The sequence below is a fragment of the Mesorhizobium sp. M0862 genome (assembly GCF_040319795.1).
Classification (GTDB): Bacteria; Pseudomonadota; Alphaproteobacteria; order Rhizobiales; family Rhizobiaceae; genus Mesorhizobium.
The window spans coordinates 1-56098 of the sequence record NZ_JAMYOJ010000006.1; the positions used below are offsets into that span (position 1 = coordinate 1).

Below are 56098 nucleotides of genomic sequence, written 5' to 3' on the forward strand. Positions count from 1 at the left end.
TGGATGATCTGCGCGAGCACAAGAAGCTCGCTCTACGCCAAGCCGCATGACCAGTTTCATGATCGCCCATTTTGCAGAACTTGACGCACACAACCCAGCTTTGCGCCTTGACCCACCGAGGGCTCTCCCTGGAACCAAATCCAAGCCTAAACTGTTCAAGTTGGTTACGACGCCGACGAGCCCTGCCGGCTGGGCAAGCGGCGCACTTGAGGAGCTCCCACCATGACCATCTCGTCCAGCTTTCGTTCGCTTGCGGTTGCGGCCATCACAACTGTGTCCGTCAGCGCTGCCAGCGCCGCGCATGCCGATAGCGGCACGATCCGCTTTGCCGTCTACAAGGCGGCCTTCTTCGTCGGCGGTTCCGGCGGCGAGGGGACGCTGACCTTCCACGGCCGCTCCTATCCCATCACGATCGGCGGCGTTTCGGGCGGCTTCGCCTTCGGGGTTTCCAAGACCTATTTCCGGGGCACCGTGCGCCATATCCGCAGGGTGCGGGATGCGACCGGCGTTTATGGCGCGGCCGGCGGTGGCGGCGCGCTCGGCAAGGGGGCGCAGGTGATCGTCATGACCAACGACAAGGGCGCCCAGCTCGAGCTTACCGGCCGGCAGGTGGGCCTGCAGGTGAATGCGGATCTGAGCGGGATGGCGATTTCGTTGAAGTAAGGGGCGTTGCGTCTGGGTGGGCAAGGTCGCCCAGGATGGTGGCAATCAGTAGGTCGGTCCCCCACTCCGTCTCGGCTTCGCCGAGCCACCTCTACCCCCACTTTCGTGGGGGAGAGGAAACGCTAATTTTGGAAGTCGCGGCTTCAAAGGCTTAGGTTCTGCCTCAAGAAAAACTTGGATTTCCTTCCTATGAAAGCTTGGCATTTCCTCTCCCCCACGGACGTGGGGGTAGAGGTGGCTCGGCGAAGCCGAGACGGAGTGGGGGCTGGCGCTGCCGTAGGCGATAGCCTTGCGCTTCTGACGGGTAAGCCTGGCTTGCAGCGCCGGACCGGCGCCACTACTGCCGCCAGCCCCCTACCGCTCCTCCACAATCCGCAAATACGCCGCCGTCACGAACAGCACGATCAGCCCGAACAAGATCCGCCGTGCCCCCTCCGGCATCTGCAGGATGGTCAGCAGTGTTGTCAGCACGGTCAGGATCAGGGCGCCGATGATGGTGCCGGTGTAGCCGCCGCGGCCGCCGAAGATGGAGGTGCCGCCGATGACGGCGGCGGCGACCGAGGGCAGCACCAGCGGTTCGGCGAGCGACAGCGAGGGGGCCTTGATCAGGCCGATATAGAGCAGGCCGGTGATGCCGGCGAGCACGCTGGAGGTGACGTAGAGCGCGGTGATGACCTGCCAGTATTGCACGCCCGACAGGCGGGTCGCGCGCTCATTGTCGCCGACGGCGTAGAGCAGGCGGCCGAAGCCGGTCCGGGCGAGCGTGAAGACGATGAGGGCGGCGAGCGGCACGAACAAAAGCAGCGCGTTGGGGAAGCCCCATGTCACGCCGGTGCCGAGCCAAGCCAGGAAGTCGGGGATTTTTGCGCCCGACGCGATCACCGTGCGCTGGTAGACCTGCAGGCAGCCGGTGCCGATCAGGCTGGTGCCCAGCGTCATGATCAGCGGGTGGACGCGGAAGACGCCGACGCCAATGCCATTGACGAGGCCGATCAGCACCGCCGGCATCATCGCCAGGAGGAACGCCACCGCCGGGTCCTGGTTGACCACTTGCGTGGCCATGATGAAGGCGCTCATCGTTGCCACCGTGCCGACCGACAGGTCGATGCCGCCGGTCAGCATGGTCATGGTCTGGCATCCCGCGAGGATCGCCAGCGGGATGGCGAATTTGATGGTGTTGGCGATCCAGCGCTCGTTGACGATGCCGGGGCGCAGGACCTGCAGGATTATAACCAGGATGGCGAGCAGGACGATCAGCGGGATGAGCGGGCGATCGGCCATGAAGCGCTTTATGCGGCGGCCGATGGGGACCGGGGTGATGGCGGTGGTGCTCATGGGGCGGCTCTTGCTCGCGATGAGGTTTGCAAGGTGCGGCAAGTTGGCGAGGACAGTGCTCTACGGCGCCCCCCTCTGGCCTGCCGGCCATCTCCCCCACTTGTGGGGAGATTGGCAGCTTCATCGCCTCGCTCATTCTTGCAAGGTTGGAGATTGGCGAAGGTCGTCGCGACATCCAATCTCCCCCCTTGTGGGGGAGATGTCCGGCAGGACAGAGGGGGGCGCGAAGGAACGCCGACGTCTCTCTGCGACAGCCCTCCCATCATTGCCGCCCCCGCATGGTGATAAACGCGCCGAACATCACCACCGCCACCATGATCAGCCCCTCGATAATAGCCGTGACATTCGGGTCGATAGCGAGCAGCGTCAAATCCGTGCGCACCAGGCGCAACACGAAGACGGCGACAATGGGGCCTAGCAGGCCGCCCTTGCCGCCGCCGAGGGCGACGCCGCCCAGCACCACGGCGGCGACGCTGGCCAAGAGATAAGGGCCGGGGATGGGGGCGCCGATGCCGGTGCTCATGGTCAGCGCCAGGCCACCGAAGGCGGCGAACAGGCCCGACAGCGCATAGGCGATGATACGGGTGCGCTTGACCGGCACGCCGGAGCGAAACGCCGCCAGTTCGCTCGAGCCGATGGCGTAGATGGAGAGGCCGAGGCGCGAGCGCCGCAGCGGTATCCAGATGACGCAGAGGCACACGATCAGCACCAGCAGCGCCTTGGGCAGCCAGGCGTCTATGGCGTCGGGCAGGCCGGGGATCGGTACGGTGCCAGAGATCAGCGCCTTCAGCCATTCGGCGATGCCGCCGCCCGGCGCGTCGAGTACCAGCAGGGCTGCACCCTGCAGCACGAACAGCATGGCCAGCGTCACGACAATGTCGGGCACGCGGGTGACGACGATGAGCAGGCCGTTGAGTGCGCCGAGCACGAAACCCATGGCCAGCACGAAGGGCACCACGAACAGCGCGTATTCCTCGCTCGCGCCATTCATCATCGACGCCGCGGTGACGCTGGTCAGCGCCATCATGGCGGCGACCGACAGGTCAATGCCGCCGGCGATGACGACGACGGTCTGCGCGGCGACTGCGAAGGCATAGGGCAGAACGGCTCGGGCGAGCGAGCCGAAATCATTGCTGCCATAGGCCGGCTGGATGATCCTGGTGGCGATGAACAGGACGATGAGCAGGGCGAACAGGCCGACAACCCAGCCCTGGCGGCGCAGGAAATGGCTCATGGCGCGGCCTCCGGCGAAGCCGAAGTGTTCGCGGTCGGATCAGCCAATATGCCGATATCGGCCTTGGCGCCGCGCGGCAGGCCGTAGGCGGCGCGCATCAGCGCCGGCTCGTCGGCCTCCTCGACCGGAAAAATGTCGACCAGGCGGCCGCCGAAGATGACGATGACGCGGTCGCAGACGCGCTGCACCTCCTCCAGCTCCGAGGTGTAGAACAGCACCGACTTGCCGTTGCCGGCGAGTTCGCGCAGCAGCTTGTAGATCTCCTGCTTGGTGCCGACATCGATGCCGCGCGTCGGGTCGAAGCACAGGATGGTGCGGGCATCCGCCGCGATCCAGCGGGCGATGGTCACCTTCTGCTGGTTGCCGCCGGACAGGCGCTGCACCTCGCCCTGCGCGCGGGTGTCGATCTGCAGCCGCTCGATGGCGCTGAGCACGGTCGCGCGTTCGCGGCGCATGTTGATCGGACCCCAGTTGCGCAAGGCAGCGCTGAAAGGCAGCGCGATGTTTTCGCGCACCGAGCGCTGCATGGCGAGCGCTTCCGAGCGGTCGCCCGGCACATAGGCAATGCCGGCGCGGATGGCGTCGATCGGATGCGAGAATTTCACCGGCTGGCCATCGACTTCGATGGTGCCGCCGGAGGGCCGGATCGAGCCGGCAAGGGCGGCGAACAACTCGTCCTGGCCCTGGCCTTCGAGCGCGACGACGCCGGCGACTTCGCCGTCGGCGAGATCGAAGGAGACATCGCTGAGCTTGGCGCCGACGCGCAGGTTTCGCACCGAAATGCGCGGCCGGGTGGTCGCGGGCGCGGCCTTCTCGGCAGCGCTGCGGGCCGCGACATGGGTTTTGACGATGCGGGTGCCGAGCATCAGCTCGACGATCTTTTCTTCCACGCCCGGCACGATGTCGACGACGCCGACGGTCTCGCCGTCCCGCAGCACGGTGGCGCGGTCGCACAGCGCCGAGATTTCGACGAAGCGGTGCGAGATGAAGATCACGGCGCGGCCCGAATCGCCTTGGCGGCGCACCACTTCCAGCACCTTTTCAGCAAGGTTGGCGGGCAGGGCCGCCGTCATCTCGTCAAGCAGCAGCACGTCGGGCTCGACGGCGAGCGCCCGCGCCAGGTCGAGCACGCGCAGCACGGCGAGCGGGATGTCGCGCGCGGTGTCGCGCAGATCGAGGTCGGCAATGCCGAGCTCGCGCACCCAGGCGCGGAACGGCTCGACCGGCGTGCCGGTGAGCCTGAGATTGGACAGCACGTCGAGATCGGGGATCAGCGACGGCTCCTGGTAGACGGGCAGCAGCCCGGCGCGGCGCGCGGCGGCCGGCGAGCGAATGTCGCGCGCCTCGCCACGGATCAGGATGCGGCCGGAGTTCGCCGGAATGGCGCCGGTCAGGATTTTCACCAGCGTCGACTTGCCGGCGCCGTTGGCGCCCATCAGCGCGTGGACCTCGCCCGGCAGCACGGAGAGCGACGCGTTGCGAAGTGCTGCAACCGCGCCGTAGTTCTTGGCGACGCCGGTGGCGTCGAGGAGGGGGCTGGTGGTCAAATCGATGTCCGCATCAGAAATTCTCTTGCTGGCGCTCTACGGCGCCCCCCTCTGTCCTGCCGGACATCTCCCCCAAAAGGGGGGAGATTGGCAGTTCCGGCGCCGCCCCTCGTCTTGCGACGTAGAAAATTAGCGAAAGCCGAGATGACAGCCAATCTCCCCACCTGTGGGGGAGATGTCCGGCAGGACAGAGGGGGGCGCCGCAGAGCGCTAGTCTGTGTGGCGAGGACGGCCGTTCGCCGTCCTCGCCAGTTCATTCAAACCAGGCTTACTCCCCCGGCCCCTTGCAGGCCACGATCTGCTCTTTCGTGTAGGTCGTCCACTCAGGGATCGAGATCGAGACCGGCCATTCCGGGCTGAGCGACGGGTCGGCGGCTGCCTTCAGCTTGGCCTTGCCTTCGTCGGTGGCGTTGTCCCACAGCTGCGGGTCGACCAGCACGGTCTGCTGCGCCGGCTTCTTGCCGTCGAGGATCTGCAGCGCCAGCGTCACGCCCGCGCCGCCGATCGAGCCGGGGTTGGTGACGGCTGCACCGACGAGACCTTTCACCGAGCTCAGCTGGCCGACGAAGCCGGCATTGTCGGCGCCGACCACCGGCACCAGCGGCGCCTGCGATTCGACCAGCGCGTCGACGATGACGTTGTCGATGCCCGACGTCCACACGCCGTTGAAGGGCGTGCCGGTGGCCAGGAACGACAGCATCTGCTGCTTGGCCTGATCCTGCTGCCAGCCGGTGAAGACTTCCTGCGCCACCTTCACGCCGGGGTTTTCGGCCAGCGCCTTCTTGAAGCCTTTGTCGCGATCGCTATCGGCCGAGGCGCCGGCGGCGCCGCGCATGTAGAACACTTCGCCCTTGCCGCCCATCTGCTGGAACAGCCATTTGGCGCCGAGATAGGCATACTGTTCCTGGTTGTTGGAGATGATGTAGGCCGACGGTTCGGTCACCGCCTGGTCGACGGCAACGACGACGATGCCGGCCTTGGTGGCTTCTTCCAAGCCCGCCTTGATGCCGGCGGGATCAGCGGGGTTGACGACGATGGCGTCGACCTTGGCGCTGATCAGATTGCGGATGTCTTCGAGTTGGCCGGCGGCATCGGTGTTGCGGTGGGCGATGTTGAGCTTCGTCACTTCGCCCGAAGCCAGCGCCTGCGCCTTCATGGCGCAGACCATTTCCTCGCGCCAGCCATTGCCCTGCACGGTGTTGGAAATGCCGATCGTATATTTGGCTTCGGCCGACGACACGCCCATCGATGCCAGCAAGGCAGCGCCCGCAAGCAACGGGACCATGGTCAGTATTTTCTTCATGTCAGTACTCCTCCACATTGTTGTTTTTCGTCTCAGGGCCAGACCCTTCGGCAGGATCGGACCAAGTCATTCACCTCGTCATTTGACGAAGGGGCGCAGCACGTCGCGGGCGAGCAGGAAGCCCCGCTTCACCGCATCGTCGTTGCCTTCAAACCGCCTGTCCTCATGTTCGATGATGACCGAGCCGTCATAGCCGGCGCGGTAGAGGCCGGAGAAGAAGCCGCTCCAGTCGACATCGCCCAATCCCGGCATGCGCGGCACCTGCCAGCCTATCCCGGCGGAAAGAATCCCGCGCTCATACAAACCATCATGATCGATCATCAAATCCTTGGCGTGGACATGCAGCATGTAGGGGCCGAACTCCCGGATGAAACGGCCCCGGTCGATCATTTGCCAGACCAGGTGCGAGGGGTCGAAATTCATGCCGACCTCGCCGCCCCAGGCCTCGAGGATGCGCCGCCAGATGTAGGGCGAATAGGCGATGTTGTGCCCGCCCGGCCACTCGTCATAACTGAAGATCATCGGGCAGTTCTCGAAGGTGAGTTTTACCCCGTGATCGCGCGCATAGGCGACGGTCTCGGGCCAGACTTTCAGCGCGTCCTGCCAGTTGACGTCGACGGTCTTCGAGGCATCGCCACCGCAGAAGGTGTTGACCACCGGCACGCCCATATTGGCGGCCAGCACGATGACCTTCTTCAGATGGCCGATGACGGCCTCGCGATGGGCGGGGTCCGGATGCAACGGGTTGGGATAGTAGCCGAGGCCGGAGACCGTCAGCTTCTTCTCCGTCAGCGAAGCGACGATCTCCTTGGCCTGCGCCGCCGAGGTGGAAGCGGCATCGATATGGCTGGTGCCGGCATAGCGCCGCGTCGCGCCGGAGGTCTTCGGCCAGCAGGCGATTTCCAGCGCCTCGAAGCCGGCCGAGTGCGCCCAGCCGGCGACCTCGCCAAGCGGCGTCTCCGCAAACGGTGCCGTAAGAACTCCAAGTTTCATTCTGCCTCCCTAGACCCGACGACTATAATGCCGATTGTTTGGATCGCTTCAACCTCGCGACCTCATCTTGTTCAAGACTGTGCCGGACAGCCGCCATCGGATCGTCCGACAGCAGGTCGCCCAGCGCCGATGTGACGGCCGCGCGGAACGTATCGTCGGCGGCAAGGCCGGGGTCGAATATCCCGTCGATGGCAAGGATGGCGGACACCAGCGCCTGTGCATCATGGCCGGTGGCGTCGGCGATCGCGGCGACCTTGCCGGCATAGGGGTCCGACACCGGCCAGCGTCTGCCGAAACGTCCCGAGGCCTGGATCAGATAGGCCATCCAGCCGGCGACCGGCACCGACAGCAGCCCGATGCTTTGGCCCTGGCTCAGCCGGTCGCGGATCGGGTTGAGCAGGCGCTGGACGATCTTCTGCGAACCGTCGGTCGCGACCTGGTGGTTGCGGTGGCGGATCGCGGTGTTCTTCAGCCGGGCAAGACTCTGCTCGACATAGGCGAGCGGCAGGACGCCGGATACCGGCATCAGCGTCGGCACAGTCTCCTCGACCAGCATGCGCCTGATGAAGTCCGACAGCAGCGGGTTGGCTATGGCGTCCGATGTGTGCTCGAGCCCGGCCAGCACGCCGAGCGTCGCCAGTGTCGTCTGGGCGCCGTTCAGCACCCGCATCTTGAGATGCTCGAACGGCGTGACGTCGTCGACGAAGGTGGCGCCGACCAGATCCCAGCGCGGCATGCGGCCGGCGAATTTTTCCTCGATCACCCACTGCCGGAACGGCTCACCGACAGCGACGGCGGCATCGTGGTAGCCGAACCATTGTTCGACACTATCGAGGTCATCCTGCGTCACCGCCGGCGCAATGCGGTCGACCATGGCCGAGGGGAATGCGACGTTGGCCGCGATCCAATCGGCCAGCCCATTGCCGCGCGGTTCGGCAAAGCTGCGCACGACGTTGCCGAGGATGACGCCATTGGCCGGAATGTTGTCGCAGGACAGCAGCGTCAGCGGCCGCCCGTGCGTGGCCCGGCGCTGCTCCAGCGCCCGCACCAACAGGCCGGGCACGCTGCGCGGCGTCTCGGGGTTGGCGAGGTCATGGACGATATCAGGGTGGCCGAGGTCGAGTTCGCCGCTGGACGGGACGTGGCAATAGCCTTTTTCGGTCACCGTCATCGTCACCAACTCGATATCCGGTGAGATCAGCACACCGAGCGCCGGTGCGGCACTCTCCTGGCTGTCGACCACCCGGACGATGCTGCCGATGACGCGCGCCTCGATGTGGCTGTTCTCGCGGATCAGCCTTGTGTAGAGCCCGCCCTGCCGTCCCAGCGTGTCGGCAAGGCTGGGCGGACGGATGTTGATGCCGACGATGCCCCAGCGGTCGAAGCGCAGCGAGATGAGATCGTCGGTGTATTCGGCCTGATGGCAGCGATGGAAGGCGCCGACGCCGAGATGCGCCATGCCGGGCGCCAGGAGCGTACGGTCATAGGACGGTGTCTGCACCGAAGCCGGCAAGCGATCGAGCAGCGCCGGGCCGAGCGGCTCTATGGCGCTCACCGGTTCGCCCCGATCACCGCCTGTTCTTGGTCGACAACCGCGCCGGTCATCGGGCCGGCGGCGTCGGACAGCAGGAAGACGGCGAGGCTGGCGATGTCGTCCGGCGTCAGCAACCGGCCGAAAGGCTGCGCGGCATTGGCCTTCTCGAGCCAGCCGGGGCCGTTGCCCAAAGTCTCCGCCTGCATGATGCGTTCGGCCGGCGTGTCGGTCCAGCCGACATTGATGCCGTTGACGCGGATGCGGTCGAAACGGTGGGCGTTGGCGGCGTTCTTGGTCAGCGTCGCCAGCGCGCCCTTGCTGGCGGAATAGACGGCAAGCTCCGGCGAGCCGCAATGGGCGTTGATCGACAGGATGTTGAGAATGGCGCCGCCTTGGCCGCGCTTCTTCATGTCGGTGATCGCGGCCTGCATCAGGAAGAACGGCGCGCGCGTGTTGACGGCAAACAGCGCCGCCCAGTCGTCGAGGCTGGCGTCGAGGAAGGAGGCGCGATCGGTCAGGCCGGCGGCGTTGACCAGCGCATCGATGCGGCCGAAGCGCTCGATGCAGGCTTGCGCCAGAAGGGTGGGGGCGTCAGGATCGGCAAGGTCGGCGGCGACGAAGATGGTCGGCGTGCCCATTTGCGAAAGCTCGGCCGCCACAGCCTCGCCACGCGTCTTCTCTCGGCCGGTGACCAGCAGCCCGGCGGCACCGGAACGCGCCAGCGACTCGGCAATGGCGCGGCCAATGCCTTGCGTCGACCCGGTGACCAGAGCCACCTTGCCGTCAAGCCGGATCTCCATTCCTCCTCCCGGGAATAAAGTTTCTATTTTGAGAAATATGGAACGGCAATTCCCGATAGTCAATTGGACCAGTGACGCCTCATTCGCCGCGCCGCGCCGCCACGCCATGGACCAGCGCCATCCCAACGGCGAGCGAGGCCGCCAGTGAGCGGAAGCCGGCAAAGTCGGATTCCACCACTTCCAGCCAGCTGTCCGAGAGCGGGATCAGCGGGCTGAAGGTGCTGTCGGTGACGGTGACGATACGCGCCTTGCGCTCATGCGCCACCGCGACGAGATCGGGCGTGATCGAATTGTAGGGGCTGAAGGAGACAGCGAGCACGGCATCCCTGCCGCCGATGCAGCCGATCTGGTCGAGTGCGGAGGACCCGACATTGTCGACCAGCACGTTGCGCACGCCTTGCTGCGAGAGCGTCAGCGAGAGATAGGCGGTGACGGGAAAGGCGCGCTTGGAGCCGATGACATAGATCAGCTCGGCCGCCGCCAGCAGCGCCACCATCTTGTCGAAACTCTCGACGTCGAAGCCGGTCTCGATGCGGCCCAGCGAGGCCTGCGATGCGCCGACCATGCCGTGCAGGAAATGCAGATTTGGCTCGGTCTCGGTGCGCGGTTCGCCGCGCCCTTCCGGCCATGAGCCCTTGATGTGCTCCTTGAACAGGCCCTGGAAATCGGAAAAGCCGGAATAGCCGAAGATCTGGGCAAAGCGCACCAGCGTCGAGGGCTGCACGCCGGCCTGTGCCGCAACCTGCGCGATGGTGCCGAGCGCGACGTCGCTCGGGTGCTGCCACAGGAAGATCGCCACCTGGCGCAGCCGCTTGGGGAAGTGCACCGTGCCCGACGACAGCACGGCGCGCAGCTCCTCATAGGTCTGCGGCTGGATGTAGCCGAGGGCGGCCAGAGAGCGCCCGCGCTTGCGCGTCGCCGCCTCGTCGGTGCTGGACCGTGCGGATGCCTTGCTTGCCCCACTCATGATTTCAGGCTAGCGCGATACGATCGTTTTACAATATGAAAATTGGAAATCATGTTCGAAAGCGGTCTGCCGGGAGGAGCTTGAAAATGGTCTACGCAACATCGGACGGATCGGCGGGCAAGCGGCTCAGGGTCGGCATGGTCGGCGGCGGTCGCAATGCCTTTATCGGCGCCGTGCATCGGCTGGCCATGCGCCTGGACGACCAGATCGTACTGGTCGCCGGCGCGCTGTCGTCGGACCCGGAAAACGCCGCCGCCTCGGCCGCCGAGATCGGCATCGCGCCCGAGCGCAGCTATGCCGATTATCGCGCCATGGCACGAGCCGAAGCGGCGCGGCCGGACGGCATCGAGGCGGTGGTCATCGTCACGCCCAACCATCTGCACGCGCCGATCGCCACGGCCTTTCTCGAGGCCGGCATCGACGTGATCTGCGACAAGCCGCTGTCGACGACGCTGGCCGACGCAGAAGCATTGGTGGCGCTGGCGCAGGTGAAAAAGCGCCGCTTCGTCGTCACGCTCAACAACACCGGCTACGCCATGGTCCGCCAGGCGCGCGAGATGGTGGCGGCGGGCGCGCTTGGCCGCATCGTGTCCGTGCATGGCGCCTACATCCAGGACTGGCTGACCACGCCGATCGACGCCGAGGGCCAGAAGCAGGCGGAGTGGCGCACCGATCCGGCGCGCGCCGGGCAGTCGGCGGTGCTGGCCGATATCGGCGTGCATGCCTTCAACCTGGCAAGCTATATCTCCGGCTGTGAGGCCGAGGCGGTGTCGGCGGATCTGTTCACTGCCGTGCCGGGACGCCGGCTCGACGACAATGCGCATGTGCTGGTGCGCTGGACCGGCGGGGCGCGCGGCACGATCCTCGCCAGCCAGACCTCGCCCGGCCACTACAATGATCTCTCGGTGCGCATCTATGGCGACAAAGCCGGGCTCGAATGGTCGGGCGGCCGGCCGGAAGAACTGCGCTTCTCCATCTACGGCGAGGAGACCCGCACGCTGGTGCGCGGCGGCCATGGCTCGACCACTGAGAGCCAGCGCGTTTCGCGCATGCCGGCGGCGCATCCGGAGGGCTATATCGAGGCCTTCGCCAATTTCTACCGCGACGCCGCCGATATCATTCGCGCGCACCGTTCGGGCGGGACGGTTGATCCGGCGCGCGCGGCACAGGTGCCCGATGTCGTCGATGGCGCGCGGGGGGTGAAGTTTGTTGCTGCGGCGGTGGAGTCGAATGCTGCGGGCGGGGCTTGGACGGCGGCAAGGTTCGGGTGAGGCGAGCTATCCCTTGATCGCCGAGCCGACGATGGAATCGACGAAGAAGCGCTGCAGGAAGGCGAACAGGATGAGCGGCGGCAGCACGGCCAGCGTGGCGCCGGCCATCACCAGGCCGGTGTTGACCGCGCCCCTGTTGTAGCTCAGCAACCGGCTCAGGCTGATGACGATCGGATAGGCGTCGGCATTGCCCTGCAGCACGGTCAGCGGCCACAGATAGCTGTTCCAGTGATAGACGAAGGCGAAGAGGGCCAGAGCCGCGATTGCGGGGGCGACGCTCGGCGCGACGATCTTGTAGAGGATCAAGAACTCCGAGGCGCCGTCCATGCGCGCGGCGTCGATGAGCTCGTCGGGCACGCCGGAGATGAACTGGCGCATCAGGAAGATGCCGAAAGCATTGGCGAGATTGGGCACGATGATGCCGGCGAGGCTGGCGTTGAGGCCGATCGAGCCGACCAGGCGATAGAGCGGGATCAACGTCACGATCGGCGGCAGGAACATGGTGGCGATCAGCACAGAAAACAGCAGCGACTTGGCGGGGAAGTGGTATTTGGCGAATGCGTAGCCGGCCATCATGCTGGTCAGCAGGATGCCGGCGGTGGTGATCGAGGCGATGACCAGAGAATTCCACATCGAGCGGCCGACATTGACCACGCCCGACACCTTCTCATAGGCGTCGAGGCTCGGCGTAAGGGGGATCCACACCGGCGGCACCTGCATGCTCTCGGCCGGCGTCTTGAGGCTCGACAGCACCATCCAGACCAGCGGGAAGGCCGAGGCGACGGCGACCAGCAGCATCAGCGTCGCCAGCAGCGCCTTGTGGCCGGACGGGCGCCGGCGCGACAGCCGGCTCGACGATCCCGCGCTCATTCGTCGTTCTTCCGGTTGGCGAAGGCAAACAGCGCGCAGACGACGACAATCAGCGAAAGCATCAGCATGACCGCCATGGCCGAACCCAGTCCACCCTGCGCACGCTCGATGCCGACGCGGCGGATGTGGTAGGTGAGCACATTGGTCGAGCCGACCGGCCCGCCCTGCGTGATCAGGGCAACCGGCTCGAACACCTGCACGGCGTTGATGATGGCGATGACGGCGCTGAACAACAGCGTGCGCCGCATCAGCGGCAGCGTGATGAAGCGGAACTGCTCGAAGCGGTTGGCGCCATCGAGCTTCGCCGCCTCGTAGAGGCTGCCTTGGATCTGCGTCAGCCCGGCGATCGCCAAGACGGTGAAGTAACCGACCTGTTGCCAGACATTGAGAAAGATGATCGAGATCAGCGCCGAGCGCGGCGACGACAGGAAAGGCTGCGGGCCGATGCCGATCAGACCGAGCATCTGGTTGAGCGGGCCTTCGCTCGGCGAATAGAGTTTCGACCACACCAGCGCGACAGCGATCATCGGCACCATGTAGGTGGCAAACAGCACCGTGCGCAGCGCCGTGCCGCCGGGCACATCCTGCTGGTAGACCATCAGGCCGAAGGCCACCGACAGAGGCAGGATGAGGACGACGGAGAGCGCGGTGTAGACGGCTGTGTTGGCGAACGCGACCTTGAAATCGCGGCCAACCGAGGAGACGCCAAAAATGTCGCGGAAATTGTCGAGGCCGATGAAGCTGGCGCTGGAAAACGGCGTCTGCGTCGACCAGTCCTGGAACGACAGGCCAGACGGTGAGCAGCATCGGCAACAGGACGAAGATGCCGATCAGCGTCACGGCGGGCGCCAGCATGATGCCCGCCGAGGCACGGTACCTCTGAATCATTATTTGGCGGCGCGCTCCAGGATCGAAATGGCGTCGGCCTGCGCCGTCGCCTGCGCATCCTTGGCCGAGACCTGGCCATACTGCAACGCCTCGAGCGTCTGCTGCAGCGATTCCGAGAATTCCTGGCCGCCCGGCACCACCGGGAACGGCTTGGCGTCGGTGAGCACGCTGACATAGCCGGAGAGGAATTCCGAGCCGAGCTTGTCCTTGTGCGCCTCGATGTCGGAGAGGCGTGAGGGCAGGATGCCCATCGACATGAGGATATCCGACATCGCGGAAGCGCCGTTCTTGCCGGACTTTGGATTGTTCAGCCAGGCGAGGAAGTCCCATGCCGCCTTCTGCTCGGCCGCACCTGCATTGGCGTTGACCACGGTCATCCAGGAGTAAGAGATCGAATGCGGCTTGTCGCCGCTCGGGCCGACGGGAAGCGGCGCCGTTGCAATGTCGGCGAACTTGTCGCCCATGCCGGCCTTCAGCGCGCTCTCCCACCAATTGGCCATGATGATCATGCCGGTCTTGCCGGAGACGAAATTGTCGAGGAAGGGGCCGGTGGTGTTGGCGTCGGCTGTCGCCATCGCCGGCACGCTGGCGCCCGACTTGATCAGGTCTTCATAGAGCTGGAATGTCTCGGCGGCCTGCGGGCTGTCGAGCACCGGCTTGCCGTCCTTGACCAGGTCGCCGCCATTGGAGACCAGCAGCGAGGCGAAGGGGTGGACGACACCGGCGGCCCATGAATTGATCATGCCGAAGCCTTGCTGTCCCGCATCCTTGTTGGTCAGCTTTTTCGCCGCGTCCTTGAACTCGTCCCAGGTCTTGGGTGGCGCCGCGATGCCGGCCTGCTTGAACAGCGCCTTGTTGTAGTTCAGCGCATAGACGTCGATTTCGTTGGGGATGCCATAAAGCGTGCCGCCGACCGAGGCGGCGCTGGTGATGCCCGCCGGCCAGGCGGCCTTGACCTCGCTGGCCACCGCATCGGGAGCGGGCGCGACCAGCTTGTCGCGCGCCAGTTCCGGCAACCAGAGATCGTAGATGCCGCCGATGGTTGGGCCGTCCGCGCCGCCGCCTTGCGAGCGCAGCGTGGTCAGGAGGTCGCCGAAGGGGACGGCGCGCACGGTGACGCTGACATCCGGATTGGTCTTGGCATAATCCTTGGCCGCCGCTTCCAGCAGCGCCACCGTCTCCGGCGACCAGTGGGTGAGATAGGAGATGTTGACCGATTGCGCCCAGGCCGTGGCGGGCAGGATGGCGAGGCCTGCGGCCAGTGCCAGTTTCGACGTCCAGGCAAACGACATTCCTCATCCTCCCTATCGGTTCACATGAGGTTATGACAAGTCAGCGCGGCGACGCAAGGGCTTGCTGGCGAAAAAGTCTCACATGGTACGGTCACAGATTTCTTTGCGGCGCTGGAATGTGGATATTTATCGTTATGTAACAAACGGATGCGGGTACTGCAATGTCGTGAGGGGGCCAACGCCGCCATTCCTGAGGCGCAGCAGACCTCTTGCGAATACCGCTATGTCATTATAATGACTTTTGCCGAACCAATGACTTCTCACGGCACCGGAACGCCGCGGGACGCCAAGACAGAGAACAATGGGAGACTGGCAATGAGCATGCTTTCACTTCACCGGCGCGCAGCGCTTAGGCTGATCGGCGGCCTTGCCGCCGCCTGCGCCGGCGTCTTTCCCTCATTGCCGGCGCGAGCCGCCGACAGCACGGTGACGCTGTGGAGCTGGCGCACCGAGGACGAGGCCGCGATGCGCCGCATCTTCGATGCCTTCGAGGTGAAGAAGCCCGGCATCAAGGTCGCCATCCAGTTCACGCCCGATGCCGATTACCAGAACCGGCTGAGCACGGCGCTGCGCGGCGGCCGCGGGCCCGACATCGCCCAGCTCAAGGCCTATGGCGAATTGCAGCCCTTCGTCGAGGCCGGCTATCTCGACGCGCTGGACGACAGCGTGCCGGAGCTGAAGAACATGGAGGACGCGGCGCTTGGCGGCGCGCGCGGCCGCGCTGACGGAAAAGTCTACGGTGTGCCCTACTCGGTGCCGATGATGGGCGTCTTCTACAACCAGGATATTTTCGCCGCCCAGGGCATCGAGATCCCCAAGACCTACAAGGATTTCACCGCTGTCTGCGAGAAGCTGAAGGCGGCCGGCATCACGCCGATCGCCACCGGCGGCGCCAACGGCTCGGCCTGGGAGTTGGAGATCGCCGTCGGCGTGGTCGGCCCGACCGTCTATGGTCCTGAATTCTACGACGAGATGATGAGCGGCAAGGCGACGTTCGAGGATCCGCGCTATGTGGCGGCGCTGAAGCGCTTCGCCGAGCTGAAGCCGTATTTCCCCGACGGCTTCGCCGGCATCGACTACACCACCGCCACGCAGCAGTTCATCGGCGGCAAGGCGGCGATGTTCCTCGGCGGTTCGTTCGAGAACGGCAGCTTCAAGGCGCAGAACCCGAAGCTGAAATTCTCGATCTTCCCGTTCCCCGCCGACGATGCCGGGGCAAAACTCTACACCTCGGCCTTCTCCGACGGCTCCTATGGCCTGGTCTCCGAGAGCCAGAACAAGGAAGCCGCGACCAAGGTGCTGGGCTTCATGGCTTCGGCAGAGTTCGCGCAGATGTTCGCCGACGAGCTCGGCTGGCCGCCGGCCCGCACGGATGTGACGGTGAAGGATCCAGTGCTGGCCGCGATGATGGAGATGGCGAAGAATTCGACGCCCTATCTGACGCTGGTCGGCTTCCGCTGGCAGTCGCCGACGGCGTCTTCGGTGCTGCAGTCGGAGATCATCGACATGGTCGAAGGCAACATCGCGCCGGAGAAGCTGGCGGCCGACATGCAGGCCGCGGTCGCCACCTGGTTCAAGCCGAAGCAGTAGGCGCGGCCGGTCGCAAAAGCGGCCGGCCTCTCACGGACCAGAAAAGCGCATGAGCACCCTTCGCCGCACCAGCAGCCTTCGCCGCACGCAGCAGCGCATGGCCGTGCTGTTCATCCTGCCGGCGCTGGCGGTCTATGCGCTGTTCGTCCTCTATCCCCTGGGGATGTCGCTGTGGGGCAGCTTCTTCGTCTGGAAGGGGCTGCGCATGGTCGAGTTCGCCGGCCTGTCGAATTTCTCAAGGCTGTTCGTTTTCCCCAGCGGCGCGCGGCTCTACGGCGCGCTGTGGCACAACACCGCCTGGTTCTTCGGCATCATGCTGTTCCAGAACGGAATCGGGCTTTTGTTCGCCTGGCTGCTGTTCCTGCGCGACAGGGGTGCTGCGTTCTTCCAGTCGGTGTTCTTCTTTCCGGCGGTGCTGAGCCCGGTCATCGTCGGCGCGCTGTGGCGGTTGCTTTTGGCACCGGGCGGCGTCGTCGAATGGGCGCTCAACGGGCTTGGCCTGCACCAGGGCAGCCTGACCGTGCTCGGCAACAGCCACACCGCGCTCGCCATGCTGATCGCCGTCGATGCCTGGAACTGGATGGGCCTGCCGGTGCTGATCTACACGGCAGGTCTGCGGCAGATTTCCGGCCAGATTTTTGAGGCGGCAAAACTTGACGGCGCCGGCAATGCGCGCATGCTGTTCTCGATCGCGCTGCCGCTGCTGATGCCGGCGCTGGGCACGCTGACGACGCTGTCGTTCATCAACACCTTCAACCAGTTCGACATCGTCTATGTCATGCAGGGCGTGCAGGGCAATCCGAGCTATTCGACCGACACGCTGGTGACCTACTTCTACCGGCTGGCCTTCGGCGCGGAAGGTGCTGTCGGCATCACCGATATCGGTCTGGCTTTGGCGCTCGGCACCGTGCTGTTCTTGATCCTCAGCATCGGCACGCTCATGATGCTGCGCTTCTTCGACCGCCGCACGGTGCAGCTATGAGCGCGCTGGCGATTTCGCAAAGACCGGCCATCTTTCTGCAGCTGGCGCGGCTGCCCGGTTGGACGGTGCTGATCGTATGGACGGCGGCTGTGCTGTTGCCGCTCTACATCCTCATCGTCTCCTGTTTCAAGACCACGGCCGAGATCTACGACAACAGGCTCGGCCTGCCGCAAAGCTTTGCCTTCGACAATTTCGTCAACGCCTGGACGCGCGCCGATCTCGGCCAGAATTTCATCAACAGCCTGATCGTAACCGGCGGCGCGGTCATCCTCACCATCGTCGTCTCGGCGATGGCCGCCTATCCGCTCAGCCGATACAGACTCGGCTGGAATGCCATCATGCTCGGCCTGTTCCTGTCCGGCATCATGCTGCCGATCCGGCTCGCCTCGGTCGAACTGTTCACGCTGATGCGCAATCTCGGCCTGCTGGATTCGCTGACCGGGCTGATCCTGGTCTATTCGGCGATCCGCATTCCCTTCGCCGTCTTCATCTTCGCCAATTTCATGCGCGTCTTACCCTCCGAGTTGGACGAGGCCGCGCGCATGGACGGCGCCGGCGAGGTGCGCATCCTGTTCCAGATCATCCTGCCGATGGTCAAGCCGGCGGTGTCGATCGTGGCCATCTTCACCGCGATCGCGGTGTGGAACGATTTCTTCTTCCCGCTGATCTTCATCTTCGACGACCGCTACAAGACGGTGCCGCTGGCGATCAGCGTCTTCGTCGGCCAGTTCCGCACCGACTGGGGCCTGGTGTTCGCCTCGCTGGCGATATCCATGGCGCCCATCCTGATCATGTATTGTCTGCTGGCGCGCCAGATTCGCGAAGGCGTGGGCACCGGAGGGGGCATGAAATGATCGAAGACAGAATTTATGCGGCGAAATCGATCCTGGTGGTCGGCGCGCACGCCTTCGATGCCGAGGTGATGGCCGGGCCGCTGGCGGCCGCTGCCGTCAAGCGCGGCGCCACGGTGACTTTCCTGCATCTGACCATGGGTGAGCAGGGCCATCCGTACCTGGTTCCCGCGCATTATTGCGTGCAGAAGGAAGAGGAAGCGGGCAGCGCGGCGGAGCGGCTCGGCGTCACCATGCGTGGCTTTGGCCTGCGCGACGGCTTCCTGCCCACAGACGATCAGACGGCGCTCGAAGTGGGCGACATCATTCGCGAGCTGAAACCCGAGATCGTCATCACCCATTGGCACGGCAGCTGGCACAAGGACCATCGCGCCGCCGCGCATTTGACCAAGACCGGTATCTTCTTCGCCGGACTGCCGACCGTTGCCAGCGACCATCCGGCGCATACGCCGCAACTGCTGCTGTTCGGCGAGAACTGGGAGGACGATGACGGCTTCCGGCCCGAGCATCTCGTCGATGTCAGCGACGGGTTCGAGGCCTGGCGCGACGCGGTCATGGAGTATGAGCTGGCGCGCGGCCTGAGCAGCTTCCCCTATGTCGACTATTACAGTTCGCTCTACCGGCTGCGCGGCTGCCTGCGCGGCACGCGCCATGCGCAGGCCTTCGCGGCGGCGTCGCATTCGTGGAATGCCGGCAGCGGCCTGTTCTCGCTCCCCTTCGGCAAAGGGTCCGGTCGATGACGCGGGTACTCGCCATCGATCTCGGCGCCACCAATCTGCGCGCCGGCGTATCTACGGGCGATGTCGGTGGGTTGGAGGCGCTGGGCAGCGAGCCGGCGCCGGCAACCCTTGATGCCTTCATTGCGCGCATCGACGCGCTGTGCGCTGAGGCCGGGCCGGTCTCAGCGCTTGGCATCGCGGTGCCGGGTCTGGTCGAGGGCTCAATTTGCCGCTGGATCCCCAACCTGCCGTTCCTCGACGGCGTCGACATCCAGACGCTGTTTCCCAAACTGCGCGTAGCGATCGGCAATGACGCACAGATTGCGCTGCTGGCGGAGGCTGTCGAAGGCAGTGCGAAAAACATGTCGGATGCGATCCTGCTCGCCATCGGCACCGGCATCGGTTCGGCGGTGCTGGCCAATGGCCGCATCGTTGCCGGCGCGCATGGCGGCGCCTGCTCGTTCGGCTGGGCCTGCGCCGACGTCAAAGATCATGGCGAGGAGCGCAGCGGCTGGCTGGAGCGCGTCGCGTCGGGCCGGGCGCTTGATGCCCTTGCCGGACAGATCGGCCTTGCCGACGGCCGCCAGCTGATCGCCGCTGCCCAGGCCGGCGAACTGGCCGCACTCACCTTGCTTGAACTGCCGGCGCGACAGCTCGGCACCGCGCTTGCAGGCGCTGTCGCGCTGCTCGATCCGCAAGCGGTTCTGATTTCGGGTGGTTTGGCGGAGGCGCTGGATGTGATCCGGCCGCCGCTGCTTGCAGCGCTGCGACGCCAACTGCCGCCGCATCTGCGCGGCATCGACGTCAAGCCGGGAAAATTCGGTCCCCGCGCCGGCCTCGTCGGCGCGGCGCTGGCCGGCGCCGTTGGGCAAGGGTGGAGGCAGGTGCGATGAGCGAAGCAAGCTTTCAGCAGCCGGACCGCAGACGGCCGGAGCCGCTCTGGTATCAGGTCGAAGAGGCGATCCGCGCCATCGTCAAGAGCGGCGAATGGGCAACGGGCGACCAGATCCCGGCGGAGGACAGGCTGTGCGCCCTGTTCGGCGTCAGCCGTATCACGCTGCGCCACGCGCTGCGCAATCTCGAGGAGGCCGGGCTGCTCAGGCGCGAACATGGCCGCGGCACGTTCGTGCGCTCGACCACGCTGGTCGCCGGCACGCGCGAGCTGACCAGCTTTACCCAGGAGATGGGCAATATTGGCGTGGTCGCGGGCTCGCGCCTGCTCGACTGCAGCCTGACCACCGCCAATGCGGCGGCTGCCGGCGCGCTGGAGATCGAGGAGGGCGATCCGGTGGTGCGCATTCGCAGGCTGCGGCTCGGCAACAACGAGCCGATCGGCATCCAGACGGCGCAGCTGTCGGCCGTGCGCGTGCCGGGCTTCCTCGATGCCGGCCTGCTGCAGGGCTCGCTCTACGAGGCGCTGGAGCGCCATTACGGCATCGTGCCGGTGGCCGCGCGGGAGAACTACCGGGTCGGCGCGGTCGGCGCGGCGGACGCCGAACTGCTCGACCTCGCTGTCGGCAGCCCGGCCTTCGTCGTCGAACGCATCACCACCGACGAGCGCGGCCCGTTCGAATTCACGGTCTCGATCATGCGCGGCGACCGCTACGAAATCCGCTCGACGCTGCGCGCCGGACGCGTGCCGCTGAACCCGAGAAGCTGATCCATTCCAGACCGACACAGCAAACAGGAGTACCCACGTGTCCGATCTCTACATCCACCGTCTCGCCGCCCTCATCGACCAGGCTGCGAAAGCCAATGAAGAGGCCTTTGGCCAGGCCGCCAGCCGCTTTGCCGACTCGCTCGAGGGCGGCGGGCTGGTGCATCTCTATGGCTCCGGCCATTCGGTGCTGCCGGTGCAGGAGGTGTTTCCGCGCTATGGCAGCTATGTCGGCTTCAACCCGCTGACCGACCCGCGCGTGATGTGGCACAATGTGCTCGGCGCCGGCGGCGTGCGCGAGCTTTTGTGGCTGGAGCGTACGGAAAAATACGCCGAAAAATTCCTCGACCACCAGCCGCTCAACAAGGGCGATTCCATCATCATCTTCGGCCATAGCGGCCGCAACTCGTCGGGCATCGACACCGCGCTATACGCCAGGAAGCGCGGCATCTTCGTCGTCGCGGTCACCAGCAAGAACAATCTGGACAAGCCGGCGACGCACTCCTCCGGCAAGCGGCTGGCAGATGCCGCCGACCTCGTCATCGACACCTGTTCGCCGATCGAGGACGCCATCGTGCCGGTCGAGGGCTGGAGCCGGCCGGTGTCGGGCTCATCGACGGTGCTTGCCATGATCCTGGCGCATGAGCTGATCGCGCGCACGGCCGAGCAGCTCGCCAAGCGCGGCATCGAACTGCCGGTCTTCGCCTCGCCGACCATTGCCGGCGTGACGCTGCACGACACCGACGTCATCTACGGCGTCTACCGCGAGCGCATGCTGGAGGCGCAGCAGAAGCACCTGCCGACCTTCCAGGCAACGATGCGCGGAGAGTGAAAAAAGGGAGGCCCGGCACATGCCGGGCCTCCGACGTCTCGTTCCGCAATTCCTATCCGCTCAACGCCGCTTCGGGCGCCCGGCAGGCGATTTGTTGCCGCGCGGGCCGCTCTGAACCGGCGTGTTGCCCTGGTTTTCCTCCGACAGCTTGCGCCAGCGGGCAAGGCGCTCAGGGTCGAGCGTACCCGCCTTCAACGCAGCCTGCACCGCGCAGCCCGGTTCGTGGACATGGGTGCAGTCGCGGAATTTGCACAGCGGTGCGAGCTCGGTGATTTCGGCAAACAGCGTGTCGATGCCGGAGGCGACGTCGCTGACATGCAGCGTGCGCATGCCCGGCGTGTCGATCACCCAGCCGCCGCCGGCAATGGGGTGCAGCGATCTGGCTGTGGTGGTGTGGCGACCCTTGGCATCGTGCTCGCGAATGCCCGCAGTCTGTTGCGGCGATTGCTGCGCCGATCCGGCCAGCGTGTTGACCAGCGTCGATTTGCCGACCCCGGAGGAGCCGACCAGCGCCACCGTCTGCCCTGCGCCACACCAGGGAGCAAGCGCCGCTGCGGCATCGGCGACGCGCGGGTTCAGCATCACCACGGCCAGTCCGCGCTGCAGGGCTGTTGCCTGTTTCAGATACGCCTCGGCGTCGTCAGCCGTATCGGCCTTGGTCAGCAGGATCACTGGCGTCGTTCCGGCCTCGTTGGCAAGCGCCAAATAGCGCTCGAGCCGGGCGATGTTGAAATCGGCATTGCAGGACGTCACGATGAACAGCGTGTCGACATTGGCCGCGGCCAGCTGCGGGATCCTGCCGCCCTGTGTGCGGCGCTCCAGCACCGTCTTGCGAGTCAGGCGGCGGCGCAGCAGATGCGTGTGAGGCTCGACCAGCACCCAGTCGCCGACGGCATAGTCGCCGGTGTTGGCATTGGCCGGCAGCGTCAGATCCACTGGCCCTGACAGAGACAGACCGGCCAGACGGTCGCGGTGCACCGAAGCGATGCGTGCCGGTACGAGGTCTGCCTCATCGGCTTCAAGCTGGTCGCCGAAGAAATCCGTCCAGCCCAGGCTTGCGAGGGAAGCCGTCACGGCTTTGACCAGGGGGACGGCGTCACAGACATCGGAGAGTATCCTTTGGCAAAATGGGCGCGGACCCTCGGGGCGGTTGTTCAAGCCGTGTATGGGCGGCATGGCGGAATTTGGCAAGCCGAACCGCGCCGATGGCCGAGCCGTTTCGCGCACCACGTTGGAACGGATCGCGGCGGTGGTTCGCTGATGCGCTTACGCGTCGTTACTCTCAATGTCTGCAACACGGAAGGCGAACCGGAGCGCCTGGCGGCCATCAACCGGGAGCTGAGGCGGCTCGACCCCCATCTGTCGCTCTCCAGGACGTCGTCCAGACAGCCGATGTGAAATCCCTCGATACGCTGCCGATGGTCTTGATTTGCATGCCACGCATCAGGCCTCGTCGTCGACCTCGAAGTTGGCAGGGACGGCTGAGGATGGCAGGTCGAGAAGCCTGCCAAAAGGGGGAGGGGGATGGCCGGTACCGCAGGGGGCGGGGGGTTGGGATGGGGTTGCCTGAAGCACCGGCCAAAGCGGGACAAGTCCCACGCCCACAAGCTAGCAGAGCTTGGATCGGTTCATATGGTGTGATCGCGGAACTGGCGCAAAAGCGCTTTCACATCCCCGCGCAGGCGTCGGCAACGAGCCCGCAACCGGGGGTTTCCGGTCGGTTGGTGGATTGCGCAAGCGTCGGTTGAAGGCGCTGCGGGAGGCTGTCGTTTTTAGTGCGGTTCGAGTGCTATGCGCTCAGCGACAGGTGCTCAAGGCAGGGCAATCGCGTGGCGCCACCACATGCGATTGTCCTGCTTACGCCACCGGCAGCGTTCGCCCCGCAATCAGATCCGCAGCCTTCTCCGCAATCATGACTACGGCGGCGTTGGTGTTCGACGACACGATGCTTGGCATGACCGAGCTGTCGCAGACACGCAGGCCTTGCAGACCGCGCACGCGCAGCTCGGGATCGACGACGCTGTCGGCATCGCCGCCCATCCGGCAGGTGCCGACTGGGTGATAGGCGCTGCGGCCATGTTCTCGGGCGAAGGCTTCGAGTGCTGAGCGCCCCTGCATCGCCTTGCCGGGCAGATGCTCGCGGCTGATGTATTTGGCGAAGGCCGGCTGCGACAGGATTTCGCGGCTGATCTCGATGCCGTCGATGGCGCGTTCGAGATCATAGCGCTCGGCGAACGGGTTGGGGTCGATGATGGGCGCATCGCGCAGGTCCGCGGACTTGAGCGTGACGCTGCCGCGCGAACGCGGGCGCACATGGTAGGAGTTCAGCGTGCAGCCATTGCCGCCGGGAACCGAGCCGATGCCTTCCTCAACGCCGGCGCCGGGCAGGAAATGGAACTGGATGTCGGGCGTCTTCTCCGCGCGGTCGCCCCACCAGAAGCCGCCGGCCTCGACGATGTTGGAGGCCACCGGCCCCTTGCCGAACAGCGCATATTCGAGACCGGCAACCGCCTGCCAGCGCTTCTTCTTGTAACGGTCGATGCCATGCGGGCCGTTGAGTTCGGCGACGACGTCGACGTCCATGTGATCGTGCAAATTCTGGCCGACGTTTTTGGAATCGTGGATCACCTTGATGCCGTGCTGGCCGAGATGCGCGGCCGGGCCGATGCCGGACAGCATCAGCAATTTCGGCGAGCCGATGGCGCCGGCGGTGACGATGACTTCGCGCTCGGCGCGGAGCAGTTCGGTGCGGCCATTGGCGATGATCTCCACGCCAATGGCACGGCCGTTCTCGACCACGATGCGGCTGACGGAGGCGTCGGTGCGTAGCGTCAGATTCTTGCGGCCGAGCGCCGGCTTCAGATAGGCGACCGCCGTGCTCGAGCGTTTCCCCCGACGCGTCGTCGTCTGGTAGAAGCCGGCGCCCGCCTGCTCACCGGCGTTGAAGTCGGCGCGGAAAGGAAGGCCCGCCTGCTGCGCCGCCTTGACAAAGATGCGGGTCAGCGGATGCGGCGCACCGCTGGAGACGCCGAGCGGGCCGTCAATGCCATGCTGCGCATCGGCAAACGTGTCGTTGCCCTCGGAGCGGACGAAGTAGGGCAGCACGTCGGCATAGCTCCATCCGGCACAGCCATCGTCGGTCGCCCAGCCATCGTAGTCCTGCGGGCAACCACGGGTGAACACCTGGGCGTTGATCGAGGAGCCGCCGCCGAGCACACGCGCCTGCGGATAGACCATGGTGCGGCCGTCGATCTCCTTGCCGGGCGCGGTGTCATAGCCCCAGATCAGCGGCCCCGACGTCATCTTGAAGAAGCCGACCGGCAAATGGATGTAGCGGTCGGTGTCGGGCGGACCGGCCTCGAGCAGCACGACGGACACGTCCGGGTCCTCGCTCAGCCGCGCGGCCAGAATGCAGCCGGCCGAGCCGCCGCCGACGATGATGTAATCCGCCATTTCCACTCCAGGCTCTCTTTTGGGAGCAAGATCTCCGGACAAAACGGTTTCCCGTTTGTCCGAGAAAACCGGTTCCCACTTTTCGGGATCAAGCTCCTGCCAGCGGTGATCACCGCCCCTTCCTCTTGCGCGCGACGATCTCAAGTCGCTTGTGCCGCGTCAAGAGAAAGGGTATGGTTATCGTGTTGAAGGGTTGTCGTACAAGTGGAGGAGCTTGACGATCCTCACCAGGAGGTCCCGGCCGCGCGCTCTGCGCAAGATGCCGGGCGGAACAGAATTCAATCGGGAGGTTTCGAGGTATGAACGACACGAAGAATTTTGCGGTCAACCGGCGCACGCTGATGATGGGCGCCACCGCCGGCGTGGCGGCACTCGCCATGCCGAGCGTGTTGCGCGCGCAAGACAAGCCGACACTGGTGACGTCGATCCGCTCGCTGTCCAACCCCTATCACGCGGTGTGGAAGACCGGCGCCGAAGCGTATGCCAAATGGGCCGGGCTGGAACACGTCACGCTGGTTTCGGAAGGCAACAGCGAGAAGGGCATTGCCGACATCAAGGCGATGCTGGCCAAGACCGGCGGCAACATGGTGCTGAATTCCGATCCCAACGACACGCCCGATGCGCGCCCGATCGTCGAGGCCTGCGCCAAGGCCGGCGCCTATGTGGTGACGCAGTGGAACAAGCCTGGGGATCTGCACCCGAAGGATTTCAACCCGAACTATGTCTCGCATATCGAGTTCGACGGCATCGACAGCGGCAAGACCATCGCCGAGATCCTGTTCAAGACTATTGGCGGCAAGGGCGGCATCGTCGCACTCGGCGGCCTGATCTCGACCACGGCGGCGATCGAACGCAAGAAGGGCCTTGATGCGGCGCTTGCCGCCAACCCAGACATCAAGCTGCTCGATTTCCAGGTCGCCAACTGGAAGTCGACCGAAGCCTTCGACCTGATGGGCAATCTGCTCACCCGCTTCGGCGACGACATCAAGGGCATCTGGGCGGCCAATGACGATATGGGCTCGGGCGCTCTGGAAGCGCTGCGCGCCGAAAACCTCGCCGGCAAGGTGCCGATCGTCGGCGTCGACGGCATCAAGACGGCGGTCGATGCGGTGCGCACCGGCGAGTTCGCCTGCACCGTCACCTCCGATCCGTTCTGGCAGGGCGGCATGGGTCTCGCCATCGGCTACAACGCCAAGATCGGCAAGTTCGACCCGACCAAGGAGCCGCCGGAGCACCGTGAGTTCTACGGCAAGGCGGTGCTGATCTCGCACGACAATGTCGAGGAATATTACAAGACCAATGTCGATGCGAAGCCCGAGATCGACTGGAACGATCTGTGGGGCCGGGTGACCGGAGCGATCCGTACCTGATCCATCGGAGCGGGCTGCAACTCCCTGGCGGACCGCTTCCTCCCGCAGCCGTCGCGATCCCCTTGTCGCGACGGCTGTCACCAGCAGACGGGAAGCGGTTTCTTGACAATCCATACAGAACCCCTGAAGTCCGTTTCGGACATCGAGCGGACGACGCCCATGACATCGTTCCCCGGCCGCATCGCGACATTCCTGGGCGGCAGGCGCTGGCGCAGCCTTGCGCCGCTGGCGGTGCTGATCGTGTTGTGCATACTCATCGCCATTGCCAACCCCAATTTCATCGAGCTGCGCAATCTGGTGCGGCTTGCGAATTCCGCCGCCGTGCCGCTGACGCTGGCGATGGGGCTGACCTTCATCATCCTGATGGGCAGCATCGACCTCGCAGTCGAAGGCACGCTTTCGGTGGCGGCGATGGTGCTTGTGCTGCTCGCCGCCAATGACGGCAACGGCAACGACTATGGCTGGTGGGCGGTGCTCGCTGCCATCGCCGCCGGCACCGCCATGGGCTTCGTCAGCGGTCTCGTCCAGACCATGCTGCGCATCCCGTCCTTCATGGGCACGCTCGGCATGTGGTTCATCGGCCTCGGCCTGTCGGTCTATATGCTGGGCGGCACGGCCATCAAGCTGAACGACGCCTCGATCCGCGACCTGGCCTTGCACCGTTTCCTCGGCCTGCCGGTGGCGGTCTGGGTCGCGTTCGGCGCCTTCCTGCTCGCCACTGTCATCCAGTACCACACCAAGCTCGGCCGCCACATATTGGCGATCGGCGGTGATGAGGATGTCGCCAAGCTCTCCGGCGTCAATGTCGTGCGCGTGCGCATCACCGCCTTTGCGCTGGCCGGGTTCTTCTTCGGCATTGCCGGCGTGCTGGCCGCAGCACAGCTCGGCCAGTCGCATGCCGTCATCGGCGACGGCAGGCTGTTTGCCGCGGTTACCGCAGTGGTCGTCGGCGGCACCGCTTTGACCGGCGGCGAGGGCGGCGTCGTCAACACGCTGATCGGCGTTTTGATCGTCACCGTGCTTGCCAATGGCATGATCCTGCTCGGCATCTCGCCCTACATCCAGCAGACGGTGCAGGGTCTGATGATCATCGCCGCGGTGGCGCTGTCGCTCGACCGTGTCCGCCTGAAAATCGTCAAGTGAACGCCATGCTGCAGGCGTCCAACATCATCAAGAATTTCCCCGGCGTCCAGGCGCTGCGCGACGTCTCCATCGAGGTGCGGCCCAATGAAGTTGTCGGGCTGATCGGCGAGAACGGCGCCGGCAAGTCGACGCTGATGCGGGTGCTGGCCGGCGGCTACCGGCCGGATGGCGGCTCGCTCACGCTGGATGGCGAACAGCTGCGCATGCGCAACGCCCGTGATGCGGCCAGGCATGGCATCGGCATGGTGTTCCAGGAGCAGTCGCTGGTGCTGAACCTGACGGTTGCCGAAAACATCTATCTCGGCGAAGAGGACCGCTTCACCCGCTTCGGCCTCGTCAATTGGCGCGCCATGAACGCGGCGGCGCGGCGGCAACTGGCCAAGATCGGCATCGACATCGACGTCACCGCGCGCACCTCCGAACTCACCTTCGCCGCACGCCAGATGGTCGAGCTCGCCAAGGCGCTGACCTTGGAGGAAGTGGTCGAGCGGCAGTTGCTCATCCTGCTCGACGAGCCGACCTCGGTGCTCAACGCCGCTGATATCGAGGTGCTGTTCGCGCGGGTGCGCTCGCTTAAATCCCGCGCCAGTTTTGTGTTCGTCTCGCACCGCCTCGACGAGGTGCTCAACATCTCCGACCGTGTCTACACGATGAAGGACGGCGCGGTCGTCGCCGAGCACCGCGCAGCTGAAGTCACCGCGCCGGAGCTGCACGAGATCATGGTCGGTCGCGGCCTGCAGGCCGAATATTACCGCGAGGCCCGCCAGCTCGCGCCGCGCGATATCGTGATGGTCGAGGCCAAGGGGCTTGGCGCCAACGGTTACTATCACGGCGTCGATCTCTCGATCCGGGCCGGCGAGATTGTCGGCATTGCCGGCGTCGTCGGCTCCGGCCGCGAGGAGGTGACGCGCACCGTTGGCGGCTTCGTCCAGCATGATGCCGGCGAGATGAAAATCGCCGGCGATGCCGTGCGCTTCTCCTCGCCGGAGCCGGCTGTGCGCAAGGGCATCGGCTATGTCCCGCGCGAGCGCCGGCTCGAAGGGCTGGTGATGTTCCTGTCGATCGCGGAGAACATTTCGCTGGCCGATCTCTCCAGCGTCATGCGCCATGGCGCCATCGACTATGGCAAGGAGCGCCGGCTTGCCGCCGACTGGATCAAGCGGCTGCGCATCAAGGCGCCCGGTCCCGATGCCGCCTGCCGCAAGCTCAGCGGCGGCAACCAGCAGAAGGTGGTGCTGGCGCGCTGGATGACGGCGGGCTCGCGCATCCTGGTGCTCGACCATCCCACACGCGGCCTCGATGTCGGCGCCAAGGAGGAGGTCTACGAATTGGTGCGCGATCTCTCGGCGCAAGGCGTGGCGATCCTTTTGATTTCCGACACGCTGGAGGAAACGATCGGTCTGTCGCACCAGGTGCTGGTGATGCGCGACGGTGCAATCACCGCGCGCTTCGATGCCAGTCCGGGCAACAAGCCGAACCAGGTCGATCTTCTCAGGGCAATGGTGTGAACCGATGAATGAGGCGTTCTCCATCAGGCAGGTTTTCGAGGGCAAGTGGACGCAAGGCGCCATTCCGCTGATCCTGCTGGTCGGCCTGCTGCTGATCATCGAGATCGCCGCGCCCGGCTTCCTCACCGGCGAAACCGTGGCGCTTTTGTTTGCCAACACCGCCGTGCTGTTCATCCTGGCGACCGGCGTCACCTTCGCCATTCTGCTCGGCGGCATCGATTTGTCGATCCAGGCGGTGGCGTCACTAGCCAGCGTCATCCTGGCGCAATTGCTGCCGTCGCTCGGCCTCGCCGCCTTTCCGGTGGCGATCCTGTCGGGGCTCGCCTTCGGCGTGTTGAGCGGTGTCGTCCACGTCAAGCTGCGCGTGCCGTCCTTCGTCGCGACACTCGCCACCGGCGGCGTGGTCACCGGCCTGGCGCTCTGGGTCTCCAATGGCCGCGCCATCACCATCGAGGAAGGTGGCCGAGAAAACACGGCGTGGATCAACGCCACCATCATCGGCATTCCGGTGGTGGTGCTGATTTCGGCGGTCATCGGCATCGCCGCCTTTCTGGCGCTGCGCTACACGCGCTTCGGCCGCCAGGCGATTGCGGTCGGCGCCGGCGAACCGGCGGCGTGGGCGGCGGGCATCAATGTCGACCGCACCAAGATCATCGCCTTTGCCGCGTCGGGTATGCTCGCGGCCATCGCCGGCGTCGTGCTGGCGGCCAGGCTGTCGAGCGGCTCGCCAGTGCTGGCCAACCAGCTGCTGCTGCCGGCCATCGCCGCCGTCATCGTCGGCGGCACGGCGATCACCGGCGGGCTCGGCGGCGTTGCCCGCACGGCGGTCGGCGCGCTGATCATCTCGATCGTGCGCATCGGCATGACCTTTGTCGGCGTCAACATTTTCCTGGAAAATATGGTGTTCGGCGCGGTGCTGATCGCTGCCGTCGCCATTACCATCGACCGCAGCAAGATCGCGGTCATCAAGTGATCCCGCCTCCCAGGCAAGCGCGGACAGGACGGGACCGCATCGGCGCGAGGCCGATGCGGTCCGGCCCGATCGGATCACATCGTGTCGAGGCCGATCAGCTCGATCTTGTAGCCGTCGGGGTCTTCGACGAAAGCGATGTGGGTGGTGCCGTGCTGCATCGGGCCGGGCTTGCGCGGGATTTTGGCGCCGCGCTTTTCCAGTTCCGCGCAGACGGCGTAGATGTCGTTGACGCCGAGCGCCAGATGGCCGAAGCCGGTGCCGATCTCGTAGGGCTCCTCGCGGCCCCAGTTCAGCGTCAGCTCGACGACGGCTTCCTTGTCCTCGGGGCCGTAGCCGACAAAGGCGTTGGTGAACTTGCCGCCGGGGTAGTCGTCGCGGCGCAGCAGGGTCATGCCGAGCACCTCGGTGTAGAAGGCGATCGACTTGTCGAGGTCGAGCACCCTGATCATGGTGTGCATATAGCGAAAGCCCGGGGCGTCGCTCATTGGGGAAGTCCTCCGAATTCTGTGATTTGCGGGTCTGATCATCCACATCGAACGCTTGGCGGCAAGATGGCCTCGCTTGATGTTCTCAATCAGGGTTGTATGATAACACGACAACGCCGGTATTTGTCCAGCCGTTTTGCCGAGGGGCCCAGAGCCAATCCATGAATGCCGTGCCGCCACCCTCCGCATCGCAGATCGCAGCCCTGGCCGGCCTGCTGCCAAATGGCGGGCTGCTGACCGAGGAAGTGGATCTGGCGCGCTACAGCCGCGATTGGTCGGGCGATCATTTCGGTCGGCCGCTGGCGGTGGCGCGGCCCTCTTCGGTTGAGGAGATGTCGGCGCTGATGCGGTTCTGCCATGCCGAGCGCATTCCGGTCGTGCCGCAAGGCGGCCTGACCGGGCTCGTCGGCGCCGCAGTGGCGGCGGATGGCGGCGAGATCGTCATCTCGCTGGAGCGCATGAACAAGATTCGCTCGATCAGCGCGATCGACTTTGCCATGGTGGTCGAGGCCGGCTGCATTCTCGAGGACGCCAAGCGCGCCGCCGAAGCGAGCGACTGCCTGCTGCCGATCACTTTCGGCGCGCAGGGCAGCTGCCGCATCGGCGGCAATGTCGCCACCAATGCCGGCGGCTTCAACGTGCTGCGCTACGGCATGACGCGCGACCTGGTGCTTGGCCTCGAAGTGGTGCTGGCCGACGGCCGCATCTGGAACGGGCTGAAAGTGCTGCGCAAGGACAATCGCGGCTATGATCTGAAGCAGATCTTCATCGGCTCGGAGGGCACGCTGGGCATCGTCACCGCGGCGGCGCTGAAACTATTCCCCAAGCCGACGCAGATCGAAACCGCGCTGGTTGGCCTGCGCTCCGTCGAGGACGCGATGGCACTCTATGCAAGGGCGCGGCGCGATTGCAGCGATTTGCTCACCGCCTTCGAACTGATCCTGCGCGGCGGCATCGAGATCACCATGCGCGAAGGCCAGGATTTTCCCGATCCGCTCAGCCAGCCCTATCCCGTCTATGTGCTGATCGAGGTGTCGTCGGGCGGGCTGATCGACCTCTCCAATTTGCTTCTGGGGTTTCTCGGCAGCGTCGAGGACATCGTCGAGGACGGCGTCATCGCTTCGACGCGGGCGCAAGCCGAGCGGCTGTGGCTTTATCGCGAGATCATGGTCGAGCGGCAAGGCAGGGGCGGCCGCTACCTGCGCACCGATGTGTCGGTGCCGATCTCCAGGCTTGCCGATTTCGTCACCGATGCGCTGGCCGCCTTGGAGAAAGCCCGGCCCGACGCCCTGGCCGTCACCTATGGCCATGTCGGCGACGGCAACATCCACCTCAACGTCGTGCCGCCGGAAGGCATGGGCACCGAGGCGATGGAACATCTGTTCGAGCAGGCGGAAGCCGAGATCTTCACCGTCGTCGATCGTTATGGCGGCTCGATCAGCGCCGAGCACGGCATCGGCCGGGTCAAGCAGAAGGCGTTCCTCGAACGCATCGATCCGGTGACGCTCGACCTCGCCGCCGGCATCAAGGACGCATTCGACCCGCGCCACATTCTCAGCAACGGCCGCATTCTGGCGTCCGCACCCGCCGTCGACTATAGGTGAGCGATGACGCTGAAACTCGACAAGGTCAATCGCGGCCCACACCTCTCCACTCTGGTGGCCAGTTCCATCTCGCGCGAGATCGCGCAAGGCCGGCTGAAGCCGGGTGACCAGCTGCCGACCGAGGCGGCGCTGGCAACCACTTTCGGGGTCAGCCGCAACGTGGTGCGCGAGGCGATCGCGCGGCTGCGCTCGGAAGGCCGAATCTGGTCGCAGCAGGGGCGCGGCGCCTTCGTGGTCGAGAGCAACAACCCGACGGTGCTGACCATCGACCATGAGACGCTGCAGCGCGCCGACTCGTTTCGCAATCTGTTCGAACTGCGTGGCATCCTCGAAGTGCAGGCGGCGGCCCTTGCCGCAAAACGGCGCAGCGACGCCGATCTCAAAGCCATGGGCGATGCGCTGTCCGGCATGCGCGCCGCCCCCTATGGCAGCGTCGCCTGGCTGCGCAGCGACCTCGAATTCCACCGCACCGTCGCCGAGGCGACGCGCAATTCCTACATGGGCCAATTCCTGGTCTTCGTGTCCGAGCGGGTGCGCGAAAGCATTCTCGCCGCCGGCAACCAGCAAAAGTCGGACGACATGGCCCGCATCACGCTCGGCGAACATGAGCGCATCCTGAGAGCGATCCGTGCCGGCGACGCCGAAGGGGCGCAAGCCGCGATGCGCGACCATCTGGCGGGCGCGGCGCTGCGGGTGGGGTTGCATGAGGGGGAAGCTGCGGAGATAGCGCCGGGGCCCGAGGCAGCGTCTCCGGTACGGCATTCGCGGTTGCGGAAGGCTGTGCGCGGGCAGGCTTAGGGATAGCCTTGCCTTGTCCGCGCGCTGGGCCAATCGCCTATGGCGGCGCTGACCCCCACTCCGTCTCGGCTTCGCCGAGCCACCTTGCCGGGGCGAGCCACGGGTCTCGCCCGTCCTTCGGACCCCCCATTTCATGGGGGATGAGGAAATGCCAATTCCGAGATCGCAGCCCTTCAAAAGCTTGGGTTTCCTCTCCCCCACGAATGTGGGGTAGAGGTGGCTCGGCGAAGCCGAGACGGAGTGGGGGAGCGCCATATCAGATTTCACACGGTCGTCGGCTCAACCAGCTCAGGGCCGGAGATAGGCCGCCACCCCACCGCGCTATTTCAGCGGCAGAAACAGCTCAAGCACCACCTCGCGCACCGGTCCGTTCGACGAAAAGTGCCGTTGGCAATAGATCGGAAAGTCGCGCGCCTCCTCGCCGCTGGCCGGAAGCCATTCGCGGTACAGGTAAAGCGCTGCCGGCTCGAGATTGTTGGTGTTGCCGGGATAGCGCAGCACCGCGCAGCGTCCGCCGGGGATCACGCCGGCCTTCATCTGCGCGTCCTCGATCGGCCCGCCTTCTACCGGCAGGTCGGTTCCGGCACAAATATCCATGCTGTAATCAGCCGGGTTCGCCGGCTCCCTTTCGGAACGGAAGATGTTGAAGGTCGGGCTTGTCTCGGGCGAGAGGCCGGCCGCCTTGCGCCAGGCGATGAAGCGCTGGATGGTGTCCTGGAGCGTCGCCCGGTCGCCGCGATGCTCCATGATCGCCACCGGCGTCGGGGGCACATCGCGGATCATCACGTCGGCGGGTTCGAAGATTATCTGCATGAGCGTGGTCCTTGCTTTGTCGAGCGGCCCGAAGGCCATGAGCCACGCCCCCCAGTCGGGAGACTTCCGGAACGACGAAGGCGATTGTCCGAACCGTTGCCGAAAGGCGCGGGCGAAGGCATCCGGCGCGTCGTAGCCGGCATCCATCGCTATATCCGTGACGCTTTGGGCGTCGCTCTCGGCAAGCCTGTAAGAAGCGCGCTTCAGGCGGGCGAGCTGGACATAGCGATGCACGGACAAGCCGAAGGTTGACGTGAACTGCCGGTGGAAATGGTATTTCGAGAACGCCGCGACGCCGCTCAACGCTTCCAGGCCCAGATCTCCGTCCAGATGCTGGTCTATGTGGTCCAGCACCCGCTGCATCCGGGCTTGGTAGCTTTCAAGTGGCGTCATCAAACGTCTCGTCCTGCGTGGCGACACCAGATAGGCGGTTCCGGACATGTCGCGCTCGACCGATCTTGCGGTTTGATAGGATGGACGAGTGCTCGCTAGTTGCCGGTTGGAGGCGCGACTGATCGGCTTATTCGTAGGCGGCTCTACGCAGCCTAATCCTCGACTGGCAGTGCCGGCCCCGCTCCGTCTCGGCTTCCCCGAGCCACCTCTACCCCCATTTCATGGGGAGAGGAAATGGCAATCTTCGGGGTCGCAGCCCTCAAAGCTTGGGTTTCCTCTCCCCTACTTTGTGGGGGAGAGGTGGCTCGGCGAAGCCGAGACGGAGTGGGGGAGCACCCTATGCGATGTTCACGCCTCCACCAGCGACACCCCATTCAACCCCGCCACAATATCCGACAGCGCCGGCACGAATTTCTCGCCATGGCCTGTTGTGACGGCCGTAGCGAACCCATTGCGCACAGCGGCGCCGATCGGGTTGGCGATGCCGGCGGCCTGGGCGAAGGAGGCGAGATAGGTCATGTCCTTCAGCGCATTGGCGATGGCGAAGCGCTGGGCGTTTTCGTTGCGGTTCAAGACGAAATCGAAGAAGGCCTGGTAGAAGCCGCAATCCATGCGGCTGCCGGAGATGACGCTGTTGAAGACCTGCGGCGTCAGGCCGGCCTTGGCGCCGAGGCTCAGCGCTTCCGAATAGATCGCGGAATAGCCCATCGAGACGAAATTGTTGAGCAGCTTCATGGTGTGGCCGCTGCCGGTCGGGCCGGTGTGGACGATACGCGCAGCGAAGGCTTCCAGCACCGGCCGTGCGCGGGCGACGATCTCGGCCGCACCGCCGACCATGACGTCGAGCTTGCCCTCGGTGGCTTCCTTGGGCGTGCGCGCCAGCGGCGCGTCGATCAGCGTTATGTCTTGCTCCGCGAGGTCGGCGGCAAGCGCTGTCGTCGATGACGGGTTGGAGGTCGAGCAGTCGATGATCAGCAGCGGCGTCTTGGCCGCAGCAAGCCCGTCCGCGGCCTTGACCAGCGCTTCGACCTCGCGCGAACCGGTGACGCACAGGATGACGATGTCGCAGGCAGCGGCGAGTTCGCGCGGGCTCGGCGCTTCGGTGGCGCCGGCGGCGATCAGCCGGTCGGCGGCCGTGCGGCTGCGGTGGACATGCACCGTCAGCGGCCAGCCCTTGCGCAGCAGATTGTCGGCCATGCCGGCGCCCATACTGCCCAGGCCGATGAAGCCGATGCGTTCTTTCATGCAATCCTCGGGTTTTTTCATGTAATTCTCCTTGGACCCACACCGGCGGGCTCACCTTTCGTCACCTTGCGGCGAGCACCTGTCGATGCAATCCTTTGAACAAGAATCGAACCGGAGTCGCGCTGATGGCGGAGCCCATGACTTTCGACGCCATACCGCAGGCGCCCAACCTGCGGACGGGTCTGGTCAACACGCTGATTGCGCAGATCGAATCCGGTGACCTTGCGCCGGGGCAGCGGCTGCCGACCGAGCAGGAGATTGTTGCTGCCACAGGCGTCAGCCGCACCGTGGTGCGCGAGGCGCTGGCGGCGCTGCGTGCGCGCGGGCTGATCACCACGCGCCAGGGGCTCGGCGCCTTCGTCGCCAAGGATCCGCCGCCGAAGACGTTTTCCGTGCTGCCCGACGATCTCGAATCGATCGACGAGGTGCTGCGCGTGCTCGAACTGCGCATGGGCATCGAGGTGGAAGCGACCGGCCTTGCGGCCCAACGGCGCAGCGAGGCGGCGCTTCAACAGATGAGCGCGCGGCTCGACGCGCTGGACGCGGCGGTGCGCGCCGGCGGCTCCGGCTCGGAAGAGGATTTTGGTTTCCACCGCGCCATTCTGGCGGCGACGCAGAACCCGAATTTCACCCGGTTGTTCGACACGTTCGGCAGCGCCATGGTACCGCGCCATTGGACGCGGCTCGACCGCATGACCGAGGATGAGCGGGAAAAATATCTCGACCGCATGCAGCGCGAGCATCGCGCCATTCTCGGGGCCATCGAAGCCAGGGACGTCAACGCCGCGCGCCGCGCCATGCGCAGCCATCTGACCAAAAGCTATGCCCGCTTCGAGGATCTGCGCGACAAGGCTGTTCACGATTAGGGAGCCAACCACGGTTGACGGACTGCTCATCCGGCGACCCCGCCGAGATAGAGTTCGCGCATCAGCGACATGTTCCTCCCGACTCGAAATCGTTGCCTTCTTACCAGGTTGTCATACAACCCTGTAATCTGGTAAATCAAACGAAGAGGGATGTCAATCGCGTTGCCATGCGATATGAGGCTCCCCCAAAAACGGAATCATGCAGCCGGCATTGCCGGCGAAGCCGCAGTCAGGAACAGCGAGATGCAGTCACGGAAATTTGGCCGTACCGGCAAATCGGTCAGCGAGATCGGCTTCGGCGCCTGGGCGATCGGCGCCGCCTGGGGCGAGGTCAATGACGACGATGCGGTCGCCGCCCTGCATGCCGCGCTCGATGCCGGCGTCAGCTTCCTCGACACCGCCGACGTCTATGGCGACGGCCGTTCGGAAAAGCTGATCGCACGGGTGATGAAGGAACGCGGTGGCGCGCGCCCGTTCATCGCCACCAAGGCCGGACGGCGGCTGCCGAAGCAGACGGTCGAGGGCTACAGCGTCGAGAACCTCACCGGCTGGATCGACCGCAGCCTGAAATACCTCGAGACCGACACGCTGGACCTGGTGCAACTGCATTGCCCCTCGACGGATCTCTACTATCATCCGGAGGTGTTCGAGCGTCTCGACAAGCTCACCGAGCAGGGCAAGATCCGCAATTACGGCGTCAGCGTCGAGCGCGTCGAAGAGGCGCTGAAGGCGATGCAATATCCCGGTGTCGTCAGCGTGCAGATCATCTTCAACGCCTTCCGCCAGCGCCCGGCCGAGCTGTTCTTCGACCAGGCGAAGAAGAACGATGTCGCCATCATCGCCCGCGTGCCGCTGGCCAGCGGCCTGCTGTCCGGCAAGTTCAGGGCGGACACCAAGTTCGAGACCACCGACCATCGCCTGTTCAACAGGAATGGCGAAGCCTTCGATGTCGGCGAGACGTTTTCGGGCGTGCCCTATGAGGTCGGGCTGGCGGCGGTCGAGAAGGTGCGGCCGCTGGTGTCAGGCGACACCACCATGGCGAAATTCGCTCTGCGCTGGATCCTGATGTTCGACGCTGTGACGGTTGTCATTCCCGGCGCCCGCAATCCGGCGCAGGCGGTTTCCAATGCGGAAGCGGCGGAGCTTGCGCCGTTTTCCTCTGAGTTGATGGCCAAGGTGAAGGCGGTCTATGATGAGAACATCAAGCCCTACGTGCATCAGCGCTGGTAACCAGCGCCTGCCGGCCTCGACCGGCTGACTGACAAGAGGTCGGCCGGGCGCAAATTGCGCTCGTCGTTACAAGCTGTGCAGCGGATCCTGTGATCCACCGGGTCATTTAATCGGTCGCGCCGCTTGTTATTGTGCAGTGCAGCAACGATATTGCTGCGTGTGCGTTGTGTGCACGAGTCTGCCCATTCCGGCGCGCAAGGATACCAATTTGCGAGACATATCCGATACGATCGCCCGGCTGAGCGCGATGCGCCGCCGGCCAGCCGGTGCAGGACAGAGCAAGGACGATCACCTGTCCGAGATGACAGGGTTCGGGTCCAATCCGGGCGCCTTGCGTGCGCGGCTTTATCTTCCTGAAAACCTGCCGAAGCAGGCGGCGCTGGTCGTGGTGCTGCATGGCTGTACCCAGACTGCCGCCGGCTACGACCATGGTTCCGGCTGGACCGAACTTGCTGCCGATCAGGGTTTTGCCGTGCTTTTCCCCGAGCAGCAGCGCGCCAACAACGCCAATCTTTGCTTCAACTGGTTCGTGCCAGGCGATATAAGCCGCGACAGCGGCGAGGCGCTGTCCATCCGCCAGATGATCGAGGCGGCGGTGGTCACTCACGGTCTCGACCGCAAGCGGATATTCGTCACCGGCCTTTCCGCTGGCGGCGCCATGGCGGCGGTGATGCTGGCGACCTACCCGGACGTGTTTGCCGGTGGCGCGATCATTGCCGGGCTTGCCTATGGCAGCGCCTCGACCATCCCCGAAGCCTTCGACCGCATGCGTGGCCACGGCGGACCGTCCAGAAGCGACCTGCAGCGTCTGTTGCGGGAGGCTTCGCCGCACAAGGGGCCGTGGCCGAGGATTTCGGTCTGGCAGGGCTCGGCCGATACGACCGTGGTGCCTTCCAATGCCGACGCGGTGCTGGCGCAATGGCAGGGCGTGCACGGCCTCGCTCAAGCGCCGACACGCACCGAAAAGGTCGACGGTCAGAGCCGAAAAGTCTGGTCCGATGGCAAAGGCCGCGACGTGGTCGAGGCATACAGCATTGCCGGCATGGGCCATGGCACGCCATTGCAGACGAGCGGCGACAATGCTCTGGGCAAAGCAGGGCCGTTCATGCTGGATGTCGGGATTTCCTCGACGCGCCACATCGCCCGTTTCTGGGGGCTGACGAAGCCAGAGGTACGACGTGCGGCGAAAGCCGAGGCCGCTTCAGGCACTGCATTGCAGCCTTTCTCGCCGAAGGAAAAACCGCGAGCCGTCCGTGTCGATCCGGCCCCGGAGCCTGTCAATCCGCCAGGCGGTCCGGCGGGCGGGATTACCAAGGTCATCGAGGACGCGCTCAGGGCAGCGGGATTGATGCGCTGAGGCTGAGGCTCGCCCCGCGCATACGCCCAAAATACAAGGGCAAGCGCCAGCATCATTATCGCAGCAGGCCTTCGTCCTCGAACGCATCCCAGCCCTTCAATCCGGGCGCCGGGCCGTCCGTGTTCCGGGCCTTCCTCGCAGTGCGCGCCTGGCCGGTGCCCTTTCCCGCGCGCGTCAGCGCGGCCTTGCCCGCGCCGCGCCGCCTGTTCTCGGCGACTTCCTGGACATCCTGCTCTCTCCACACGGTTGCCAGATCGCGGTCCAGGACGTCCTCGATGTGGCGCGGGTCGAAAACGTGGAAGGTGACAGACTTTGATCGCCCACGCATCTTGACGGTGCGTGTGCCGGTGCTTTGCAGCCGACCGTCCTTGAGCCATTTGTGGCGCTCGCGCGAAGAGATCGTAAGGATATCCTCGACCTCGCGCGGAAGCACAGGCAGCGCCTCCACTCCCTCCAGTGTTTTGGAGATACTGGCAGAGGCGGCCTTGAACGCTTCCGCTTCGGATTTCGACATTCGCAATGCGATGCGGCCCGTCTCGGCCTTGACATGCTTCCTGACTGCCCATGGCAGGCGGGCTCTGACTTCACGTTCGATCCCCTTGGAGCGCACGGCGGACCCGAGTGTCGCTGACGGCGACAACGGCCATTCGGCAATCAGTTGCGGGGACGGGCTCATGCTTTCCTGGGGCTGGGTTCGTTGGTTCGACGTTAACACGGCGAGAGCCGGTCAAGCCAAGGCAACAGCGAAAAGGGGCAGGTCCGATGAGAACCCGCCCCTTATGGCCGAATCTGAACGTCGCTTGCAGTGCGCCGACAGCACCTTCGGCCCCGCCGCCGTACGGCGACGGGGCTCGATGATCAGAGTGGGCTGGCGTTGCGCGTTCTGTCGCGCTCGGCCTCGATGTCGGTGTAGGGGTCGGCATTGGCATCGAAGCCGGTCCAGCCACCGGCTTCATAGGCGCGTCGGCGGTCTTGCAGATCGACCGAGTTGGACTCGCCAAGAATACGCTCGGCCTCATCGGCAAGTTCGTCACTGACCCTGGCGGTCACCATCGTGCCACCGCGGCGAACGCCCTCCGCATAGACATGCGCATCCCTTTCGGGGACGCCTGACTCGGTCAGCGCCCCGACGATGCCGCCGGCAGCGCCACCGACGACCGCGCCGCCAACGGCGCCGACCGCGGTGGCGGCCAGCCATCCTGCGGCCACGACCGGACCGACGCCCGGAATGGCCATGATGCCGAGCCCTGTCAGAAGCCCGCCGGCGCCGCCAATGACGGCTCCGAGACCGGCGCCGCCGGCTGCATCCTCGGCGGCGTTGGAAGTGTCGCCGTCGTCGTACCAGTCATCCGAATTGTTGGCGACGATGCTGATGTCGGCCTGCGGCACGCCGATTGCCTCCAGTTCGCCGACGGCATCGGAGGCATCATCGTAGTTGTCGAAAAGTCCGGTTACGGTTTTCATGGTCTTGATCTCCTCGTTCTGGTTCAGAGGGTTCAGTTCGCGCCGGCAACGACGTTGCCCTGATAATCGAGCGCCACGGTCGTGGTCTTGCCATCCTTGGTGGCCTGACCGCGCCAGATGCCCTGGTCGTCTTTGGTCAGCTTGGACACGCCGGAGAAGCCGGCATCCTGAATGCGGCTCTTCGCCTGATCCTCGGTGAAGCTGTTGGCACCCGGGACCGGGGCGGCCGGATTGGTGGTGTCGGTCGTGCTCACGGCCGGGGTGGTGGAGCTGGTGGTCGACGATGCATTGTCGGCGGAAGCGATCTTCTCGACCATTTCCTGATGCATTTTGAGCGTCGGCAAGGTCTCGGAGGCGAAGGTCTTCAGCTGCGCGTTGTCGCCGTCCTTGGCATAGCTCTCGAACAGCGTGACCGCCTCCGAATGCGCATCGCGCTGCATCTGGACATAGGGCTTGTCGACGGCATCGTTGGCATTCTGCAGAGCCTCCAGATCGGCCTTGTGCTTGGCGTCCAGCTCCGTCGGCACTTTCAGCTTCTGTTCGCCGGCGATGGTCGCAAGCTTGGCGTTGGCGGCGCCGTGATCGTCGATCATCTTCTTGGCGAAATCCTTGACGCCTTGATCCTGGGCCTTGCCTTCTGCGATCTTGCTGGAGTCCACTTCGAACAGGCCGCCGATGGCAGCCTTGTCGACAAAGTCCTGAGCGCTGTCGGCGGCGAAGGCGGGCAGGGCGAAGACCATGGCTGTGGCGGTGGCCAGCGAAGCTAGAAGAACACGTGTTTTCATGGACAGAGATCCTCGTTGGGGCACACATCGTGCTGTGAGCCTAACCAGTGCGGCCAAGCTTTGTTCCGCCGCCCAAGCGTTATAACAGGGAGGGTCGATGCCGCGATGATGGTCCCTCATCCTCGGATTTTGCGCCTTTGCAATGTCGACGCGTGGCGCGGACGGCGACCCGCTCGATGGGCGCCTTGCAAGTCCATCGCAAAGGGAAACGAGGCCTTCGCCGCCCGCAATGAATAGTGCCCGCGGTGGCCTATCGAGGTTCAGCGATCGTTGCGTTCGAGGCGGCGCGCAACCTCTGTCTGGGCGACCTGCAGCAGCGTGTCTATTTCGAACATCGCCGCCGCATGGCCGCCGTCGCGAATGACACGGCGGGCGCGGTGGAGCAGATCGGAGACCGTCCGCAGCGTTTCAGCATGGCTCGATCGATTCGACAAATGCGTGCCCTCCATCAGCCACAACCGTTGGATCGGGAGAGTGTTCCCAAAGTTGGCGGCCGGCCGGGTGAATGACTGTGAGCGCAGGCAGCGGAACCATCCTTGTCCGTTGGCCGTTCCCCCTGCCTCAACGAAAGGAACAGCCATGGCCGACAACGACACCCCGAAGGACACCGCGAAGGACACCCCCAAGGACACCCCGAAGATGTCCGCCCGAGAGGCCCAGGAGGCCCTGGAGAAGCAGGTTGCATCGCTGAAGCGCGAGATCAGCAAGATCAACCGGACGCTTGCCGACCGCGCAGAAGATGCCGTCGGCGAAGCCGGCGGCTGGTACGGCAGCGCGACCGAGCGCGCGGCACGGGCAACGCAGCAGCTGAGATCGCAGGCGCAGACGGTGTCCGAAGCCGTCCAGCAAAATCCCGGCACCATCAGCAGCGCTTTCGTGCTTGGCGGCATTGCCGGGTTGTTGATCGGCATGCTGCTCGGGCAAAGCCAGGAACGCGACCGAAGCTGGTTCTAGTGGGGTATCTTATGACCTATGGCGCCCGCCGGTTTTGCCGGCGGGCTTTGTATGGACGCCAGATCACTGTGGCTTTGAGTGAAAAACTCCCCGCTCGGGTAAACGGGATTTGTGGTCGGCGCCGCCTGCGCGGCGCCCTCGACAGGTGAGTTGAGTTTCCCTGCCGCGGTCGTATGTTGTTGACCGCAGTGGAGGATCACAAATGCCCATTCGACGCAAAGCCACGGAGGCCGGCGTTTTGCAGCCATCCGAACTCGAGCTGTTGGGCCGTGTATTCGAGCAGCTTAAGCGCGACGGTCAGTCGCCCGAAGCACGCGACGCCATCGCATCCCGGATTATCGCGAACTATATGGCCGGCGTGGTCGACGAAGCCGAGCTCGTCAGTCTTTCGAGGCAACCGCTGGGCCGGTAGTGCGCTTTTCATTCCGGGTTCAGAAGAGTTTCAGGTCGTCAAATCAGAGGGATAAGGCAATGCCGGCTGACCCACCGATAGAGCGACGGTCGCATATCCGTGATCTTGTTCTGAAGGAAGCGACAATCCGCGTTGGCGACGCCAGTATCAATTGTCTGGTTTGCAACCAGCACGCTCACGGTGCGGAGCTGCGGGTGAAGGCCGATATCGCAATCCCCGACCGTTTCGTCCTTCACGTGCCTGTCGATCATACCAGCTATCGCGCCGTGGTGCGGTGGAGACGGAACGAGCGACTTGGGGTGCAGCTTGATTCGGGACGGCAGGCGTAGATGGCGGTAGCCGGGACGGATCACCCAGCTGTTCAAGTGCAGGGTTGATGGGACAAGGCAGGGCTCGTTTGCGGCACGAACGCTTCCTTCCATGCTGCTTGCGATTTGCAATCAGTTGCGATAGCCTCTGACCGCTTGCATTGCAAGCGGTTGGTCCGTGGACCCACTAGGTGAAGGCGCTGCTTTTGGGCAAACTTATCTTGGGAATGAACGTTTCCATCGATGGCTATGTCGATGACCTTGCCGGAAATCTGGTCATGGGCGCACCAAGCCAGAAGCACTTCGAGTACTGGATCGAGACGATTCGCAACCATGCCGGCGCTGTGTATGGCCGCCGGATGTACGAGGTCATGCGCTATTGGGACGATGATCGCGCGGAATGGGACGCTCCGCTTCGCCAGTTCGCGACACTCTGGCGCAAGCTGCCCAAATGGGTCGTTTCGCGCACACTTTCACGGGTCGGCCCCAACGCCACCCTCATCTCCGGCGATATTGAAACGCAGATTCGCGAGATCGCGGCCCGCACGGAGGGTATCCTGAGCGTTTCCGGTCCGGAACTGGCCGGTCTTATGACCGGGCTGGGCCTGATCGAGGAATATCACCTGCACGTGAGGCCGTTCGTGCTCGGCAAGGGCAAGCCTTTCTTCCACGAGGCAAGGCCTCCGCTGCAACTGGTGTCGAGCACATTGATCGATGACGATACGGTTCATATGATCTATGTGCCGCGAGGCTGAACGATAAGGCGCGTCAGCGCCAACATGCGAACCAACACGTACGTTCGCAGTGGGCCTGGTCCCGGCCTTCGCACCGAGGTCTCACATGTCAGCTTGCGTGCTGGGTACCCAAGCAGCAGAGGGTCTGCTGTCGGCCGAAAATCTGCCGGTCAGCAATGCGCCCCATGCCGGTCAAAGAGGCCTTGCCGCCGTTACTCCATAAGCAGACATTGCAGACCTACAAGGACATCGCTTTTACGCCCGAAGCGCCGCTTCGGTTGGTCCTTCAGTGACCTGGCGGCCCAAGGGCGTCGTCCTCCACCGCCCGCCCTCGTCCGCAACTCACCGTTGCCAGCGGCTCTGCTCCTGGCCTTCCCGCGATGACCGAGCGGGTAGTGAAACATCATGGTCAAGCCTGAAAAGCAAGGTCCAACCTAGCCGCCTTTCCAGGCCTGCGTCATCATCGTCCAGCAGTTCAGGATCCTGCGTGCGCCAGCCGGGTCCGTCGGGTCGGCCGGCCGCACAGTTTTTTTCATCCCGCTGGAACATTGGCGAAGGAATGCAGTTGGGGTCGCTGCAGATGCCGCCGCGTGGTGCCTGTGGGCGATTGGTGGCAACACCTGATCGGCCGCCGCTCCTTTACGAGGCGGCTTAGCGTGTGAGCCAATCCTGCAGCAAAGGCCTTGGGATTGGAACGACCAACAGGAGGCAGTCATGAAGCACCAGACACTCGATCAACTCCAGTCAGTCGCGGACATCAGTCCACTATCGCCGGCTCTGCTGGCTACAAGGACGCAACGGATAGAGCGGTGGGCGGAACTGCTCTATCGAAATCCGACGCGCTCCCTTGTGGCTCTCACCGGGACTGAGCATCTGCATCCCTCTGTCCGCGGAGAAGCGCGCGCGGTCGGATCGGCGATCAGTGTCGCCTTTGACGATCCACTGCTGCGTGCATCGGGCATGCAATCGGATACCTACGGGGAAGCCAGACGCTTCTTCGAACTCTCCGATTGGCAGTTGCATGAGATCGTCTGCAGTTGCCACACCGGCGCCACCATGCAGGCTGGCTGGGCCGCCGGGCGTGTCCGCAGGGTCCTCAATGGGAGCAAGATATTGGCTTGGCTGAGAAAAGGATTCATGCCGCACTGAGACACAGCGCTCGCGCCTGAAGAAGCATGCAGGCTCCAGCAGAGATTGCGTCGGCTCCGCGAAGGCATGGCTGACCTCAATGGAGTAGGGCGGCCGAGTTGCTTGCGACTTCAGAAATGACGTTCACCATTGCTTAGTGGACCTCTGGTGCGTCACATGTGCGCTTCGTCAGCGGTATAGCCTGCCAATCCCTCCACAGCCGTTTTGACGCTGCGAAAAGCTCGAGGCGTGAGGGGGCAATTTAACCCAGGAATCCCAAAAACGGACCTTCCGCTTTCGGCCCCGAAATTGAAATTCGAGGCCCGCCCATCACCCCGGAAAAATCGTAAACCCGCCATCCACCCGCAGCACCTGCCCGTTGATAAACCGCGCCCGCGGGCCAGCCAGAAACGCCACCGCCTCGGCGATCTCCTCCGGCTCGGCATAGCGGTTCAGCGACTTCTTGCTGGAATCCATGCGCTCCGGATCGACCACGCGGGTCGCCTGGAAGCGTGCCGTCTTGGTGGCGCCGGGGCTGACCGCGTTGATGCGCACGCCGTCGTCGATCAGTTCCTTGGCGAGACAGCGCGTGTAATGCACGACCGCGGCCTTCAAGGTGGAGTAAACGACCTCGGGCGAGCAGCCGAGATGTGCCGCCGCGGAGGCGATGTTGATGACGGAGCCGCCGCCGCGCTGCTTCATCGGAGGCACGAAGGCCTGGCAGACCAGCATCGTGCCGATCAGATTGTTCTCGGTGAGCACGCGGATGTCGTCCAGTTCGATGTCGAGGGCGTTGTTCGGGTTCGGCTTGCCGCCCTTGGCGCCGATGTCGCCGCCAGCGCAATTGACCAGCACATGGACGTCGCCGAGATCGGCCTCGATCCTGCGCTTCATCTCGGCAACCGCTTTCTGGTCGCCGATGTTGCCGGTCACCGACGTGACCTTCGTGCCGTGCCGCTTCAGGCGCTCGACCACTTCGCCGAGATTGGCAAACTCGCCGTACTTCGCCGGCGCTTCCTCGTCCATGTCGTGGATCGCGACATTGGCGCCGAGTTCGGCCAGGCGCTCGGCCATCACGCGGCCGAGGCCACGGCCGGAGCCGGTTACGAAGGCGGTCAATCCATCGAGTTCACGTGCCGTCATCAGATCTTCTCCATCAGTTTGCGCATGTTGGCGGCGCTGCGCCGGATCATGTCGAGCTCATAGGAAACCAGTGAGACGTCGTCTTCGCGCTCCCAGGGGGTGCGGGTGTCGGCATCGTCGGGCAGCCGGTTGCGCTGGGCTGCCGCCAGGCAGGCGGCAAATTCGCGCGCCGTCTTCGGGGGATAGCCTCGCCACCAGTCGTCGCTGAGATAGCGGACATGCCGGGCCTCCAAGGCGCCCGGTTCGAGAACGGCGGTCATGCGATCGTGGTGCTGGCCAAGAATTGCAAACAGCTCGGCGAACGGCACAGCACCGTCACCGATGGCACAACGGATCAGCCGATAGCCTTCGGTCGTGAACTGCACGCGGTAATCCTTGAGGTGGACATGGCGGACATGGGGGGCGATCGCGCGCGTGAAATCGAGCGGCGCTTCGCCGACCGGGAACGTGTTGCCGGTGTCGAAGGTGACGCCCACACTGTCACCACCGAGGGCGCAGAAATCGACGAGTTCCCGGCTGGTAAAGTCCTGGTGGTTTTCGATCGCAAGGACATACCCTTCGGTATTCGCGCGGGGACCCCACTCCACCAATCGCCCCCGAATGATGCCGGCGTACTCGCTCCATTTTTCGCCGGCGGCGTTGCGGTCGCCGCAGAGAATGGGCGTCAGCGCCGTCCGGATGATTTTGGCCTTGAGCAGGCGAGCGGCCCGAAAGGCATCGTCGAGCGGTTCGCCCACCAGCAGGCCGCCGCTGACGACCGGCGTGATGCCAAGGCCGGCGAGCCGTTCGCGCAGCGCGATCACCGCGTCGTCGGAAAGCTCGCTCAGCCATGGCACCCAGATCTCCAGCACGCGCGCGCCGAGTTCGGTCGCGAGCGCGATGAAACCTTCGAGCCCCGCTGGCTGCGGATTGGCGCGTGGCGTGCCGCGGCCCTGGAGGCCGAGATGATAGGTCAGGCCGTAGGGGTTCAGGCCGACCTCGAGCATGAAGCGATCCTTTGAGTCAGGTGTGGTCATCTCAGGCCGGCATCCACGGTGATCGACTGCTTGGTGATCATGCGGCTGTCGTCGGCGGCGAGGAACAGCACCGTGCGCGCGATCTCCTCGCCGAGCAGAACCTTGCGGATCACCTGGCGCTGCACGACCTGGTCGACCGAACCTTGGGTCTTGTACCAAAGCTCCCGCTGCCGGTCGGTGATGACGGCGCCCGGCTCGATGGCGTTGACGCGGATGTTGTCGGGGCCAAACGCCCGCGCCAGCGCGAAGGTCAGCCCGATAACGGCAGCTTTGGCCGCCGCATAGGGGGCCATCTCTGATGCGCCGAAACGCCAGGCGATCGAGGAAAAATTGACGATCGAACCAAAGCCCACTTCCTGCATGTGCGGATGCACGGCCTGGGCGGCAAAGAAGTGGTGCCTGAGGTTCACATCCTGGGCGTGGTCCCAATATTCCTGCGTCACGTCGGCGACGGAGAGGCGATTGTCATCGGCGGCGTTGTTGACCAGCACTGCGACAGGCCCGAGGCGCTCGCGCACCGTGCCGATCGCGGCCTGCAGGACAGGGATGTCGGTCACGTCGCAGCGCAGGAACAGGGGCGCGTGCACTGCCGTGGCGAGTTCCCGCGCGAGCGCCTCGCCGGCCTCCTGCTGCAGATCAAGAAACGCCACTCGTGCGCCATTGGCGGCGAAGGCGCGGACCGTGTCGGCGCCGATGCCCGACGCACCGCCGGTGATCAGCACGACACGCTCGGACAGGCTCGGATAGGTGGCGAAGGACAAGGCGGAACTCTTTTCAGATCAAGCTTCGGTCAGATCGGGTCAGATCAGGCGTTGGGTCGTCGGGTCGAACAGGCACGCCCGCGCCATGTCGATGCCGAGCGTCACCGTCTCGCCCATAAGCGGCGTGCCGTCGGGGTCGAAACGGCCGGTGATCTCCTTGCCGCCCAGGCGCAGGACGGCCATGGTCTCCGCACCTGTCGGCTCGACCAGTTCGACCACGGCATCGATTTGCGCGATACCCGGCTTGCGGCGCGCAAGATCCGGATCGAAGCGGTAGATGTGCTCCGGCCGGATGCCGAGAATGATTTGTCGCGGCGTATCGGATGGGAGCGCCTGGACGATCGGCAGGCTGGCCGTCTTGCCATCGGCGGCCTGCAACACAACAGTGGCGTGACCGCCTTCCTGGCTCAGTTCCGCGGCCAAAAAATTCATCGCCGGCGAGCCCATGAAGCCGGCGACGAACATGTTGGCCGGACGGTTGTAGATCGTGGCGGGATCGTCGAATTGCTGGACCTCGCCCTGGTGCATCACGGCGATGCGCGACGCCAGCGTCATCGCCTCGACCTGGTCGTGGGTCACGTAAACCGTGGTCTTGCCGACGCGGTGATGCAGCTTCTTGATTTCGGTGCGCATGTCGACGCGCAGCTTGGCATCGAGATTGGAGAGCGGCTCGTCGAACAGGAACAGTTTGGGATCGCGAACCAGCGCCCGGCCCATGGCGACGCGCTGGCGCTGGCCGCCCGAGAGCTGTCCGGGCTTGCGGCCAAGCAGCGGTTCGATCTGAAGGAAAGCGGCAACCCGCTTGACGGCCTCGTCCTGCTGCGGCTTCGGGACGCGGCGGCTTTCCATGCCGAAGGTGATGTTCTCGCGCACCGTCATCGTCGGGTAGAGCGCGTAGGACTGGAACACCATGGCGATGTCGCGGTCCTTCGGCGGCACCGAATTGACCAGCCTTCCGTCGATGCGGATCTCGCCGGAGGTAACAGATTCGAGCCCGGCGATCATCGCCAGCAGAGTGGACTTGCCGCAGCCGGACGGTCCGACCAGCGCGATGAACTCGCCGTTCCGCGCTTCGAGATCGATGCCCTTCAGCACTTCGACCGCGCCGAAGTTCTTGCGCAGCGATCGGATGGTCAATGTCGACATGCGATGCCCTTCTTGGCGGACGGGACGATCGGCGACAGGAGACAGGCTCCGCTCACTGGATCGCGCCTCACTTGACGGCGCCTCACTTGATCGCCCCTTGGGTCAGGCCACGAACGAAATACTTGCCGCCGAAGAGATAGATCAGCAGCGGCGGCAGCGCGCCGATCAGCACGGCGGCGCTCATGACATCGTAGGCGCGCACATTGGTGCCGCTTGCCGTCAGCGCGACGAGCGCTGCCGTGATCGGCTGTTGCTGCCCGGAGGTGAAGACGACGCCGAACAGATATTCGTTCCAGATGCCGGTGAACTGCCAGATCACCGTGACGATCAGGATCGGCGAGGAGAGCGGCAGAATGATCTTGCGGAAGATGCGCCAGAAGCCGGCGCCGTCGATGCGCGCCGCCTTGATCAGGTCGTCGGGGATGCTGACGTAGTAGTTGCGGCAAAACAAAGTGGTGAACGAAATGCCCTGGATAACGTGGATGAGGACGAGCCCGTAGACCGAATTGCTGAGGCCGAGATTGCCGAGGATGAACGCCCACGGCATCAACGAAATCTGGCCCGGAATGAAGACGCCGAGCAGCATGCAGGTGAACAAAGCTTCCGAACCTCTGAAGCGCCATTTCGACAGGATGTAACCGTTCATCGCGCCGACCGCCGTCGAGATGATCGTGGCCGGGATCGTCATCTTCAGGGAGTTGTAGAAGTTGCGCTGCATGCCCTCGCAGGTGCCGCCGATGCAATAGGTGCTCCAGGCCTGGCCCCAGGCATCGAGGCGGAAGCTGCGCGGCAGCGAGATCAACCCGTTGCGCGCGATCTCCTGCTGGTCGCGGAATGAATTCAGCACCACCACCAGCAACGGGACCAGGTAGATCGCCGCGAAGACGACCAGCAGCCCATAGATGGCGAAGCGGGTGAGAAAATGCCGGCGCGACGCGACTGCGGCAGCGCGACGGTCGAGCGACTGGTCCAGGGAGACGTCAGCCATGGCCGGCTTCCTTGCGCCGGCGCCAGACCACCCAGAATGAATAGGGCACCAGCACCACGGCAACAGCGGCAAGCATCATGATGGCGGCGGCCGCACCTTCGCCGATCTGGCCGCGTTGAAACATCAGGTCATAGACGTAGATGGCGGGGAAGGTGGTCGAGATCCCCGGGCCGCCTTTGGTCAGGGCCGCCACGAGGTCGAAGGTCTTGATGGCGAACTGGATCTGGATGACGGCGACCGCCAGGAAGATCGGCGCAATGGTTGGCAGAAGCACCTTGCGATAGATGCGGAACGTCGATGCGCCGTCGATCTGCGCGGCCTTGACGAGGTCCTGATCCACCGAGCGCAGGCCGGCCAGGAACAGCGCCATGGCAAAGCCCGAGGCCTGCCAGACACCGGTGATGATCACCGCGTAGATCGCATAGTGCCGGTCGCTGGCGAGTGCGAAACTGAAGCTCGCCCAGCCGAAACCGCGCACCATGGCCTGGATGCCGTCGGTCGGATTGTAGAGCCAGCTCCAGACCGTGCCGGTGACGATGAAGGAGACGGCCAGCGGATAGAGGAAGATCGTGCGCCAGGCCGCTTCGCCGCGCACGCGCTGGTCGATCAGGATCGCCAGCAGCAGTCCCACCGCCATCGAGCCGACGATGTAGAAAGCGCTGAAGAAAAACAGGTTGTTGTAGGCGATGTTCCAGCGCCGGTTCGCCCACAGCGACGCGTAGTTGTCCAGGCCGACGAAGCCGTAGGTCGGCAGCAGCGAGGAGTTGGACAGCGAGATATAGAGCGTCCAGCCGGTGAACACGAAGACGTAGACGAAGCTCGCCACGAGTGAGGGGCCGAGCACGAGCAAGGGCATCGCGGAGCCCAGCCGCTCGCGCCAGGGGCGGGCGGGCGCCGGTACCGACAGGATCAGGTCTTGATTTGACATTCAGAGTACAGCATTGGCAGAGCACGGGACTGAAAGGGAGGACGGCCGGGCGGATAGGCATCGCGCCCGGCCATTCCCGTCTATTTCTGTGCTTCCGCCGCGTCGGCCATCGCATTGGCGCCATCCTCGGGCGACATGTCCGGTGTCGCCACGAACTCGGTAATGGAGTCCATGATCGCGCCGCGCATCTTCTGCGGGATGGTCATGTTGTGCGCCATCGAGCGGACCAGCGTGCCGTCCTTGATCGAAGCGTGCAGATCCTTCTGCGAGAGCTGCTGGCACGGATTGAAGCCCTTCGACAGATCGATATCCAGGCGTGCAGGGATCGAGCCCTTGGCCTGGTTGAAGACCGTCTGGAAGTCGGGAGACAGGATCAGGCTGGCCAGCAGCTTCTGGCCGTCGATGTAATCCTGGTCCTTCTGCTTGAAGAACACGACCGAGTCCGAGTTGAGGATGAAGCCGGGTTTGCCCCAATCGGTCGGCGCCTGGGCGCAGACATAGTCGGTGCCTTCCTTGAAGCCGGCGGCGGTCAAAAGGCCGATCGTCCAGTCGCCCATGATGTGGAACGCCGCGTCGCCCTTGCCGACCAGCGCCGACATCGAATCCCAGTCGCGGCCGACCATGCCCGGATCCATGTATTTGCTCGTCATCAGGCGCATCTGCGTGAAGGCCTTGACCATTCCCGGGCTGCGCATGGACTCGACATCGCCTTCCACAAAGGCCTTACGGTAGAGATCGATGTCCTGGCCGTAGAGCACGACCTCGAACACCGTCGAATCCGTCCAGTCGGCGGTCGAATGCGAGATGCAGATCTTGCCTGTGGCGACGATCTTGTCGCAGGCGGCATTGAACTCGGCCCAGGTCTTGGGCATTTCCGCCACGCCGGCCGCCTGCATGACCTTGGGCGAGGCCCAGAGCCAGTTGATGCGGTGGATGTTCATGGGCGCGGCGACCCATTTGCCGGTCGGCTTCATCACCGGAAGCAATTCCGGCGCCACCACTTTCTCCCACCCTTCCGAGGCCGCCAACTCGTCGAGATCGGCGGTCATGCCGGTCTCGTTCCATTCGGCGATCTCGGGGCCCTTGAGCTGCACGGCAGGCGGGGCATTGCCGGCGATCACGTCGGCGCGCAGCTTGGCCAGCGTATTGGCGGTGTGGCCGGCGATCGAGGTCTGTTCCCATTTGCCGCCCTTGGCGGTGAACATCTCGCCGAGCTTGGCGATCGCCTGGGCGTCCGATCCGGTCGCCCACTGGTGCAAAAGGTTGGTCTTGGGTTCGGCGAAGGCTGTTCCGGCGAAAAATGTGCACGCAGCAGCGGCCGCAAGCGCGGTCATGACGGACTTCATCGTTTCACTCCCATATCGTGTTGCACGGTTCGTCTCGACCGCTTATGGCCGCGGTTTGAAGCCGCCGCCGGCGAGATGCGTCAATCTCGAGTTCTTTCCAAGATGACATATTGGAGCTATCAGTCAACGATGTTTATGTTGAGCCATGACAAAACCTTCGCTTAGAACCTGGCTGATCGACAGACCCTCCGCGTCGCCGGAGAGCATGATCGTGCGCTGCCTGAGCGAGCGCGGCGCACTCTCCGCGTTGCAGATCGCACGCGCCACCGGTCTGGCGCGCTCGACGGTGTCAACCGCGCTTAACGGCTTGAAAAGGTCTGGAATGGTGATCGAAGCCCCGACCAGCCGCGACGGCATCAGAGGCATCGGCAGGCCAGCCGCGGCGGTGACGCTCAATCCGACAGCGGGCACCTGCGTCGGCATTCACCTGGCTCTTCAGCAGATACGGCTCATCGTCGCCGATGTCTCGCATTCCGTCATTGCCGAACAAAATATTCCAATGGCGCTGGACTACCAGCCGCAACAGGCGGCCCAGGCGGTCAAATCGGCAATTGCCCAATCTTACAGGGAAAACGGTCTGCCGGTGGCGGGGCTCCTGGGGGTTGGTGTCTCCGTCTCCGGCCCTGTCAGCCGCGATGGAGTGGTGCTGCGCGCAAGCATGGTTCCAACATGGGCCGGCGTCAACATACGAGATGTGTTCGGACCCGTCCTGGAACAGCCGATCTTCGCCGACAACGAGAGCAACTGCGCGGCCATTGCCGAGCTGATGTGGGGCGCGGCCGTAGGCCAGGACGATTTCGTCCTGTTCAAGATCGACCTGGGTGTCGGCGGCGCCATAGTCCAGCATGGCCGGCTGGTGACGGGCGTCGCCGGCGGCGCCGGCGAATTCGGGCACATCAGCATCGATCCCGGCGGCGACCTTTGCCGCTGCGGCAATCGCGGATGCCTGGAGCTCTACGCGAGTTTTGCCCGGCCGCTGGAACAGATTTCGCGTGTCGTTGGGCGGCAAGTCACCATGGACGATGTCATCGCCATGGCCGAGCAGGGCGACGTCAGGGCGTTGCGGATGATCGAGGATACCGCCGAGATCGCCGGCCGGGGTCTCGGCCTGATCGGCTCGGTGCTCAATCCGCCGCTTATCATCATCGGCGGCCACATGGCTTTGGCAGGGGACATTCTGTTGACGCCGCTGATCGCGTCCTATGAACGCCACACGCTGATCAAGTCCCGGGATGTCGCTCCCGCGCTGCGCACGCGCATCATCGTTGGCAGGCACACCGAGAACGATGCCTTGCTGGGCGCGGTCGGCCTCGTTTTGAGACACCAGACGAAGGAACTGTCGCTGGGGTGATCATCAGGACCTGCCTGTGCTTGTTCAAGTCAATTGCACGTGTCGGCAGCCTTGAGCGCTTCGGCGCGGGACGATTTGGGCAAATCCGCGATCCGCCGGACAGAAGCGTAAAACCTTGGATAGTCGCCCGAACACAGGTCGAACAAGCGAAGAAAGGCCGGAACCTGTTCACCGTAGACAGAAGTTGCGGCGAGCTTGGCGTTGTTGATCGGGGCAGCGAACCAGGCGTCGTATCCCCGGTATCCCGCCCAGTGCCTGTCGCGCATCTGCCGGTAGCGCGCCCGCATCCTCTCGATCGCGGCTTTCTTTGCAGTCGCCATCTGCTCCGGGGTACGGGGACTACCATAGACCTGCCTTAGCTCGTCGCGCGTCTTCGCCACCAGTCCAAGAAAATCGGCGCTGCGCTTGCGATCGGCTTCGTAGCGGCGCAATCCGGCCCGGTCGCCGGCGGCGCGGAGCCATTTCCTGACGCCGCTGGTTTCGACGGCAACGGCGAACGCCTCGTTGAATGCGGAATCGCCATCCACATAGAGGCGCTGATGCGCCAGCTCATGAAAAACAAGGCTGGCGAGATAGGTGTCGTCCTGACGCAGCATGGTGCTCAGTAGCGGGTCACTCGACCAGCCAAGCGTGGAATAGGCGGTGACGCCCGAGACATAGACGTCGAGGCCCTGTCTTTGAAGCTCGACAGCGCTTTCAGCCGCGGATTTCCGGGAGAAATAACCCCGGTATGGAACGCAGCCGAAAACCGGAAAGCACCATGTTCGTGGCGCCAGCGAGAATTGCGGCGCGGCGAAAACGGCCCAGGTCACGGCGTCGCGATGGATGTCGACATAGCTGCGGTAGCTGCTGTTCTCGGGCAATGCCAGTTCATCCGTCGCAAACCGTCTTATCGCGCTGGCCGACGTCAATTTCGCGCGCAATGCCTCGGGCGTCGAAGGGTCAAGGATGAGTTTCCCGACATTCCTGCGCGCGGCCATGATCTGCGCGTGACCCTGCAACGACTGCGCGTAGTAGGAAATGCTCGTGCAGCCGGTCGCCCCGGACGCGATGATCGCCGCGGCAAGCATCCGAAGAACGCGCTTCACTGTTTGCCCACCCTTGCCCATCTCCCCATGCAGCAAACGTCCTGGTCCACCTCAAACAGGAGGCACCGGTTTCCGTCAAGAGCTGCAGGGGCAGGGGGCGACACCGACCTGGGCAGGGCAATGCGGGCATTCGCCTAGGATCGACGAAAGTCCACCGCAGGGCGGAGCGGGCGAGATACGGACCGTCCGTTGGGACGCCGTTCCCACAAGCTGCCGCGCGCTACTGGTCCGAAAACTTCACGCTCACGCCGCGCTGGCGAAAATAAGCCTGCATCAACTTACGGCCCGAGCGGTTGTTCTGGGCCAATTTGGCCGGATCGAACACCGCCTGTTTTGCGCCCTCTCGTGTCAGCGCAGCCTTGAGCGTCGCGATATGGGCGTCGATGTCGGCATTGTCCGCCCGCAGCGAGGCATAGATACTTTCGGTCGCTTCAGCCACAGTCGGTTCGCTCACAGATGTCGTCCTTTGGTTGGTTGGGCGGCGGCTTTACCACAGATTTGCGGCTCCGACGATATCGACTGAACCGTCAGAGCACAGCGCCCAGGGCGCAAAACCGCAAAACGTATGTATTCGGCCCTGCTAAACATTGCCCGGCAGGCGAATGGGTCTAACTATCGCTAGGAAACGGGGGGAATCACGTGGCTGCCAATCGTCGAAACGACATCTCATCGTCCGAGCGAGGGCTAGGACGGATTCTTGCGGCAGGCAATGCCCATCCGCGCACAGCTCTGCCTACCGTGGCAACCATCGTCACGACAGTAGCTGCGCTGTATTTCGGTCGTGAGGTGTTCCTTCCCATTGCCATCGCGCTGCTTTTGACCTTTGCGCTGGTGCCGATGGTCTCCGCACTGAAGCGTGTCGGCTTGCCTCGGCTGCCCGCAGTGCTTCTGAGCGTGATTGGCGCGTTCGCGGCCCTGGGCCTGTTCAGCTTCATTGTTGCGACCCAGGTAAGCGAGCTTGCTCAGAACATTTCCGTCTACCAGACAAACATTCTGACCAAGGTGCGTTCCCTCAAGGAGACGGGCGTTGGTGGCGGCATAATTGCCAGGCTGAGCGGGGTGATCGAGCGCGTCGGTCAGGAGATCGACAAGCAGGATGTGGCGCCGCCTGCGGCCGACAAGCCCCGGCGCGAGCCTGTTCCCGTCGAGATCGTCGCCCGCGAGAGACCTCTGGAGGTATTGCAGAACATCATCGGACCGTTGATCAGCCCGCTGGCATCAGCTGGCCTGATCATCATCGTCGTCATCTTCATGCTGCTTGAGCGCGAGGATCTGCGCGACCGGTTTATCCGCCTCGTCGGCTATGGCGACCTCCATCGCACAACGCAGGCATTGCAGGATGCCGGCAAACGGGTTGGCCGCTATCTGATCATGCAATTGGTGGTCAACATCGTCTACGCGATACCAATCGCGATTGGCCTTTGGGTGCTCGGCATTCCCAACGCGCTGCTGTGGGGGTTGCTGGCACTGGCGCTGCGCTTCGTTCCCTATATCGGCCCTGTTATCGGCATGCTGCTGCCCTTGTTTCTGGCCTTGGCGGTTGCGCCCGGCTGGTCGCTGGTGCTGTGGACCGCCGCACTGTTTGTCGTCATGGAATTGGTAACCGGCAACGTCATCGAACCGTGGCTCTATGGCTCGCGCACGGGACTTTCTCCTTTGGCAATCATCGTTGCGGCAATTTTCTGGACATGGTTGTGGGGGCCGCTCGGCCTGGTCCTTTCGACGCCGCTGACAGTTTGCCTCGTCGTCCTCGGGCGACATGTTCCGCAGTTCGAATTTCTCGACGTCCTGTTTGGCAACGAGCCCGTCCTTGAAGCTCACGCCCGGCTCTATCAACGGCTCCTGGCCGGCGATCCCGACGAGGCAACTGACCATGCCGAGGAGATCCTCGAGGAGAAGTACCTGATCGATTTCTACGACACTGTCGCCATTCCTGCTCTCCTGTTGGGCGAGCAGGACCGCATGCGTGGCGTGATGGGC

Annotated in this window: 55 protein-coding genes (1 of these 55 cut by a window edge); 26 read left to right on the forward strand and 29 right to left on the reverse strand. The window is 64.5% G+C overall.

The features are described 5' to 3' along the window. Nucleotides 1-222: 222 nt before the first annotated feature. Nucleotides 223-663 (forward strand): lipid-binding SYLF domain-containing protein, encoded by a 441-nt coding sequence (locus tag NKI15_RS10835; protein ID WP_023686526.1) that lies wholly within the window; start codon nt 223-225, stop codon nt 661-663. Between the two features lie 354 nt (nt 664-1017). Here the strand turns inward: NKI15_RS10835 and NKI15_RS10840 are convergent, their stop codons facing one another. From NKI15_RS10840 to NKI15_RS10875, 8 genes are all read right to left on the reverse strand, one after another. Then, a complete protein-coding gene (locus tag NKI15_RS10840) occupies nt 1018-1998 on the reverse strand; it encodes an ABC transporter permease (protein ID WP_023833652.1) in 981 nt (326 codons plus the stop codon). 262 nt (nt 1999-2260) lie between these two features. After that, the gene (locus NKI15_RS10845) at nt 2261-3232 is read right to left on the reverse strand and encodes an ABC transporter permease (protein WP_023669686.1); all 972 of its coding nucleotides are present in this window, start codon (nt 3230-3232) and stop codon (nt 2261-2263) included. Further along, nucleotides 3229-4779 carry a sugar ABC transporter ATP-binding protein gene (locus NKI15_RS10850; RefSeq protein ID WP_352514040.1) on the reverse strand — a complete coding sequence of 517 codons (1551 nt, stop codon included), beginning with the start codon at nt 4777-4779 and terminating at the stop codon, nt 3229-3231. Before NKI15_RS10850 ends, NKI15_RS10845 begins: the two co-directional genes overlap by 4 nt. 268 nt (nt 4780-5047) lie before the next feature. Then, nucleotides 5048-6082, reverse strand: coding sequence for an ABC transporter substrate-binding protein (locus NKI15_RS10855; RefSeq protein ID WP_023704174.1), 1035 nt, complete (start codon nt 6080-6082; stop codon nt 5048-5050). A 78-nt stretch (nt 6083-6160) separates the two neighbouring features. Next, on the reverse strand, nt 6161-7075 hold the full coding sequence (locus NKI15_RS10860; RefSeq protein ID WP_352675326.1) for a sugar phosphate isomerase/epimerase family protein: 915 nt from the start codon (nt 7073-7075) through the stop codon (nt 6161-6163). 22 nt (nt 7076-7097) lie between these two features. Further along, nucleotides 7098-8630 carry a mannitol dehydrogenase family protein gene (locus tag NKI15_RS10865; protein ID WP_023747062.1) on the reverse strand — a complete coding sequence of 511 codons (1533 nt, stop codon included), beginning with the start codon at nt 8628-8630 and terminating at the stop codon, nt 7098-7100. After that, on the reverse strand, nt 8627-9409 hold the full coding sequence (locus NKI15_RS10870) for an SDR family oxidoreductase (RefSeq protein WP_023747063.1): 783 nt from the start codon (nt 9407-9409) through the stop codon (nt 8627-8629). The genes NKI15_RS10865 and NKI15_RS10870 overlap by 4 nt, the downstream gene beginning before the upstream one ends. Nucleotides 9410-9488: 79 nt before the next feature. After that, complete coding sequence (locus NKI15_RS10875) at nt 9489-10376, reverse strand: MurR/RpiR family transcriptional regulator (RefSeq protein ID WP_023747064.1); 888 nt, start codon at nt 10374-10376, stop codon at nt 9489-9491. A gap of 86 nt (nt 10377-10462) precedes the next feature. On the opposite strand from NKI15_RS10875, the gene NKI15_RS10880 reads away from it, so the two are divergent. After that, complete coding sequence (locus NKI15_RS10880; RefSeq protein WP_023747065.1) at nt 10463-11647, forward strand: Gfo/Idh/MocA family protein; 1185 nt, start codon at nt 10463-10465, stop codon at nt 11645-11647. 6 nt (nt 11648-11653) lie between these two features. Here the strand turns inward: NKI15_RS10880 and NKI15_RS10885 are convergent, their stop codons facing one another. From NKI15_RS10885 to NKI15_RS10895, 3 genes are all read right to left on the reverse strand, one after another. Then, entirely contained in the window at nt 11654-12517 is an 864-nt protein-coding gene (locus tag NKI15_RS10885) for a carbohydrate ABC transporter permease (RefSeq protein WP_023750102.1), read from the reverse strand. After that, nucleotides 12514-13116, reverse strand: a complete 603-nt coding sequence (locus tag NKI15_RS10890) for a carbohydrate ABC transporter permease (protein WP_352886093.1) — start codon at nt 13114-13116, stop codon at nt 12514-12516. The genes NKI15_RS10885 and NKI15_RS10890 overlap by 4 nt, the downstream gene beginning before the upstream one ends. Nucleotides 13117-13404: 288 nt before the next feature. Next, nucleotides 13405-14697 carry an ABC transporter substrate-binding protein gene (locus NKI15_RS10895; RefSeq protein WP_023747068.1) on the reverse strand — a complete coding sequence of 431 codons (1293 nt, stop codon included), beginning with the start codon at nt 14695-14697 and terminating at the stop codon, nt 13405-13407. Between the two features lie 315 nt (nt 14698-15012). Here NKI15_RS10895 and NKI15_RS10900 point away from each other — a divergent pair, with 315 nt between their 5' ends. From NKI15_RS10900 to NKI15_RS10930, 7 genes are read left to right on the forward strand one after another with little or no spacing between them, the layout of a single operon-like run. Then, entirely contained in the window at nt 15013-16287 is a 1275-nt protein-coding gene (locus tag NKI15_RS10900; protein WP_023747069.1) for an extracellular solute-binding protein, read from the forward strand. Between the two features lie 49 nt (nt 16288-16336). Continuing rightward, a complete protein-coding gene (locus tag NKI15_RS10905) occupies nt 16337-17269 on the forward strand; it encodes a carbohydrate ABC transporter permease (protein ID WP_023747070.1) in 933 nt (310 codons plus the stop codon). Continuing rightward, on the forward strand, nt 17266-18123 hold the full coding sequence (locus NKI15_RS10910; protein WP_023747071.1) for a carbohydrate ABC transporter permease: 858 nt from the start codon (nt 17266-17268) through the stop codon (nt 18121-18123). Before NKI15_RS10905 ends, NKI15_RS10910 begins: the two co-directional genes overlap by 4 nt. Continuing rightward, a complete protein-coding gene (locus tag NKI15_RS10915) occupies nt 18120-18860 on the forward strand; it encodes a PIG-L deacetylase family protein (RefSeq protein ID WP_031195993.1) in 741 nt (246 codons plus the stop codon). Before NKI15_RS10910 ends, NKI15_RS10915 begins: the two co-directional genes overlap by 4 nt. Beyond that, nucleotides 18857-19732 carry an ROK family protein gene (locus NKI15_RS10920; RefSeq protein WP_352886096.1) on the forward strand — a complete coding sequence of 292 codons (876 nt, stop codon included), beginning with the start codon at nt 18857-18859 and terminating at the stop codon, nt 19730-19732. The genes NKI15_RS10915 and NKI15_RS10920 overlap by 4 nt, the downstream gene beginning before the upstream one ends. Further along, a complete protein-coding gene (locus NKI15_RS10925) occupies nt 19729-20499 on the forward strand; it encodes a GntR family transcriptional regulator (protein WP_023824597.1) in 771 nt (256 codons plus the stop codon). The genes NKI15_RS10920 and NKI15_RS10925 overlap by 4 nt, the downstream gene beginning before the upstream one ends. Before the next feature lie 37 nt (nt 20500-20536). After that, nucleotides 20537-21328 carry a sugar isomerase domain-containing protein gene (locus tag NKI15_RS10930; RefSeq protein WP_023700933.1) on the forward strand — a complete coding sequence of 264 codons (792 nt, stop codon included), beginning with the start codon at nt 20537-20539 and terminating at the stop codon, nt 21326-21328. A 60-nt stretch (nt 21329-21388) separates the two neighbouring features. Here the strand turns inward: NKI15_RS10930 and rsgA are convergent, their stop codons facing one another. Continuing rightward, a complete protein-coding gene (gene rsgA, locus NKI15_RS10935; RefSeq protein WP_352886098.1) occupies nt 21389-22402 on the reverse strand; it encodes a ribosome small subunit-dependent GTPase A in 1014 nt (337 codons plus the stop codon). A gap of 186 nt (nt 22403-22588) precedes the next feature. On the opposite strand from rsgA, the gene NKI15_RS10940 reads away from it, so the two are divergent. After that, nucleotides 22589-22726: a hypothetical protein gene (locus NKI15_RS10940; RefSeq protein WP_156936362.1), complete on the forward strand. Its 138-nt coding sequence runs from the start codon at nt 22589-22591 to the stop codon at nt 22724-22726. A gap of 459 nt (nt 22727-23185) precedes the next feature. Here NKI15_RS10940 and NKI15_RS10945 read toward each other — a convergent pair whose 3' ends face one another. After that, nucleotides 23186-24781: a GMC family oxidoreductase gene (locus tag NKI15_RS10945; RefSeq protein WP_352514028.1), complete on the reverse strand. Its 1596-nt coding sequence runs from the start codon at nt 24779-24781 to the stop codon at nt 23186-23188. A 299-nt stretch (nt 24782-25080) separates the two neighbouring features. Between NKI15_RS10945 and NKI15_RS10950 the strand changes: the two genes are divergently transcribed. The 4 genes from NKI15_RS10950 to NKI15_RS10965 all read left to right on the forward strand — a co-directional run bounded on the left by NKI15_RS10950 (nt 25081) and on the right by NKI15_RS10965 (nt 29775). Then, nucleotides 25081-26151 carry a sugar ABC transporter substrate-binding protein gene (locus tag NKI15_RS10950; RefSeq protein WP_023683136.1) on the forward strand — a complete coding sequence of 357 codons (1071 nt, stop codon included), beginning with the start codon at nt 25081-25083 and terminating at the stop codon, nt 26149-26151. Nucleotides 26152-26310: 159 nt separating this feature from the next. After that, nucleotides 26311-27294, forward strand: coding sequence for an ABC transporter permease (locus tag NKI15_RS10955; protein ID WP_023833649.1), 984 nt, complete (start codon nt 26311-26313; stop codon nt 27292-27294). Between the two features lie 5 nt (nt 27295-27299). Next, nucleotides 27300-28802 (forward strand): sugar ABC transporter ATP-binding protein, encoded by a 1503-nt coding sequence (locus NKI15_RS10960; RefSeq protein WP_023671076.1) that lies wholly within the window; start codon nt 27300-27302, stop codon nt 28800-28802. A gap of 4 nt (nt 28803-28806) precedes the next feature. Then, nucleotides 28807-29775, forward strand: a complete 969-nt coding sequence (locus NKI15_RS10965; protein WP_352514027.1) for an ABC transporter permease — start codon at nt 28807-28809, stop codon at nt 29773-29775. Nucleotides 29776-29849: 74 nt separating this feature from the next. Here the strand turns inward: NKI15_RS10965 and gloA are convergent, their stop codons facing one another. Continuing rightward, nucleotides 29850-30260: a lactoylglutathione lyase gene (gene gloA / locus NKI15_RS10970; RefSeq protein WP_019856614.1), complete on the reverse strand. Its 411-nt coding sequence runs from the start codon at nt 30258-30260 to the stop codon at nt 29850-29852. Between the two features lie 161 nt (nt 30261-30421). Between gloA and NKI15_RS10975 the strand changes: the two genes are divergently transcribed. Both NKI15_RS10975 and NKI15_RS10980 read left to right on the forward strand, forming a co-directional pair. Next, nucleotides 30422-31864 carry an FAD-binding oxidoreductase gene (locus NKI15_RS10975; protein WP_352514026.1) on the forward strand — a complete coding sequence of 481 codons (1443 nt, stop codon included), beginning with the start codon at nt 30422-30424 and terminating at the stop codon, nt 31862-31864. Nucleotides 31865-31867: 3 nt separating this feature from the next. Next, nucleotides 31868-32662 carry a FadR/GntR family transcriptional regulator gene (locus NKI15_RS10980; protein ID WP_023671079.1) on the forward strand — a complete coding sequence of 265 codons (795 nt, stop codon included), beginning with the start codon at nt 31868-31870 and terminating at the stop codon, nt 32660-32662. Nucleotides 32663-32983: 321 nt separating this feature from the next. Here the strand turns inward: NKI15_RS10980 and NKI15_RS10985 are convergent, their stop codons facing one another. Next, nucleotides 32984-33868, reverse strand: coding sequence for an AraC family transcriptional regulator (locus tag NKI15_RS10985; protein WP_502898685.1), 885 nt, complete (start codon nt 33866-33868; stop codon nt 32984-32986). Between the two features lie 348 nt (nt 33869-34216). Continuing rightward, the gene (locus NKI15_RS10990) at nt 34217-35113 is read right to left on the reverse strand and encodes an NAD(P)-dependent oxidoreductase (protein ID WP_352886167.1); all 897 of its coding nucleotides are present in this window, start codon (nt 35111-35113) and stop codon (nt 34217-34219) included. A gap of 125 nt (nt 35114-35238) precedes the next feature. Between NKI15_RS10990 and NKI15_RS10995 the strand changes: the two genes are divergently transcribed. The 3 genes from NKI15_RS10995 to NKI15_RS11005 all read left to right on the forward strand — a co-directional run bounded on the left by NKI15_RS10995 (nt 35239) and on the right by NKI15_RS11005 (nt 38566). Next, nucleotides 35239-35979, forward strand: coding sequence for a FadR/GntR family transcriptional regulator (locus tag NKI15_RS10995; RefSeq protein WP_023737587.1), 741 nt, complete (start codon nt 35239-35241; stop codon nt 35977-35979). 243 nt (nt 35980-36222) lie between these two features. Continuing rightward, the gene (locus NKI15_RS11000) at nt 36223-37209 is read left to right on the forward strand and encodes an aldo/keto reductase (RefSeq protein ID WP_352514025.1); all 987 of its coding nucleotides are present in this window, start codon (nt 36223-36225) and stop codon (nt 37207-37209) included. A gap of 208 nt (nt 37210-37417) precedes the next feature. After that, nucleotides 37418-38566 carry an extracellular catalytic domain type 1 short-chain-length polyhydroxyalkanoate depolymerase gene (locus NKI15_RS11005; protein WP_352514024.1) on the forward strand — a complete coding sequence of 383 codons (1149 nt, stop codon included), beginning with the start codon at nt 37418-37420 and terminating at the stop codon, nt 38564-38566. Nucleotides 38567-38621: 55 nt separating this feature from the next. Here the strand turns inward: NKI15_RS11005 and NKI15_RS11010 are convergent, their stop codons facing one another. From NKI15_RS11010 to NKI15_RS11025, 4 genes are all read right to left on the reverse strand, one after another. After that, a complete protein-coding gene (locus tag NKI15_RS11010) occupies nt 38622-39242 on the reverse strand; it encodes a hypothetical protein (RefSeq protein WP_031202398.1) in 621 nt (206 codons plus the stop codon). A gap of 182 nt (nt 39243-39424) precedes the next feature. Continuing rightward, nucleotides 39425-40030 carry a general stress protein gene (locus NKI15_RS11015; RefSeq protein WP_023704148.1) on the reverse strand — a complete coding sequence of 202 codons (606 nt, stop codon included), beginning with the start codon at nt 40028-40030 and terminating at the stop codon, nt 39425-39427. Between the two features lie 32 nt (nt 40031-40062). Further along, nucleotides 40063-40815, reverse strand: a complete 753-nt coding sequence (locus NKI15_RS11020) for a DUF4142 domain-containing protein (RefSeq protein WP_023671088.1) — start codon at nt 40813-40815, stop codon at nt 40063-40065. A gap of 260 nt (nt 40816-41075) precedes the next feature. Next, nucleotides 41076-41249 (reverse strand): hypothetical protein, encoded by a 174-nt coding sequence (locus NKI15_RS11025; RefSeq protein ID WP_155923304.1) that lies wholly within the window; start codon nt 41247-41249, stop codon nt 41076-41078. Nucleotides 41250-41394: 145 nt separating this feature from the next. Between NKI15_RS11025 and NKI15_RS11030 the strand changes: the two genes are divergently transcribed. The 5 genes from NKI15_RS11030 to NKI15_RS11050 all read left to right on the forward strand — a co-directional run bounded on the left by NKI15_RS11030 (nt 41395) and on the right by NKI15_RS11050 (nt 44372). Beyond that, nucleotides 41395-41769, forward strand: a complete 375-nt coding sequence (locus tag NKI15_RS11030; protein WP_023833641.1) for a hypothetical protein — start codon at nt 41395-41397, stop codon at nt 41767-41769. Nucleotides 41770-41971: 202 nt separating this feature from the next. After that, nucleotides 41972-42181: a hypothetical protein gene (locus NKI15_RS11035; protein ID WP_023671091.1), complete on the forward strand. Its 210-nt coding sequence runs from the start codon at nt 41972-41974 to the stop codon at nt 42179-42181. A 59-nt stretch (nt 42182-42240) separates the two neighbouring features. Beyond that, nucleotides 42241-42510, forward strand: a complete 270-nt coding sequence (locus NKI15_RS11040; RefSeq protein WP_023726509.1) for a PilZ domain-containing protein — start codon at nt 42241-42243, stop codon at nt 42508-42510. 185 nt (nt 42511-42695) lie between these two features. After that, the gene (locus tag NKI15_RS11045) at nt 42696-43244 is read left to right on the forward strand and encodes a dihydrofolate reductase family protein (RefSeq protein WP_352443963.1); all 549 of its coding nucleotides are present in this window, start codon (nt 42696-42698) and stop codon (nt 43242-43244) included. Nucleotides 43245-43937: 693 nt separating this feature from the next. Next, nucleotides 43938-44372, forward strand: coding sequence for a hypothetical protein (locus NKI15_RS11050; RefSeq protein WP_023671095.1), 435 nt, complete (start codon nt 43938-43940; stop codon nt 44370-44372). A 309-nt stretch (nt 44373-44681) separates the two neighbouring features. Here the strand turns inward: NKI15_RS11050 and NKI15_RS11055 are convergent, their stop codons facing one another. The 7 genes from NKI15_RS11055 to NKI15_RS11085 form a co-directional block, all read right to left on the reverse strand. Next, entirely contained in the window at nt 44682-45494 is an 813-nt protein-coding gene (locus NKI15_RS11055; RefSeq protein ID WP_023737593.1) for an SDR family NAD(P)-dependent oxidoreductase, read from the reverse strand. Continuing rightward, nucleotides 45494-46510, reverse strand: coding sequence for a sugar phosphate isomerase/epimerase family protein (locus tag NKI15_RS11060; protein ID WP_352514023.1), 1017 nt, complete (start codon nt 46508-46510; stop codon nt 45494-45496). The genes NKI15_RS11055 and NKI15_RS11060 overlap by 1 nt, the downstream gene beginning before the upstream one ends. After that, the gene (locus NKI15_RS11065; RefSeq protein WP_352443532.1) at nt 46507-47271 is read right to left on the reverse strand and encodes an SDR family NAD(P)-dependent oxidoreductase; all 765 of its coding nucleotides are present in this window, start codon (nt 47269-47271) and stop codon (nt 46507-46509) included. The genes NKI15_RS11060 and NKI15_RS11065 overlap by 4 nt, the downstream gene beginning before the upstream one ends. A 39-nt stretch (nt 47272-47310) precedes the next feature. Beyond that, nucleotides 47311-48417 carry an ABC transporter ATP-binding protein gene (locus NKI15_RS11070; protein WP_023691879.1) on the reverse strand — a complete coding sequence of 369 codons (1107 nt, stop codon included), beginning with the start codon at nt 48415-48417 and terminating at the stop codon, nt 47311-47313. Between the two features lie 82 nt (nt 48418-48499). Beyond that, entirely contained in the window at nt 48500-49405 is a 906-nt protein-coding gene (locus NKI15_RS11075) for a carbohydrate ABC transporter permease (RefSeq protein ID WP_023671100.1), read from the reverse strand. Further along, a complete protein-coding gene (locus NKI15_RS11080) occupies nt 49398-50333 on the reverse strand; it encodes a carbohydrate ABC transporter permease (RefSeq protein WP_352514022.1) in 936 nt (311 codons plus the stop codon). The genes NKI15_RS11075 and NKI15_RS11080 overlap by 8 nt, the downstream gene beginning before the upstream one ends. Nucleotides 50334-50413: 80 nt before the next feature. Next, nucleotides 50414-51679, reverse strand: coding sequence for an ABC transporter substrate-binding protein (locus tag NKI15_RS11085; RefSeq protein WP_352886101.1), 1266 nt, complete (start codon nt 51677-51679; stop codon nt 50414-50416). A 145-nt stretch (nt 51680-51824) separates the two neighbouring features. Between NKI15_RS11085 and NKI15_RS11090 the strand changes: the two genes are divergently transcribed. Beyond that, nucleotides 51825-53030 carry an ROK family transcriptional regulator gene (locus NKI15_RS11090; RefSeq protein WP_352514021.1) on the forward strand — a complete coding sequence of 402 codons (1206 nt, stop codon included), beginning with the start codon at nt 51825-51827 and terminating at the stop codon, nt 53028-53030. Nucleotides 53031-53059: 29 nt separating this feature from the next. Here the strand turns inward: NKI15_RS11090 and NKI15_RS11095 are convergent, their stop codons facing one another. Together NKI15_RS11095 and NKI15_RS11100 are read right to left on the reverse strand one after the other, a co-directional pair. Further along, nucleotides 53060-54139: an aminopeptidase gene (locus NKI15_RS11095; RefSeq protein ID WP_352514020.1), complete on the reverse strand. Its 1080-nt coding sequence runs from the start codon at nt 54137-54139 to the stop codon at nt 53060-53062. 199 nt (nt 54140-54338) lie between these two features. Continuing rightward, complete coding sequence (locus tag NKI15_RS11100) at nt 54339-54572, reverse strand: hypothetical protein (protein ID WP_023686482.1); 234 nt, start codon at nt 54570-54572, stop codon at nt 54339-54341. Between the two features lie 185 nt (nt 54573-54757). Here NKI15_RS11100 and NKI15_RS11105 point away from each other — a divergent pair, with 185 nt between their 5' ends. Beyond that, a protein-coding gene (locus NKI15_RS11105) for an AI-2E family transporter (protein WP_023728466.1) crosses the window boundary here: on the forward strand, nt 54758-56098 show its 5' portion. The gene runs 660 nt beyond the window's last position; the window shows 1341 of its 2001 coding nt (coding positions 1-1341); the start codon lies at nt 54758-54760; its stop codon lies off the right edge, out of view.

Bases quoted from the DNA above. Each gene is read 5' to 3' on its own strand.
- NKI15_RS10835 (WP_023686526.1), top strand. From the start codon at position 223: ATGACCATCTCGTCCAGCTTTCGTTCGCTTGCGGTTGCGGCCATCACA.
- NKI15_RS10840 (WP_023833652.1), bottom strand. From the start codon at position 1,998: ATGAGCACCACCGCCATCACCCCGGTCCCCATCGGCCGCCGCATAAAG.
- NKI15_RS10845 (WP_023669686.1), bottom strand. From the start codon at position 3,232: ATGAGCCATTTCCTGCGCCGCCAGGGCTGGGTTGTCGGCCTGTTCGCC.
- NKI15_RS10855 (WP_023704174.1), bottom strand. From the start codon at position 6,082: ATGAAGAAAATACTGACCATGGTCCCGTTGCTTGCGGGCGCTGCCTTG.
- NKI15_RS10860 (WP_352675326.1), bottom strand. From the start codon at position 7,075: ATGAAACTTGGAGTTCTTACGGCACCGTTTGCGGAGACGCCGCTTGGC.
- NKI15_RS10870 (WP_023747063.1), bottom strand. From the start codon at position 9,409: ATGGAGATCCGGCTTGACGGCAAGGTGGCTCTGGTCACCGGGTCGACG.
- NKI15_RS10875 (WP_023747064.1), bottom strand. From the start codon at position 10,376: ATGAGTGGGGCAAGCAAGGCATCCGCACGGTCCAGCACCGACGAGGCG.
- NKI15_RS10880 (WP_023747065.1), top strand. From the start codon at position 10,463: ATGGTCTACGCAACATCGGACGGATCGGCGGGCAAGCGGCTCAGGGTC.
- NKI15_RS10885 (WP_023750102.1), bottom strand. From the start codon at position 12,517: ATGAGCGCGGGATCGTCGAGCCGGCTGTCGCGCCGGCGCCCGTCCGGC.
- NKI15_RS10890 (WP_352886093.1), bottom strand. From the start codon at position 13,116: ATGGTCTACCAGCAGGATGTGCCCGGCGGCACGGCGCTGCGCACGGTG.
- NKI15_RS10895 (WP_023747068.1), bottom strand. From the start codon at position 14,697: ATGTCGTTTGCCTGGACGTCGAAACTGGCACTGGCCGCAGGCCTCGCC.
- NKI15_RS10900 (WP_023747069.1), top strand. From the start codon at position 15,013: ATGAGCATGCTTTCACTTCACCGGCGCGCAGCGCTTAGGCTGATCGGC.
- NKI15_RS10905 (WP_023747070.1), top strand. From the start codon at position 16,337: ATGAGCACCCTTCGCCGCACCAGCAGCCTTCGCCGCACGCAGCAGCGC.
- NKI15_RS10910 (WP_023747071.1), top strand. From the start codon at position 17,266: ATGAGCGCGCTGGCGATTTCGCAAAGACCGGCCATCTTTCTGCAGCTG.
- NKI15_RS10915 (WP_031195993.1), top strand. From the start codon at position 18,120: ATGATCGAAGACAGAATTTATGCGGCGAAATCGATCCTGGTGGTCGGC.
- NKI15_RS10920 (WP_352886096.1), top strand. From the start codon at position 18,857: ATGACGCGGGTACTCGCCATCGATCTCGGCGCCACCAATCTGCGCGCC.
- NKI15_RS10925 (WP_023824597.1), top strand. From the start codon at position 19,729: ATGAGCGAAGCAAGCTTTCAGCAGCCGGACCGCAGACGGCCGGAGCCG.
- NKI15_RS10940 (WP_156936362.1), top strand. From the start codon at position 22,589: ATGCGCTTACGCGTCGTTACTCTCAATGTCTGCAACACGGAAGGCGAA.
- NKI15_RS10945 (WP_352514028.1), bottom strand. From the start codon at position 24,781: ATGGCGGATTACATCATCGTCGGCGGCGGCTCGGCCGGCTGCATTCTG.
- NKI15_RS10950 (WP_023683136.1), top strand. From the start codon at position 25,081: ATGAACGACACGAAGAATTTTGCGGTCAACCGGCGCACGCTGATGATG.
- NKI15_RS10955 (WP_023833649.1), top strand. From the start codon at position 26,311: ATGACATCGTTCCCCGGCCGCATCGCGACATTCCTGGGCGGCAGGCGC.
- NKI15_RS10960 (WP_023671076.1), top strand. From the start codon at position 27,300: ATGCTGCAGGCGTCCAACATCATCAAGAATTTCCCCGGCGTCCAGGCG.
- NKI15_RS10965 (WP_352514027.1), top strand. From the start codon at position 28,807: ATGAATGAGGCGTTCTCCATCAGGCAGGTTTTCGAGGGCAAGTGGACG.
- gloA (WP_019856614.1), bottom strand. From the start codon at position 30,260: ATGAGCGACGCCCCGGGCTTTCGCTATATGCACACCATGATCAGGGTG.
- NKI15_RS10975 (WP_352514026.1), top strand. From the start codon at position 30,422: ATGAATGCCGTGCCGCCACCCTCCGCATCGCAGATCGCAGCCCTGGCC.
- NKI15_RS10980 (WP_023671079.1), top strand. From the start codon at position 31,868: ATGACGCTGAAACTCGACAAGGTCAATCGCGGCCCACACCTCTCCACT.
- NKI15_RS10985 (WP_502898685.1), bottom strand. From the start codon at position 33,868: ATGACGCCACTTGAAAGCTACCAAGCCCGGATGCAGCGGGTGCTGGAC.
- NKI15_RS10990 (WP_352886167.1), bottom strand. From the start codon at position 35,113: ATGAAAGAACGCATCGGCTTCATCGGCCTGGGCAGTATGGGCGCCGGC.
- NKI15_RS10995 (WP_023737587.1), top strand. From the start codon at position 35,239: ATGGCGGAGCCCATGACTTTCGACGCCATACCGCAGGCGCCCAACCTG.
- NKI15_RS11000 (WP_352514025.1), top strand. From the start codon at position 36,223: ATGCAGTCACGGAAATTTGGCCGTACCGGCAAATCGGTCAGCGAGATC.
- NKI15_RS11010 (WP_031202398.1), bottom strand. From the start codon at position 39,242: ATGAGCCCGTCCCCGCAACTGATTGCCGAATGGCCGTTGTCGCCGTCA.
- NKI15_RS11015 (WP_023704148.1), bottom strand. From the start codon at position 40,030: ATGAAAACCGTAACCGGACTTTTCGACAACTACGATGATGCCTCCGAT.
- NKI15_RS11020 (WP_023671088.1), bottom strand. From the start codon at position 40,815: ATGAAAACACGTGTTCTTCTAGCTTCGCTGGCCACCGCCACAGCCATG.
- NKI15_RS11030 (WP_023833641.1), top strand. From the start codon at position 41,395: ATGGCCGACAACGACACCCCGAAGGACACCGCGAAGGACACCCCCAAG.
- NKI15_RS11035 (WP_023671091.1), top strand. From the start codon at position 41,972: ATGCCCATTCGACGCAAAGCCACGGAGGCCGGCGTTTTGCAGCCATCC.
- NKI15_RS11040 (WP_023726509.1), top strand. From the start codon at position 42,241: ATGCCGGCTGACCCACCGATAGAGCGACGGTCGCATATCCGTGATCTT.
- NKI15_RS11050 (WP_023671095.1), top strand. From the start codon at position 43,938: ATGAAGCACCAGACACTCGATCAACTCCAGTCAGTCGCGGACATCAGT.
- NKI15_RS11055 (WP_023737593.1), bottom strand. From the start codon at position 45,494: ATGACGGCACGTGAACTCGATGGATTGACCGCCTTCGTAACCGGCTCC.
- NKI15_RS11060 (WP_352514023.1), bottom strand. From the start codon at position 46,510: ATGACCACACCTGACTCAAAGGATCGCTTCATGCTCGAGGTCGGCCTG.
- NKI15_RS11070 (WP_023691879.1), bottom strand. From the start codon at position 48,417: ATGTCGACATTGACCATCCGATCGCTGCGCAAGAACTTCGGCGCGGTC.
- NKI15_RS11075 (WP_023671100.1), bottom strand. From the start codon at position 49,405: ATGGCTGACGTCTCCCTGGACCAGTCGCTCGACCGTCGCGCTGCCGCA.
- NKI15_RS11080 (WP_352514022.1), bottom strand. From the start codon at position 50,333: ATGTCAAATCAAGACCTGATCCTGTCGGTACCGGCGCCCGCCCGCCCC.
- NKI15_RS11085 (WP_352886101.1), bottom strand. From the start codon at position 51,679: ATGAAGTCCGTCATGACCGCGCTTGCGGCCGCTGCTGCGTGCACATTT.
- NKI15_RS11090 (WP_352514021.1), top strand. From the start codon at position 51,825: ATGACAAAACCTTCGCTTAGAACCTGGCTGATCGACAGACCCTCCGCG.
- NKI15_RS11095 (WP_352514020.1), bottom strand. From the start codon at position 54,139: ATGGGCAAGGGTGGGCAAACAGTGAAGCGCGTTCTTCGGATGCTTGCC.